Annotated in this window: 54 protein-coding genes (2 of these 54 cut by a window edge); 17 read left to right on the top strand and 37 right to left on the bottom strand. The window is 57.1% G+C overall.

The genetic code is table 11. The annotated features are described in order from the left end of the window. Positions 1-897 carry the 5' portion of a M48 family metalloprotease gene (locus ACVBEJ_RS07410; protein ID WP_447128977.1) on the bottom strand. It extends 393 nt beyond the left edge of the window, so 897 of the gene's 1,290 nt are visible here — the first part of the coding sequence; its start codon is at positions 895-897; its stop codon lies beyond the left edge, outside the window. A gap of 78 nt (positions 898-975) precedes the next feature. Here ACVBEJ_RS07410 and yaaA point away from each other — a divergent pair, with 78 nt between their 5' ends. Genes yaaA through ACVBEJ_RS07425 form a run of 3 tightly spaced genes read left to right on the top strand, consistent with a single transcriptional unit; the run spans position 976 to position 3,302 of the window. Beyond that, positions 976-1,749 carry a peroxide stress protein YaaA gene (gene yaaA / locus ACVBEJ_RS07415; protein WP_447128978.1) on the top strand — a complete coding sequence of 258 codons (774 nt, stop codon included), beginning with the start codon at positions 976-978 and terminating at the stop codon, positions 1,747-1,749. Between the two features lie 39 nt (positions 1,750-1,788). Next, a complete protein-coding gene (locus ACVBEJ_RS07420; RefSeq protein ID WP_447128979.1) occupies positions 1,789-2,385 on the top strand; it encodes a DUF938 domain-containing protein in 597 nt (198 codons plus the stop codon). Positions 2,386-2,387: 2 nt separating this feature from the next. After that, entirely contained in the window at positions 2,388-3,302 is a 915-nt protein-coding gene (locus ACVBEJ_RS07425; protein ID WP_447128980.1) for a 1-aminocyclopropane-1-carboxylate deaminase/D-cysteine desulfhydrase, read from the top strand. Positions 3,303-3,506: 204 nt separating this feature from the next. On the opposite strand, the gene ACVBEJ_RS07430 is transcribed toward ACVBEJ_RS07425, so the two are convergent. Next, positions 3,507-4,643, bottom strand: a complete 1,137-nt coding sequence (locus ACVBEJ_RS07430) for a GNAT family N-acetyltransferase (RefSeq protein WP_447128981.1) — start codon at positions 4,641-4,643, stop codon at positions 3,507-3,509. 89 nt (positions 4,644-4,732) lie between these two features. On the opposite strand from ACVBEJ_RS07430, the gene ACVBEJ_RS07435 reads away from it, so the two are divergent. Next, the gene (locus tag ACVBEJ_RS07435) at positions 4,733-6,019 is read left to right on the top strand and encodes a Glu/Leu/Phe/Val family dehydrogenase (protein ID WP_447128982.1); all 1,287 of its coding nucleotides are present in this window, start codon (positions 4,733-4,735) and stop codon (positions 6,017-6,019) included. A 66-nt stretch (positions 6,020-6,085) separates the two neighbouring features. On the opposite strand, the gene phoR is transcribed toward ACVBEJ_RS07435, so the two are convergent. The 5 genes from phoR to ACVBEJ_RS07460 form a co-directional block, all read right to left on the bottom strand. Continuing rightward, complete coding sequence (phoR, locus tag ACVBEJ_RS07440; protein WP_447128983.1) at positions 6,086-7,372, bottom strand: phosphate regulon sensor histidine kinase PhoR; 1,287 nt, start codon at positions 7,370-7,372, stop codon at positions 6,086-6,088. A gap of 43 nt (positions 7,373-7,415) precedes the next feature. Next, complete coding sequence (gene phoB / locus ACVBEJ_RS07445) at positions 7,416-8,120, bottom strand: phosphate regulon transcriptional regulator PhoB (protein ID WP_447128984.1); 705 nt, start codon at positions 8,118-8,120, stop codon at positions 7,416-7,418. A 177-nt stretch (positions 8,121-8,297) separates the two neighbouring features. Beyond that, a complete protein-coding gene (locus tag ACVBEJ_RS07450; protein ID WP_447128985.1) occupies positions 8,298-8,780 on the bottom strand; it encodes an FKBP-type peptidyl-prolyl cis-trans isomerase in 483 nt (160 codons plus the stop codon). Between the two features lie 159 nt (positions 8,781-8,939). Beyond that, the gene (gene ubiA, locus ACVBEJ_RS07455; protein WP_447128986.1) at positions 8,940-9,806 is read right to left on the bottom strand and encodes a 4-hydroxybenzoate octaprenyltransferase; all 867 of its coding nucleotides are present in this window, start codon (positions 9,804-9,806) and stop codon (positions 8,940-8,942) included. A gap of 93 nt (positions 9,807-9,899) precedes the next feature. Beyond that, a complete protein-coding gene (locus tag ACVBEJ_RS07460) occupies positions 9,900-10,481 on the bottom strand; it encodes a chorismate--pyruvate lyase family protein (protein WP_447128987.1) in 582 nt (193 codons plus the stop codon). Between the two features lie 115 nt (positions 10,482-10,596). Here ACVBEJ_RS07460 and ACVBEJ_RS07465 point away from each other — a divergent pair, with 115 nt between their 5' ends. The 5 genes from ACVBEJ_RS07465 to ACVBEJ_RS07485 all read left to right on the top strand — a co-directional run bounded on the left by ACVBEJ_RS07465 (position 10,597) and on the right by ACVBEJ_RS07485 (position 14,367). Further along, the gene (locus ACVBEJ_RS07465) at positions 10,597-10,917 is read left to right on the top strand and encodes a YbjQ family protein (RefSeq protein ID WP_447128988.1); all 321 of its coding nucleotides are present in this window, start codon (positions 10,597-10,599) and stop codon (positions 10,915-10,917) included. Positions 10,918-10,919: 2 nt separating this feature from the next. Further along, positions 10,920-11,402, top strand: coding sequence for a YbjQ family protein (locus tag ACVBEJ_RS07470; RefSeq protein WP_447128989.1), 483 nt, complete (start codon positions 10,920-10,922; stop codon positions 11,400-11,402). Positions 11,403-11,444: 42 nt separating this feature from the next. Next, a complete protein-coding gene (locus tag ACVBEJ_RS07475; protein WP_447128990.1) occupies positions 11,445-12,332 on the top strand; it encodes a M48 family metallopeptidase in 888 nt (295 codons plus the stop codon). Positions 12,333-12,466: 134 nt separating this feature from the next. Then, positions 12,467-13,765, top strand: a complete 1,299-nt coding sequence (locus tag ACVBEJ_RS07480) for a dicarboxylate/amino acid:cation symporter (RefSeq protein ID WP_447128991.1) — start codon at positions 12,467-12,469, stop codon at positions 13,763-13,765. After that, positions 13,762-14,367 (top strand): peptidylprolyl isomerase, encoded by a 606-nt coding sequence (locus tag ACVBEJ_RS07485; protein WP_447128992.1) that lies wholly within the window; start codon positions 13,762-13,764, stop codon positions 14,365-14,367. Before ACVBEJ_RS07480 ends, ACVBEJ_RS07485 begins: the two co-directional genes overlap by 4 nt. A gap of 4 nt (positions 14,368-14,371) precedes the next feature. On the opposite strand, the gene ACVBEJ_RS07490 is transcribed toward ACVBEJ_RS07485, so the two are convergent. From ACVBEJ_RS07490 to ACVBEJ_RS07505, 4 genes are all read right to left on the bottom strand, one after another. After that, a complete protein-coding gene (locus ACVBEJ_RS07490) occupies positions 14,372-14,620 on the bottom strand; it encodes a Rho-binding antiterminator (protein ID WP_447128993.1) in 249 nt (82 codons plus the stop codon). 43 nt (positions 14,621-14,663) lie between these two features. After that, positions 14,664-15,938 (bottom strand): inorganic phosphate transporter, encoded by a 1,275-nt coding sequence (locus ACVBEJ_RS07495; protein ID WP_447128994.1) that lies wholly within the window; start codon positions 15,936-15,938, stop codon positions 14,664-14,666. A 38-nt stretch (positions 15,939-15,976) separates the two neighbouring features. Beyond that, a complete protein-coding gene (locus ACVBEJ_RS07500) occupies positions 15,977-16,651 on the bottom strand; it encodes a TIGR00153 family protein (protein ID WP_447128995.1) in 675 nt (224 codons plus the stop codon). 200 nt (positions 16,652-16,851) lie between these two features. Beyond that, a complete protein-coding gene (locus tag ACVBEJ_RS07505; protein ID WP_447128996.1) occupies positions 16,852-17,865 on the bottom strand; it encodes a GlxA family transcriptional regulator in 1,014 nt (337 codons plus the stop codon). A 204-nt stretch (positions 17,866-18,069) separates the two neighbouring features. Between ACVBEJ_RS07505 and ACVBEJ_RS07510 the strand changes: the two genes are divergently transcribed. Further along, positions 18,070-19,968 (top strand): beta-ketoacyl synthase, encoded by a 1,899-nt coding sequence (locus tag ACVBEJ_RS07510; protein ID WP_447128997.1) that lies wholly within the window; start codon positions 18,070-18,072, stop codon positions 19,966-19,968. Positions 19,969-20,034: 66 nt separating this feature from the next. Here the strand turns inward: ACVBEJ_RS07510 and ACVBEJ_RS07515 are convergent, their stop codons facing one another. From ACVBEJ_RS07515 to ACVBEJ_RS07590, 16 genes are all read right to left on the bottom strand, one after another. Then, positions 20,035-21,180: an ATP-binding protein gene (locus ACVBEJ_RS07515; RefSeq protein ID WP_447128998.1), complete on the bottom strand. Its 1,146-nt coding sequence runs from the start codon at positions 21,178-21,180 to the stop codon at positions 20,035-20,037. Positions 21,181-21,258: 78 nt separating this feature from the next. Then, positions 21,259-24,783, bottom strand: a complete 3,525-nt coding sequence (locus ACVBEJ_RS07520; RefSeq protein ID WP_447128999.1) for a DUF6701 domain-containing protein — start codon at positions 24,781-24,783, stop codon at positions 21,259-21,261. A gap of 6 nt (positions 24,784-24,789) precedes the next feature. Then, on the bottom strand, positions 24,790-25,257 hold the full coding sequence (locus ACVBEJ_RS07525; protein ID WP_447129000.1) for a hypothetical protein: 468 nt from the start codon (positions 25,255-25,257) through the stop codon (positions 24,790-24,792). Further along, complete coding sequence (locus ACVBEJ_RS07530; protein ID WP_447129001.1) at positions 25,247-26,092, bottom strand: PulJ/GspJ family protein; 846 nt, start codon at positions 26,090-26,092, stop codon at positions 25,247-25,249. The genes ACVBEJ_RS07525 and ACVBEJ_RS07530 overlap by 11 nt, the downstream gene beginning before the upstream one ends. Next, positions 26,092-26,667 carry a type IV pilus modification PilV family protein gene (locus tag ACVBEJ_RS07535; protein ID WP_447129002.1) on the bottom strand — a complete coding sequence of 192 codons (576 nt, stop codon included), beginning with the start codon at positions 26,665-26,667 and terminating at the stop codon, positions 26,092-26,094. Before ACVBEJ_RS07535 ends, ACVBEJ_RS07530 begins: the two co-directional genes overlap by 1 nt. Continuing rightward, positions 26,657-27,097: a prepilin-type N-terminal cleavage/methylation domain-containing protein gene (locus tag ACVBEJ_RS07540; RefSeq protein WP_447129003.1), complete on the bottom strand. Its 441-nt coding sequence runs from the start codon at positions 27,095-27,097 to the stop codon at positions 26,657-26,659. Before ACVBEJ_RS07540 ends, ACVBEJ_RS07535 begins: the two co-directional genes overlap by 11 nt. 95 nt (positions 27,098-27,192) lie before the next feature. Then, entirely contained in the window at positions 27,193-27,606 is a 414-nt protein-coding gene (locus ACVBEJ_RS07545) for a type II secretion system protein (RefSeq protein ID WP_447129004.1), read from the bottom strand. A 143-nt stretch (positions 27,607-27,749) separates the two neighbouring features. After that, positions 27,750-28,973 carry a type II secretion system F family protein gene (locus ACVBEJ_RS07550; protein WP_447129005.1) on the bottom strand — a complete coding sequence of 408 codons (1,224 nt, stop codon included), beginning with the start codon at positions 28,971-28,973 and terminating at the stop codon, positions 27,750-27,752. 85 nt (positions 28,974-29,058) lie between these two features. Next, positions 29,059-30,795: a GspE/PulE family protein gene (locus ACVBEJ_RS07555; protein ID WP_447129006.1), complete on the bottom strand. Its 1,737-nt coding sequence runs from the start codon at positions 30,793-30,795 to the stop codon at positions 29,059-29,061. Between the two features lie 79 nt (positions 30,796-30,874). After that, a complete protein-coding gene (locus ACVBEJ_RS07560; RefSeq protein WP_447129007.1) occupies positions 30,875-31,705 on the bottom strand; it encodes a hypothetical protein in 831 nt (276 codons plus the stop codon). A 193-nt stretch (positions 31,706-31,898) separates the two neighbouring features. Further along, the gene (locus tag ACVBEJ_RS07565) at positions 31,899-32,816 is read right to left on the bottom strand and encodes an ExeA family protein (RefSeq protein WP_447129008.1); all 918 of its coding nucleotides are present in this window, start codon (positions 32,814-32,816) and stop codon (positions 31,899-31,901) included. Positions 32,817-32,944: 128 nt separating this feature from the next. Beyond that, on the bottom strand, positions 32,945-34,612 hold the full coding sequence (locus ACVBEJ_RS07570; RefSeq protein WP_447129009.1) for a secretin N-terminal domain-containing protein: 1,668 nt from the start codon (positions 34,610-34,612) through the stop codon (positions 32,945-32,947). Positions 34,613-34,620: 8 nt separating this feature from the next. Then, a complete protein-coding gene (locus ACVBEJ_RS07575) occupies positions 34,621-34,965 on the bottom strand; it encodes a hypothetical protein (RefSeq protein WP_447129010.1) in 345 nt (114 codons plus the stop codon). Further along, a complete protein-coding gene (gene gspM, locus ACVBEJ_RS07580) occupies positions 34,955-35,605 on the bottom strand; it encodes a type II secretion system protein GspM (RefSeq protein ID WP_447129011.1) in 651 nt (216 codons plus the stop codon). Before gspM ends, ACVBEJ_RS07575 begins: the two co-directional genes overlap by 11 nt. Next, a complete protein-coding gene (locus tag ACVBEJ_RS07585) occupies positions 35,598-36,224 on the bottom strand; it encodes a hypothetical protein (protein ID WP_447129012.1) in 627 nt (208 codons plus the stop codon). Before ACVBEJ_RS07585 ends, gspM begins: the two co-directional genes overlap by 8 nt. Further along, positions 36,221-37,147 carry an MSHA biogenesis protein MshI gene (locus ACVBEJ_RS07590; protein WP_447129013.1) on the bottom strand — a complete coding sequence of 309 codons (927 nt, stop codon included), beginning with the start codon at positions 37,145-37,147 and terminating at the stop codon, positions 36,221-36,223. Before ACVBEJ_RS07590 ends, ACVBEJ_RS07585 begins: the two co-directional genes overlap by 4 nt. A 413-nt stretch (positions 37,148-37,560) precedes the next feature. Here ACVBEJ_RS07590 and ACVBEJ_RS07595 point away from each other — a divergent pair, with 413 nt between their 5' ends. After that, positions 37,561-38,949, top strand: a complete 1,389-nt coding sequence (locus ACVBEJ_RS07595) for an AlkA N-terminal domain-containing protein (RefSeq protein ID WP_447129014.1) — start codon at positions 37,561-37,563, stop codon at positions 38,947-38,949. Between the two features lie 370 nt (positions 38,950-39,319). Further along, positions 39,320-39,796 carry a methylated-DNA--[protein]-cysteine S-methyltransferase gene (locus ACVBEJ_RS07600; RefSeq protein WP_447129015.1) on the top strand — a complete coding sequence of 159 codons (477 nt, stop codon included), beginning with the start codon at positions 39,320-39,322 and terminating at the stop codon, positions 39,794-39,796. Positions 39,797-39,818: 22 nt separating this feature from the next. On the opposite strand, the gene ubiD is transcribed toward ACVBEJ_RS07600, so the two are convergent. After that, a complete protein-coding gene (gene ubiD / locus ACVBEJ_RS07605) occupies positions 39,819-41,285 on the bottom strand; it encodes a 4-hydroxy-3-polyprenylbenzoate decarboxylase (protein WP_447129016.1) in 1,467 nt (488 codons plus the stop codon). A 122-nt stretch (positions 41,286-41,407) separates the two neighbouring features. Between ubiD and ACVBEJ_RS07610 the strand changes: the two genes are divergently transcribed. Continuing rightward, positions 41,408-41,623 (top strand): cold shock domain-containing protein, encoded by a 216-nt coding sequence (locus ACVBEJ_RS07610; RefSeq protein ID WP_447129017.1) that lies wholly within the window; start codon positions 41,408-41,410, stop codon positions 41,621-41,623. Positions 41,624-41,769: 146 nt separating this feature from the next. On the opposite strand, the gene rho is transcribed toward ACVBEJ_RS07610, so the two are convergent. Continuing rightward, positions 41,770-43,029 carry a transcription termination factor Rho gene (gene rho / locus ACVBEJ_RS07615; protein ID WP_447129018.1) on the bottom strand — a complete coding sequence of 420 codons (1,260 nt, stop codon included), beginning with the start codon at positions 43,027-43,029 and terminating at the stop codon, positions 41,770-41,772. 310 nt (positions 43,030-43,339) lie between these two features. Continuing rightward, the gene (gene trxA / locus ACVBEJ_RS07620) at positions 43,340-43,660 is read right to left on the bottom strand and encodes a thioredoxin TrxA (RefSeq protein ID WP_447129019.1); all 321 of its coding nucleotides are present in this window, start codon (positions 43,658-43,660) and stop codon (positions 43,340-43,342) included. Between the two features lie 139 nt (positions 43,661-43,799). Here trxA and ppx point away from each other — a divergent pair, with 139 nt between their 5' ends. Then, positions 43,800-45,305, top strand: coding sequence for an exopolyphosphatase (gene ppx / locus ACVBEJ_RS07625; RefSeq protein WP_447129020.1), 1,506 nt, complete (start codon positions 43,800-43,802; stop codon positions 45,303-45,305). Between the two features lie 152 nt (positions 45,306-45,457). Here ppx and ptsP read toward each other — a convergent pair whose 3' ends face one another. Together ptsP and rppH are read right to left on the bottom strand one after the other, a co-directional pair. Next, positions 45,458-47,737: a phosphoenolpyruvate--protein phosphotransferase gene (ptsP, locus tag ACVBEJ_RS07630; protein ID WP_447129021.1), complete on the bottom strand. Its 2,280-nt coding sequence runs from the start codon at positions 47,735-47,737 to the stop codon at positions 45,458-45,460. Then, positions 47,730-48,236 carry an RNA pyrophosphohydrolase gene (gene rppH, locus ACVBEJ_RS07635; RefSeq protein ID WP_447129022.1) on the bottom strand — a complete coding sequence of 169 codons (507 nt, stop codon included), beginning with the start codon at positions 48,234-48,236 and terminating at the stop codon, positions 47,730-47,732. Before rppH ends, ptsP begins: the two co-directional genes overlap by 8 nt. Positions 48,237-48,391: 155 nt before the next feature. Here rppH and ACVBEJ_RS07640 point away from each other — a divergent pair, with 155 nt between their 5' ends. Next, positions 48,392-48,796, top strand: coding sequence for a hypothetical protein (locus ACVBEJ_RS07640; RefSeq protein ID WP_447129023.1), 405 nt, complete (start codon positions 48,392-48,394; stop codon positions 48,794-48,796). Positions 48,797-49,249: 453 nt separating this feature from the next. Here the strand turns inward: ACVBEJ_RS07640 and ACVBEJ_RS07645 are convergent, their stop codons facing one another. From ACVBEJ_RS07645 to gcvT, 5 genes are all read right to left on the bottom strand, one after another. Further along, positions 49,250-50,677 (bottom strand): PhoH family protein, encoded by a 1,428-nt coding sequence (locus tag ACVBEJ_RS07645; RefSeq protein WP_447129024.1) that lies wholly within the window; start codon positions 50,675-50,677, stop codon positions 49,250-49,252. A gap of 374 nt (positions 50,678-51,051) precedes the next feature. After that, the gene (locus tag ACVBEJ_RS07650; RefSeq protein WP_447129025.1) at positions 51,052-51,279 is read right to left on the bottom strand and encodes a DUF1653 domain-containing protein; all 228 of its coding nucleotides are present in this window, start codon (positions 51,277-51,279) and stop codon (positions 51,052-51,054) included. After that, the gene (locus ACVBEJ_RS07655; protein WP_447129026.1) at positions 51,269-52,468 is read right to left on the bottom strand and encodes a class I SAM-dependent rRNA methyltransferase; all 1,200 of its coding nucleotides are present in this window, start codon (positions 52,466-52,468) and stop codon (positions 51,269-51,271) included. The genes ACVBEJ_RS07650 and ACVBEJ_RS07655 overlap by 11 nt, the downstream gene beginning before the upstream one ends. A gap of 112 nt (positions 52,469-52,580) precedes the next feature. Next, positions 52,581-52,970, bottom strand: a complete 390-nt coding sequence (gcvH, locus tag ACVBEJ_RS07660; protein WP_447129027.1) for a glycine cleavage system protein GcvH — start codon at positions 52,968-52,970, stop codon at positions 52,581-52,583. A gap of 18 nt (positions 52,971-52,988) precedes the next feature. Then, positions 52,989-54,083: a glycine cleavage system aminomethyltransferase GcvT gene (gene gcvT, locus ACVBEJ_RS07665; RefSeq protein ID WP_447129028.1), complete on the bottom strand. Its 1,095-nt coding sequence runs from the start codon at positions 54,081-54,083 to the stop codon at positions 52,989-52,991. A gap of 110 nt (positions 54,084-54,193) precedes the next feature. Between gcvT and ACVBEJ_RS07670 the strand changes: the two genes are divergently transcribed. Together ACVBEJ_RS07670 and ACVBEJ_RS07675 are read left to right on the top strand one after the other, a co-directional pair. Then, positions 54,194-55,198, top strand: a complete 1,005-nt coding sequence (locus ACVBEJ_RS07670; RefSeq protein WP_447129029.1) for a serine/threonine protein kinase — start codon at positions 54,194-54,196, stop codon at positions 55,196-55,198. 180 nt (positions 55,199-55,378) lie between these two features. Then, a protein-coding gene (locus ACVBEJ_RS07675) for a bifunctional diguanylate cyclase/phosphodiesterase (RefSeq protein ID WP_447129030.1) crosses the window boundary here: on the top strand, positions 55,379-57,017 show its 5' portion. The gene runs 1,181 nt beyond the window's last position; the window shows 1,639 of its 2,820 coding nt (coding positions 1-1,639); the start codon lies at positions 55,379-55,381; its stop codon lies beyond the right edge, outside the window.

The following is a 57,017-nucleotide window of genomic DNA, read 5'->3' on the forward strand; positions in this document are numbered from 1 at the left end:
GAGCTTTTGCAGTGCTTCCCTGGGTTTTTTTTGTTGTAACAGCGCCTGTGCTTCAGTGGCGGCCTGGTATGCCGGAGCGTCTTTCTTGATTTGGGCAATGGCACGTTGGTAGCGGCTGCGATTGCGGTTGCCGGCAGCGCCCAGACGGGCGGCGTGTTGTTTGTTGGCCTCCACCCGTTGCTGTGATGGCGGGTGGCTGGCAAACAGCGCGGATATGGGGTCGCTGCGGCGCCCTTGCGACAGGCGCACGAAAACCTGCTGTAATTCCACCGCCCCTTGCAGGTCATAGCCTGCGCGCTTCATGTACAGCATGCCGTATTCGTCCGATTCCAGTTCGTCATCGCGCCCGTAACGGGCCAGCAATGCGGAGGCGCCGAGGCCGCCCCACTGAGACAGGGCGCCCTGATATTGGGTGTCTTTGGCAAAACCACCGGCTACTGCCAATCCTGCCTGTAGCAGCTGCTGCTGGCTGAGGCGTGCGGCGGTATGGCGAGCCGCGGCGTGAACAATCTCATGGCTGAGCACCGCCGCCAGCTGGGATTCGTCTTCCAGGTAGCCAAGCAAGCCACGATTGATGGCGATTTTACCGCCGGGCAACGCCCAGGCATTGGGCACCGAGCTGTTGAGTACGGTAAATTCGTAGGGCAAATCAGGGCGGTCGCTGACTTTGGCGAGCCGCTGGCCGACCTCGTTGATATAAAACTGCAACTCGTTGTCCACATAGTAACGCCCGCCCTGAGACTGCAGCTGTGGGCGGTATTGTTGTTGGCCGATTTGCACCTCCTGTTGAGTGGAGAGCAGTGACAGCTCCTTTTTGCCGGTAACCGGATTGACGGCGCAACCGGTGGCAAACAGGGTTGTGAGCAGTAAGCTGAGAAGGCAGTGACGTGGCAGCATTTGGTAGTCCTTTTCGGTGAATTTGGACGTATAATCATTTTCAATTTTAGCGCCTATAAAGCCGCCAAAGGTAAAAATATGCACATAATTATCTCGCCCGCCAAAACCCTGGATTTTGAAACCCCCGCTGTGGCCAACAAACACAGCCAGGCGGAGTTTCTGGCCAGTTCTGCCAAACTTATCGGCGAACTGCGTCAGTTGGCCCCTCAGGACATCAGCGCGTTGATGAAGGTCAGTGACAAAATCGGCCAGCTGAATTACGACCGCTTTCAAAGCTGGAAACGCCCGTTTACCGAAAAAAACGCCAAGCAAGCACTGCTGGCGTTTAAAGGCGATGTGTACACCGGGCTGGATGCAGAGAGTTTTACCCAGCACGACTTTAACTGGGCGCAAAAACACCTGCGGATACTGTCGGGTTTGTACGGCCTGTTGAAGCCGCTGGATTTGATTCAGCCCTACCGCCTGGAAATGGGCACAAAGTTCGCCAACAAAGGCGGCAAGAATCTTTATGAATTTTGGGGCGATACGCTGACAGATGTTTTGAACAAAGAGCTGGCGACAGAAAAAAAGCCGGTGTTGATCAATCTGGCGTCCAATGAATATTTTAAAGCGGTAAATACAAAATCCTTAAACGCCGAAATCATTACCCCCGCGTTTAAGGATTATAAAAATGGCCAATACAAAATGATCAGCTTTTACGCCAAAAAAGCCCGTGGTCTGATGAGCGCTTACATTATTAAAAATCGGTTGAACAATCCGGATGATATTAAAAATTTTGATACCGCCGGTTATTACTTCAGCCCGGAACAGTCGAAGGGTAATAATTGGGTGTTCCTGCGAGACGAGGTTTAATCGTAGCTTGGCTACAAAAAATTACATCAGTTGGATTCAATGACAATCGAAAAACCATTCTCCCAAGCCTGCGAAAATAATAAAGCGCCGATTCTTGCGGTTTTAAAAAAGACCTTTGCCAACTCAACCCATGTTTTGGAAGTGGGCAGTGGCACCGGCCAGCACGCGGTATTTTTTGCCCCGCAGTTGTCACACTTGCACTGGCATACCAGCGATTTACCGGAAAACCACAGCGGCATCAATCAGTGGATTGATGAGTTCCCCAGTGCCAATTTGCAGCGGCCCCTGCTGTTGGATGCGGATATGCCCAAGTGGGCGCTGGAAAATATCGACGCTGTATTCACCGCCAATACCTGTCACATTATGTCCTGGGAAAGCGTGCAAAACCTGTTTGCTCATGTGGGGGGGCTTTTGCAATCCAGTGGCCGTTTTTGTATTTACGGCCCTTTCAATTACGATGCAAAATACACCAGCGAAAGCAATGCCCGGTTTGATGTCTGGCTAAAAGAGCAGGCACCCCACCGGGCAATTCGTGATTTTGAAGCGGTCGAAAAATTGGCTGCTGATCAGGGTATGTCCCTGGTGAAGGATTATGAAATGCCAGCCAACAACCGATTGCTGGTTTTTGAAAAATAAAAATGCGGGCAGTAACTCCCATTCAAACAGTAAAAAGTGATTTGCTACAGGAAAAGAAAATCACTCTGTTGGTCAAACGGGAAGACCTGCGCCACCCTCAAATCTCCGGCAATAAATACCACAAACTAAAACACAATCTGAGTGACGCAAAACGCCAGGGCTTTGCAACTATGGCCAGCTTTGGCGGTGTCTGGTCGAACCACCTTCATGCCCTGGCTTATGCCGGTCAACAAAGCGGTTTGAAAACGGTGGGTTTTGTTCGCGGCCCGTTGCCCGTGCCGTTAAATGCCATGCTGCAAGACGCCAGCGCTTGGGGTATGGAGTTGCGATCTTTAAGCTACAGCGATTATCGCCGCCGTCACGATAATCATTTTTGTCAGCAGTTAATGGCCACCATCGACAACGGCTTTTTAATTCCGGAAGGGGGTGCCAATTCACTGGCGATAAAAGGTTGCGCAGAATTGGGTGAGGAAATGACCAGGCAGATAACAGATATGGACTACCTGTGCACCGCCTGCGGCACCGGCGCAACCATGGCCGGGTTGATCGCCGGTGTCGGTGAGCGAACAACGGTATTGGGATTCTCTGTTGTGAAAAATAATCAGGTTTTGGACTCGGATATTCGCGATTGGCTGCCCGAAAATTGCAGCGAAAAAAATTGGCGCGTGCTACACGATTATCACTGCGGTGGTTTCGGCAGGCTCAACCGGGAGCTGGTGGCGTTTATGGATGACTGGAAGGCTCACAGCGACATTCCGCTGGAGCCGTTGTACACCGGCAAAATGCTTTACGGTTTGTTTGACATGATCGCTGCTGACTACTTTGCGGCGGGCTCAAAAATTGTGGCGTTGCACACGGGAGGTTTACAAGGGCTGCGGGGGATGGGACCACAACTGGCGCATTTTCAAGGCCAATAATACAGTTGGGTAATTTCAAGCAGAATGACAGTAATCCGATGGAGATTGCCGCGGTCGCTGCGCGCCCTCGCAATGACGGAGGGTGTAAACAGTTGTCATCGCGAGCGTAGCGCGGCGATCTCGACCAGACTGGCATATTGTTTCATTTGTCGCCATACGGAATGTAGAGGGACGTTCTTTATAAGGTATCTATTTGTAAGGTATCTATTTGTAAGGTAAGTACTGTTCCGCATCTGCCATATAGCGCCGGTTCATTTCTCCTTCCTGCTTTATAAACTCACCAACAGCGCCGTTAAACCGCTCATCCGCCAGCCAGTGATAGGAACAGGTTTCCACCGGCTCAAAACCTCTGCGGATTTTGTGCTCCCCTTGGGCGCCGGCATCAAAGCGTTGCAGCTTTTGTTCAATGGCGTACTCGATACCCTGGTAGTAACAGAGTTCAAAATGCAGCCCGTCTATTTCCCGGGCAGTGCCCCAATAGCGTCCGTACAGAGTTTCACTGTCGCGAAAAAACAGTGCTCCTGCGATCAGTTCGCCGCCGTCGTCGCGTGCGGTCGCCAGCATAATTTGCTCTGCCATGGCCTTGCCAATGCGCTGGAAAAACTCCCGGTTCAGGTAGCCGGTGCCGCCGCTGCGCTTCAGGTAAGTGCGGTGGTACAGGGGGTAAAATTGATCCCAGAGCTTATCGCTGATTTGCGGCCCTGCAAGCCGTTCGATATTCAGGCCGGGCTGCTGCACTTTGCGGCGTTCGCTGCGGAGGGTTTTGCGCTTGCGGGCGTTAAAGCGAGCCAGAAAATCCTCGAAGTTGTTGTAGTCGTTATTAAACCAGTGGAACTGGGTACCACTGCGGCGCTGTAAAAAATCAACGCTGCCTAACAATGCGTCCTGTTCGGCATTTGCAAACAGTAAATGAACGCCAGAGCAGCCCTGTACGCGAGTGTATTGGCGCAGGGCATCGGCGATGGCGGCAACCCGTGGAGCGGGGTCGCCGCCTGCGGCCAGCAACATTCTGGGGCCGGTGGCGGGGGTAAAGGGTACGGCGCTCAGCAGCTTGGGGTAGTACGGTAGCTCAAGGCGCTGGTAGGCATCGGCCCAGCTCCAATCGAACACATACTCCCCCCACGAATGGGATTTTTCGTACAGGGGCAGGGCGGCGACAAGCTGGCCATTTTCGTGCAGGCTCAGGTGCCGGGGTTGCCAGCCGGTGTCGGTGCACACGCTGCCACTGGCCTCCAGTGCCTGTAAAAAACCATGTTGCAAAAAGGGGTAATCGCTGCCCAGCAAGGTGTTCCAGTGGTCGGCCGGAAATTGGTCTATGCTGTTGTAAAAATTAATTCCCACAATAAATTTTTTTATCTGGCTCGGTAGATGGATCGTTGCATAAACTATACGGTCGTACCAATAACAAAAATCACTATGGAGAGATTTCAATGGATGTATTCAAAGACGCAGTATCCCGCCTCAATCGCCTGGGAATGGAAGCCGGTATTGACCTGGAAGTCTTGCAGGCCCTCAATTACCCGGAGCAAACGGTTACCGCTGCTCTGCCGGTGCGTATGGACAATGGCCGCACCGAAGTGTTTGTGGGCCACCGTTGCCGCTTTAACTCCGCATTGGGGCCCACCAAGGGGGGTATTCGCTACCACCCCGGCGTTACCCTGGAGGAAGTGCAGGCGCTGGCACTGTGGATGACCATCAAGTGCTCGCTGGCCAATATTCCCTACGGCGGCGGCAAGGGCGGGGTTACTGTGGATCCGAAATCCCTGTCGCCCATGGAGCTGGAGCGGCTGTCTCGCAGCTACATGCGCGCCATGGTGGATGTGGTGGGCCCGAGCCGGGATATTCCCGCCCCCGATGTGTACACCAACGCCCGCATTATGGGTTGGATGGCGGATGAGTACGAACGTATCCAGCGCCAGAAAGCCCCCGGTGTGATTACCGGCAAGCCCATTGAATTGGGGGGCAGCCTTGGGCGCGACGAAGCCACCGGCCGCGGTGCTTTTATTGTCACCAAACAACTGGCGGAAAAACTCAACTGGAAACCCGCAGACATCCGCGTTGCGGTGCAGGGTTTTGGCAATGCGGGTTATCACGTGGCGCGACTGTTGCACGCCGAAGGCTACCGGGTTGTCGCCATCAGCGATTCCAAAGGCGGTATTTATTCGCAGCAGGGCTTCGACATTGAAAGCCTGTACCAACACAAACAGCAACAGCGCAAGCTGGAGGCGGTGTATTGCGATGGCTCGGTCTGTACCCTGCAGGAGCATCAGCGTATCAGCAACGAAGAGCTGCTGGAGCTGGATGTGGATTTGCTGATTCCAGCGGCCCTGGAAGGGGTTATCAATGAAGGCAATGCCCAGCGAATCAAGGCTCCGGTGATTGTGGAAGTGGCCAATGGGCCCATCGAAAGCGCTGCCGACCAAGTGCTGGAACAGCAGGGAACCCGGGTCGTGCCGGATGTGTTGGCCAACGCCGGCGGTGTGATTGTCAGCTACTTTGAGTGGGTGCAAAACCGCCAGGGCTGGGCCTGGAGCCTGGAAGAAGTGCGCGAACGCCTGCTCGCAACTCTCACCGAGGCATTTGACAAGATGTGGGCGGTGCATCAGGCGGAGGGCGTAGCACTGCGCAACGCGGCCTACGCGGTGGCCTTGCGGCGCATCTCAAAAGCCATCAGCAGTCATGGTACCCAGGAGTACTTTCAGAATCGGGATAGTTAAGAAAATTCCCTGTAGCCCGGGTGGAGCGTAGCGAAACCCGGGGTATGTTAAATCGAGCGCAGTTTTTTATCCCACCACCCGGCTTTTCGGAAACCGGCAGCTGAATACCGAGCCCTTGCCCAGGGTGCTGTCGACCTCCAGCGACCCTTCGTGGCGCAGCATCACGTGTTTGACGATGGCCAGGCCCAGACCGGTGCCGCCGGAGCTGGAGGTGCGGCTGGCGTCCACGCGGTAAAAGCGCTCGGTCAGGCGCGGCAGGTGAGTCGGGTCGATGCCAATGCCGTTATCTTCGACATCAATGTGCAGTGTGGTGTCGTTGTTCTCCACACGAATAGCAATGTCACAGCCTTCCGGGTTGTGGCGCACGGCATTGAACACCAGGTTGGAAACGGCGCTGTGCAGTTGTGAGCGTTTGCCGCGCAGGGCCAGGCCTTTACCGCCGTGCAGGGTAATGCGGTGTTTGCCTTCGCTGAGCGCTTCGGCGTCGGTGACAATCTGTTCCAGCATGGGCTCCAGTGGGGCTACTTTTTTGCCCGCGTGCCGCTCCAGCGATTCCAGCTTCGACAGCATCACCAGGTCGTCAGCCAGGCTGCGCATGCGTTTGGTTTGCTGGCCCATTTGTTCCATGGCGCGGCTGACTGGCTTCGGCAGTGTGTCGTCCAGCTGGGTGAGGTTCTCCAGGTAGCCGCTGATCACCGTCAGCGGGGTGCGCAGTTCGTGGGAGATATTGCCGACAAATTCCTTGCGCATTTCTTCCAGATTGCGCAACCGGGTGATGTCGCGCACCACCAGCACCACTTCGTCGTTGCCAAAGGCTGCGGCGCTGCAAGCGAGAATGCGGGTAATACTGCCGGGGGCGCGTATTTCCACGGCCTCGCCAAATTCCTGTCGCTGGATAAACTCCACAAAATCGGGTTCGCGCACCAGATTGACAATGGGTTGATAGCGGTCGCCCGGTTGCAGTGACAGCAAGTGCTCGGCGCAGGGGTTCCACCATTCCAGGGCGCGGTTGCGGTCGAGAATCAAAATGCCGTCGCTGAGGGCGTCGGTTATTTTCTGAATGCGAATGGTGAGGGATCGAAGATTGTGCTGGCTGCGCAACACGCGTTTGTGAAGCCGGTAGAGGCTGTCGGACATATCCCCCCACACACCGGTGGCTTCTGGCGGCAGGCCGCGAGCGCCATTGTCGAGCCAGCGGTAAATCTGCTGAATCTTGATAAATCCCCAGGCGATGTATCCCAGGCAGCCCAGCAGCAGGGTAATCAGCAAGTGGCCGTTGAAATAACCGAATAGCAACAGGCCAATCAGCAATAACACAATACGCTGGATTTCGGTGTGCAGGCTTCGTTTCAAGCCGGGGACTCCCCAAGGTGCCGATAGGTAGTGGCGGTGGTTGTCAGCTCTGCTCGGCTACCTTGGTGGAAAAACGGTAGCCTGCGCCGCGCACAGTTTGAATGAAACGTTCGTGGCCATCAACACTCAGTGCTTTGCGCAGGCGGCGGATATGCACGTCGACGGTGCGCTCCTCCATATACACGTTGCCGCCCCACACGTGGTCGAGAATCTGGTCGCGGCTGTACACACGCTCCTGATGGGTGAGGAAGAACTCCAGCAGGCGGTATTCGGTGGGGCCCATGGAAATGGGCGCGTCATGGATGCTCACCCGGTGGCTGATGGGGTCGAACAACAGGCCGTCGATGGCAATGGGTTCTTCCGGCGCTTCCGGCCCACTGCGGCGCAGCAACGCCTTGATGCGGGCAATCAGCTCGCGGGGGGAGAAGGGCTTGGTGATGTAGTCGTCGGCGCCGGAGTCGAAGCCCTGGATCTTGTTGTCCTCGTCGGACTTGGCGGTGAGCATGATCACCGGCAGCCGGTTGGTCAGCTCCTGGCGCTTGAGGCGGCGTACCAGCTCAATACCACTGGTACCGGGCATCATCCAGTCCAGCAGCACCAGGTCGGGGCGCTCGTCGATAATCAGCCCGTGGGCATCCTGGGCATTGGCCGCCTGCAGGCATTTGTAACCCGCCACTTCCAGCGCCATCACAATCATGTCGCGAATGGGGGCTTCATCGTCCACCACGAGAATGGTCGCCTGTTGCATAACTCCACCTGTAAATAACAAACCAAGGCTATTAGATGACGGCAGTGTGACAGCAATATTACAGGGGTGGGGGTGTTGTGTCATGAGACCCTGTCATCCTGAGCGTAGGCCGGGTCAGCGTCGAGACCCTTCGCTGCGCTCAGGGTGACAGGTGACTGTTTGAGTCTGGGACAACGCTCAATGCCCGCAGTTGCCGCCCACATGGGGGTGGCCGTGAGCCAGCTCTTCCTCGGTGGCGTCGCGCAGTTCGGCAACGGCCACGTCAAAGTGCAGAGTTTTGCCCGCCAGCGGGTGATTGGCGTCTACGCTGACGGTGTCGTCACTGACATCGGTGATCACCACCGACATGGGGCCGTTGTCGGTCTGCGCCTGAAAGCGCATGCCCACCTGTACTTCCTGGTCTTCGCCAAACAGATTGCGCGGCACCGACTGCACCAACCCGTCCTGATATTCGCCGTAGGCTTCGGCGGGTGCCACTTCCACTTTCAGCTCATCGCCAGTGGCCTTGCCCAACAGAGCGCTTTCCAGACCGGGAATAATATTGCCGGCACCGTGCAGATACACCAGTGGCTCGCCGCCTGTGGAGGAGTCCAGCTCCACACCGTCGTCGTCGGTAAGGGTGTAGTGGATGGAAACTACGGAGTTCGTTTGAATTGACATAGGAATAGCCTTTGCTGGGGAGTCGCCGTGTGAAGTACGAATATGGGGATAAAAGCCAGATTTACAAGCCGCCTGCTCTCCTGTCACCCTGAGCGCAGCGAAGGGTCTCGGTAGTCGCAGCAGTAAAAGGTTTGTCGCGGCGCTCAGAACGACAGAGGTCTACAACTGATAGTCCAGCACCAAACCAACAAACACCGCAACACCCACCCAATTGTTGTTCAGAAATGCCTTGAAGCAGGCGTCCCGGTCACGGTTTCTGGTCAACTTCTGTTGATGCATAAACAGCAACGCGGCCACTGCCACGCCGCCGTAAAACCAGGCGCCCAGGTCGAAGTTTTTGCCAGTGAGCAACAGTGCCAACAGGCAGAGAATTTGCAGCGTTAAAATCATGGCGCGATCCTGGTCGCCGAACAGAATTGCCGTGGACTTTACTCCCAGCTTTACATCATCGTCCCGGTCCACCATGGCGTAAAAAGTATCGTAGGCCACCGTCCACAATACGACACCGGCGTACAGCGCCCACAGAGCCGGGTTCAATTCCCCGGTTTGTGCGGCAAAGCCCATGGGAATTGCCCAGGCAAAAGCCGCCCCCAGCACCACCTGGGGCAAATGGGTGTAACGCTTCATAAAGGGGTAACTGGCCGCCAGCAGAACAGCGCCCAGCGACAGCAGTACCGTCAAACCATTGGTAAACAGCACCAGTACAAATGCCACCAACAGCAACCCGGCAAACAGCAGCAGTGCTTCGCGAGGGGCGACAAGCCCGCTGGGAATGGGGCGCTGCCCGGTGCGCTGTACATGGCCGTCGATATGGCGGTCGGCGTAGTCGTTAATCACACAGCCCGCCGCCCGCATCAGCGTCACCCCCAGTACAAAAATCACCAGTACATCCCAGTCGGGAAAGCCCCCCGCCGCCAACCACAACGCCCACAACGTGGGCCACAGCAACAGCAAGGTGCCAATGGGTTTGTCAAAGCGCATCAGGCGCAGGAAGTGGGGCAGGCGGTGTTTTAGGGGTTGGTTCATGGCAGCGGGGAATGTTGAATTGGCCGCTATGATAAAAGCACGGGCATCAATTGGCCATTAACGGTGAGTTCAAGCGCGTAAAATTAGCGGGGGCTAGTCATACCCCGGCTTATATCCAGGGAAAGCCGGCAAAAATATCTCACTCACCATCAGCGGTTTGCTGTCCAGCCGAAATACCGAGCGCCGCCCCCATAGCGGATGTTGCAATTCCCCCAGTTGTGCCGGCACCACACTGTTGCCGGCGGTCAGGCAGGCAATTTCCATGGGGGTGCGTTTCATGGTTGGGTCGTTGAACAGCAGTGCCCCCAGTGGCCGGTTATCCAGTTGCCGCATGGCTCGCAAGCGGCCAGTGAGGGTGGTGATGGGCAGTACACTGCGGGCGTATACCCAGGGCTGGTCGCGGCCATACAGAATCACTTCGCGCACCAGGGCGTGGTGGCGGCCTGGCAGGTTTAACAGGCGGCACTCCGACAGCCGGGGCAGTTGCCAGCGTTGATTGAGCACTTGTACCCGAAAACAATTGTCGCTGGCGGCGATCAGGCGTTCGGTAAGCGACCCCTGGTCCAGCAACCAGGGTCGCAGGGACTGTGGAATGCTGTTGCGGGGTACGCGCCGGTAGCTGCGCCAGGCGGGTTCGCGGTGGAACAGTTTGTTGGAAAATCGGGATACAGGCACGGGGCAATCCACAGTGAAAGCGGCATTTTAACGACCTTGCCGCTGGCTGGATACAGTTGCGTGGGATTCAGTAAGGCTGCATCATCAGGGCATCGACAACACAGGAGAAGGAACCTTGATTATTACCAATATTGAAACCGTACCGGGCAAAACCATCGTCAAACATCTGGGTATGGTGCAGGGCAACACTGTGCGCGCCAAGCACGTGGGCAAGGATATTCTCGCCGGCTTCAAGAATGTGTTTGGTGGTGAGCTGAAAAGTTACACAGATTTGCTTACCGAATCCCGCGAAGAAGCCACTCAGCGCATGCAGGCCCAGGCGGAGGCCATTGGTGCCAACGCGGTGATCAATGTGCGCTACTCCACCTCGTCGGTGGCCGCCGGTGCTGCGGAGCTGTTTGTGTACGGCACGGCGGTGGTGGTTGAGGAGCAGTAGCCATGGAAAACCTTATAGGCTTTCTGGCGCTGCTGTTTTTGGGGTATTTCTTTGGCCGTATGGCCGAGCGGCGCCACTTCAAGTCCATTATCCAGCGAGAGCGCCAGTATGCAGATACCCTGACATTTAGCGCCAAGACGCCGCCAGCGGACATGGACGTTGCCAATGCTCAACTGGTGTCCGGCAATGTGGTGGTGTCGGTGGATTACTTCAAACAGGTGATGGCGGGTCTGCGGGCGTTGCTCGGGGGCCGGGTAAGTGCCTACGAAACCCTGGTGGAACGGGCCCGGCGCGAGGCGTTGCTGCGCATGAAAGAACAGGCCCGGCAGCTGGGGGCGGAGATGATTTTTAACGTCAGGCTGGAAACCGCTTCCATTTCCAAGGGCGAGCAACAGCAGGTGGGCAGTGTGGAAGTGTTTGCCTATGGCACTGCTCTGGTGGCGCCCAAACAGATCGATGCCCAACCTATGGCCGTCCGGGGTTAAGGTGCAGGGTGGGTTAGCGCAAGCGTAATCCACCAGGTACACATGCCCACAGGCAAAGCACAGGAAATTTGGCAAATATTGGAATACCAAAATCCCCAGGTGCCGGAAGGCATCAATGTGTCGAAACAGCATCCGCTGAAAGAATTTGCCTGGATGCTGGCTACGGTTGGGGCCATTACCCTGGCGGTGGTTTTGCTGTTGAGTTTGCTGGCCGGGTGGCTGGTCAAGTTTGTGCCGTTTTCGGTGGAGCGGCAATTGGCGCAGCAGGTAATCAGCCAGCTGCCTGTTTCCGAGCCGTCCCCGCGCCATCAGCAAATCCAACAATACCTGCAAGAATTGGCGGATAAACTGGTGGCTAACGCGCCTTTGCCAGAGGGCATGACGATCACTGTTCACTATGTGGACGATGATACCGTGAACGCCGCCGCTACTCTGGGTGGCCATGTGTTGATGCATCGCGGCTTGCTGGAAAAGCTCCCCAGCGAAAATGCCCTGGCCATGGTGATGGCCCACGAAATTGCCCATGTGCGCCATCGCGACCCGTTGATGTCGCTTGGCCGTGGTGTGGTGGTAACCACGGCCCTGGCCGCCATCAGTGGTTTTTCCGACAGTCAGTTGAGCAGTTGGGTAGTGGGGCTTGGCAGCAACCTGACACTGTTGAAATTCAGCCGCAACCAGGAGCACGCCGCCGATGAAAATGGCCTGTTGGCACTGAATAATACCTACGGTCACACCGGTGGCAGTACAGAGTTGTTTGAGGTATTGATACAGGCTCACGGCGACCCTGAGGCATGGGCCACCTTTCTGGCGACTCACCCTCTTGGTGACGAACGCATCGAGGCGTTGGCGCAGCAGGCTCGGCGCAATGGCTGGCAGCAGACAGGCGAACTGACGCCGCTGCCGGAGTTTGTGCCTCGGGTTGGTCTGTAGAGCACGTCATTGCGAGTCGCGTAGCGACGTGGCAATCTCCTGACTTTCGGAGTGCCAGGTTGGAGATCGCCGCAGTCGCTTCGCTCCTTCGCGATGACAGGTATGGTTTTAGCTCACTAACAGGGAACACTCCCATGACACTCACCACACGAATATTTATTGGCATGATCGCAGGCATGGCTGTTGGCGTGGCCATTAATGGTGCGGCCAGCGCCGGTTGGCTGGCCAGTGCCGGGGAATTCTGGCTGGTGGATGGAGTATTCGACCCGGCGGGCTCCATTTTTATCGCCTGCCTGAAAATGGCGGTGATTCCGGTGGTGTTTTTTTCCCTCACCTGCGGTGCGGCGGCAATGGGTGCCAGTGCCCGTATGGGGCGGTTGGCGGGGGGCACGCTGGGCCTGTATCTGATGACCACCGCCATTGCCGTCGCCATCGCTTTGCTGGTGGCCAATGTCATCAACCCCGGCGCCGGGGTTGATCGCGCTGCTTTTGAGGCCTGGGACACCAAAAACGCCCCCGGCCTGAAAGACGTCATCGTCGGCATGTTTCCCACCAATCCGGTGCAGGCCATGGCCGATGGCAAAATGCTGCAAGTGATTGTGTTCTGTATTTTGCTGGGGGTGGCACTGTCCATGGCCGGCGCTGCTGGTGGGCGGGTGCTGCGGGCATTCCAGGACATTAACGAGGTGGTATTGAAGATGATCACCCTCATTATCCACCTGGCGCCCTACGGCGTATTTGCCCTGTTAGCCAAACAGTTCAGTTTGTTTGGCTGGTCGGAGTTTGCCAAAGTGGGGCTGTATGTGGTCGCGGTGGTTGTGGCGTTGGTGCTGCATTTCTGTGTGGCCTATCCGGGCATTTTGAAACTGTTTACCGGCCTCAATGTGTTGAGGTTTGTGAAAAACGTGCGCCCGGCCATGATCACGGCGTTCAGCACCTCGTCCAGCGCCGCTACCATGCCGGTGACCATGAACGTGGTGAAGCGCCGCCTGGGGGTGGATAACCGGGTGGCATCGTTCACCATCCCCCTGGGGGCCACCATCAATATGGACGGCACCGCCATTATGCAGGGGGTGGCCACGGTATTTATCGCCCAGGTGTACGGTGTGGATTTGAGCTTCAGTGCCTACCTGACGGTGATTATTACCGCTACCCTGGCATCGGTGGGCACCGCTGCTGTGCCCTCAGCGGGGCTGATTATGCTGGCCATTGTGCTGCAACAATTGCAGCTCCCCGCCGAGGCCATCGGCATGATTCTGGGGGTAGACCGGCTGCTGGATATGCTGCGCACCAGCGTCAATATTGCCGGTGACTGTGCGGTGAGCACCATCGTTGCCAAGCGCAACGGCTTGCTGGATGAAGCGGTGTACAACGAAGTGTCGGACCAAAGCGAATTGCAAATTAACCAAACAGAACCAGAGGAAAACAGATGAAGCCATTGATGCCCGCAGCTGCGGCTCTGCTGTTGGCGGCCTGCTCCGCTGAATACAAGCCGTTAACAGAACACGGCGGCAAGAATTTTTGCCTGAATATGACCACCAGCAAGGGACCGGTGGGTTTGTTGATCAACGCCGAAAAAGCCCCCGTATCGGCGCAAAACATATTGGATTATGTGAATGCGGGGCACTATGACAACACGGTTTTTCACCGCGTGATCAAGGATTTTATGGTTCAGGGCGGCGGCCACGACCTGACCATGGCCCTGAAAGAAACCCGCCCCGAAATTACCAACGAGTCCGACAATGGCCTGGCCAACAAGCGCGGCACTCTGGCTCTGGCGCGGGGGGAGGATCCTCACTCCGCCAGCGCCCAGTTTTACATCAACCTGGTGGATAACAGCCACCTGGACCACAGGGGTGGCGAAGATGGCTGGGGCTACACGGTGTTTGGTGAAGTGGTATCCGGCATGGAGGTGATCGATGCCATTGGCATTGCCGAAACCGGTGCTCACCCCCTTGGCATGTCTGACGTGCCGGTGGAGCAAATTGCCATTGAGCGCATGGAACAAATGCCCTGCCCGCCGTTGGCTAAATAGCCCCCTAGGGGACCTCCACCCGTGCAAACAGGGCGTTCTGCACGGTGGGTTCAAAGGCTTTTAATTGGTTCAGGGGGATTTCTACCCCGCTTAGGCACAGCAACCATTCGGTTTTGTCGGGGCGGGTTTCAGTGGTGATGGGTGTGGCCACCACCGCTTCGCCGCTGCGCAGTTCCATGCGCAACTCTGCCCCGGCAATGCAGGCCAGTTCCAGGTGATCGTGGATAGCGCAGGGCAGAGGCGTGGAGGACATGTTGAAAACCCGGTTGTCATCCTGAACGCGGCGAAGGATGACGCTAGCTGAATATCCCTTTAAACAGGAAGAAGAACAGTATCGCCAGCCCTGCACCGGCGGGCAGGGTGACCACCCAGGACATAAAAATGGTGCCGATGGCGCGCAGGTTCAGTGCGCCGATGCCCCGCGCCAGGCCCACGCCCAGTACCGCCCCCACCAATACCTGAGTGGTGGATACCGGCAAGCCGGTGCCCGAGGCCACAACCACCGTGCCCGCAGCGCCCAGTTCGGCGGCGAAGCCCCGGCTGGGGGTGAGTTCGGTAATCTTTTTGCCGATGGTGGCCATTACCTTAAAGCCCAGAGTGGCCAGGCCCACCACAATGCCACTGGCACCCAGCAGCAGAATCCACGGCGGCATAACGGCTTTGGCTTCCACCACGCCGCTGTTCAATACAGACACCACCGCCGCCAGTGGCCCCACGGCGTTGGCGACATCGTTGGAACCGTGGGCGAAGGCCATGGCGCAGGCGGTAAATATCATCAGCACCGCGAATACTTTTTCCACACTGGCAAAGCGGTTTTCCTGCTCGGCGGGCTCGTCCCGGTGTACCCGGTTAAGCAGCAGCTTGCCAATAAAGGCCACAATAACTCCGATTACCACCGCCCACAGCGCCGCTTCGCCAAATGAAAAGCTGATGCCTTCACTCTTGAATACGTGTTTCAGGCCTTTGAGGATGGTCACCATGGCCATCAAAAAGCCGACGCCGAACATGTAAATGGGAATGTATTTTTTGGCGCGGGCGAAGGGGTCTTGCTGGGTAAGAATGAGTTTTTGCACACTGCGGAACAGAATAAACGAAATGGTGCCCGCCAGTACCGGGGCCACCACCCAGCTGGCCACTACGCTGCCCACCTTGCCCCATTTCACCGCATCCACCGAGATACCCACGGCGGCAAAACCGACAATGGCACCGATAATGGAGTGAGTGGTGGACACCGGCCAGCCGCGCATGGTGGCCACCAACAGCCAGGTGCCCGCCGCCAGCAACGCTGACATCATGCCGAACACCAACAGCTCCGGGCTGCCCGCCAGTACATCGGCGTCGATCAAGCCCTTGCGGATGGTTTTGGTAACTTCGCCGCCGGCCAGGTAAGCACCGGCAAACTCAAACACCATGGCGATAATAATCGCCTGCTTGATGGTCAGGGCTTTGGAACCCACCGAGGTGCCCATGGCGTTGGCCACATCGTTGGCACCTACGCCCCAGGCCATAAAGAAGCCAAAGGCACATACCAGAACCAGCAAAATAGTGTTGTATTCAGTAAGAATTTCCACAGCGAAACCCCTTGTTTATTCTGTTGATCAGGTAGGTGTTAGCGGGCAAGTAGCAACTGCAGACGGCCGCCAACGCGCTCGGCCTGGTCAGCCATGGCGCCGATACCGCCGATGGTTTGGTACAGAAACATCACCTCCACCGGGGGCAGCTCGCTCTCCAGGGCGAACAGTTTTTGGCGCAGCTCACGCTCCAGGCCGTCGGTGGTGTCTTCCAACTCATCCAGGCGTTCAATCAGCTGTTCGATCAAGTCGATCTCGCCGCCGCCAAAGCCGGTTTCCAGCAGCTCATCCAGTTCGTTAATGGCTTTCAGGGCTTGCTCGGCAACGGCGATGGCAGCGACCACAAACTCCTTCATTTTGGCTTGCAGTGGTTCGGGAATCACCATCTGACGCCCCAGCATCAGGCCGGAAATATCCTTGGCGGCATTGGCCACTCGGTCCTGTACCGACAACAACTCCAACAAGTCGGAGCGCGACATGGGCATAAACAGGCTTTTTGGCAAGTGCAGGCGCAGCTGCTTTTTCAGTTCGTCGGCGCGGTGTTCGGCATTGCCGATTTCCTCATGCAGGTTGGCCGCCGATTTCCAGTCGCTGGCAATGGTGGCGTCCAGAAAGGCACGCAAATACTGAGCGCAGTCCACCACCGCCGTCATATGTTCCTGCAAGGGCTTGATGGGTGACTTGCCGAATAAGTTGGCAAAAGGGTTGGACATGATGGCCTCCTTTGATTTGAGCGGCAGTATATGGGGGAGTTGTTGGGTTGTCACATTTTTGAAATAAAAATGTAACGGGTGACGAGCAGATCGAGCGAGTGTGTCATCCTGAGCGTAAGCGAAGGATCTCATTGCCCGCAGCACGCCAAGAGATCCTTCGCTGCGCTCAGGATGACAGGCCTGCCCGCAGCCCGCAGCTGTCAGTATTTAAGCGTTTTCTCCGGCTTGAACAGCTTCGCCCGCACCACTTCCCGATAGCGGGTGGGGGAGGTGTGGTAGTGGGCGGTGAACAGTTTGCTGAAGGCGCCGGTGTCCTGGTAGCCCACCCGGGCGGCCACTTCCGCCACCGACAGGTTGGCTTTTTGCAGCAGCTCGCGGGCGTTTTCCAGGCGGATTTCCTGCAAATAGGTGAGGGGTGTTTTGCCCAGTGCGGCTTTAAAGCGGCGATTAAAGGTGCGCACGCTCATACCCAGTTGCCCGGCCAGCTCCGCCATGCGCACACTGCGGCCAAAATTGTCCTGCAGCCAGATTTGCGCCTGCGCCACCTGCTCGTCCGGGTGGTATTGCACCTGGTCTGCCAGGTAACCCACCGGTTCGTTGAGGTTGCGAATTTCGTGAAAGAAATGGCGCGCCACATGGGTGGCCACCTGGCTGCCGTACAGACGGTGAATCATATGCACGGTCAGCTCACCCAGCGCATTGACGCTGGCGGCGCAGTACAGGTTGCCCGCCTGGGTAATAAAGTATTGGCGCTTTAGCTGTACCGCCGGGTAGTCCCGCTGAAAACGGTCAAAATAGTGCCAGTGGGTAGTGGCGGGCTTGTCGTCCAGCAGGCCCGCCTCTGCCAGAAAGCACACCCCGGTACCCACGGCAGAAATCAGCGCTCCCCGCTCTGCCTGTTTGCGCAGCCAGGGCAAGGCGGCGGCGTGCTTGCGCAACGCCGGACGCGGGTTGCGCCACAAACCGGGGATGTGCACCAGATTGTAGGGCTGTTCGTCCAGCGGGCCATCCGCCTGCAGGCTGAGCCCGGCGGCAGATCGCGTTGCCCGACCTTCCACACTGAGGCAGCGCAGTTCGATGGGGCGGGCGTTGCGGGCAGTCTGCCGGGCCGCTGCCTGGGCGGTGCGCAGCATCTCCATGGGCATGGTGGCGCTGGTGGCCAGGGAATTGTCGAACAGCAAAATAGCGACTTTAAATGGCTCTTTGATGGGCATGGTGATCCAGTGTGTCCAGATTCTCCCAATATATGTCCAGTTCGCCCTTTTATTCAAGGGTGTCTGGGGGCAAAATGACGCAATAGTTGAACGGCCTTTGCTGTCATTGGCAAAGAGATTCTTCGCTGCCCTCAGCATGACGAATGTCATGGACTGATTGTGGAGAAAGACCATTCGTGTAAACAGTATTTTTCGGGGTTTGTTATGACAGCACTACCGGTAATCGTGGCGTTTGGCGGCATCAATGCTGCGGGCCGCAGTTCATTTCACCAGGGCTATCGCCGCACGGTGCTGGACTCCTTGCCCGAGGCGGAACAGCAAAAAACCATCGCTGGCCTCGCCTGCCTGATGAATCTGGTGAGCTGGGAAAACGATCACTACGTGGACGCCGAGGGCGGCACCATGAGTGAGGCGGAAGTGGCCTGTGAATACCGTCAGGCGGTATTGGATGGCACTCTGATTCGCCGTATCGAAGACAATCACTTCGACCCGGACAACGTACCCTGCAACAACCTGTTGCGCCTGGAGGCCACTGGCGAAGCGCTCAAATTCATCACCAAACGTCGCAGCTTGCCACCGGTATTGCCCGCAGACTGGGCGGTTACCGACATTGACGATGGCAAAGTGCAGGTGGAAATTAACGGCACCGCCGAGGGCCTGGTACCCAACACCCGCAGCATTCCGGTGAAATCCGCCGGTATTTTGCCCACCGGCTTCGAGCCCGCCAAGCTGTACAACTCCCGCTACCAGCCTCGCGGTTTGCAACTGGCCATCTACGGTGCATCTGACACTGTGCGCTCCATGGGTATCGGCTGGGATACGGTATGCAACGCGGTACACCCGGACGAAATTGGCGTATACGCCAGCAGCGCCCTGGGGCAGTTGCAAGACGAAGGTTGGGGTGGGGTGATTTCCAACCGCTTTAAAGGCGGCCGCCCCAGCTCCAAGCAAATTCCCATGGCGCTGAACAGCATGCCGGCGGATTTCCTCAATGCTTATGTGTTGGGCAGTGTTGGCCACACCGAATCCGTGGCCGGAGCCTGTGCCAGCTTCCTCTATAACCTGCGCGCGGCGGTGGACGACATTCGCGCTGGCCGCCGCCGGGTGGCGGTGGTGGGTAACTCCGAATCCCCCATGAACCCGGAAGTGCTGGAAGGCTTTACCATGATGGGCGCCGTGGCCACTGAGGAAGGGCTGGCCAGAATCGACGGCGTAGACAAGCCCGACCCGCGCAAAACCAGCCGCCCGTTCGGAGAAAACTGCGGCTTTACCGCCGGTGAATCTGCTCAATACATTATTCTGATGGACGATGCCCTGGCGGTGGAATTGGGAGCTGATATTCACGGTGCGGTGCCGGATGTGTTCGTCAACGCCGACGGTGTCAAGAAATCCATTTCCAGCCCCGGTGCCGGTAACTACGTATCCGTAGCCAAGGCCGTGGCCGCCGCTAATGCCATTTTTGGTGAAGACGCCATTCGCGAGCGCAGCTTTATTCAGGCCCACGGCTCCAGCACTCCGCAAAACAGGGTGACCGAATCCCACATATTCCATGAAGTTGCAGAAGCCTTTGGCATCGAAAACTGGCCAGTGGCGGCAGTGAAATCCTACGTGGGGCACTCCATGGCCCCCGCCAGTGGCGACCAGATGATGAGCACCCTGGGGGTGTTTCGCTACGGTTTGATCCCCGGCGTAAAAACCACCGACAAAGTGGCGGACGATGTGTACGACGACCACCTCAATATCCCCCTGCAGGATCTGAACGTGGGCGTGGGCAATCTGGACGTAGCCTTTATCAACGCCAAGGGTTTTGGTGGCAACAACGCAACTGGAATCGTGATGTCACCGCAAGTGGCTGAACAAATGCTGCAAAAGCGCCACGCCGAACAGTGGGCAGAGTACGAAGCCCGCCGCCAGCAAACCCGCGCCGCCGCCGCCGAGTACGAACAGCAGGCGGACCGCTGTGAACTGGAGCCCATCTACCGCTTTGGCGAAGGCATTATCGACGAGCAGGCCATTGAGATCAGCGCAGAAAAAATACAAGTGCCGGGCTTTGCCCAGCCGGTGGTGTTTGATCGGGAAAATCCGTTTGGGGATATGGTGTAGTAGAGGCCAGAAGTTGGCAGTACTGTTTTTGAATACGTTATTGCAAGGTCGCGAAGCGGCTGTGGATTAAAATTCCGCCATCAAATAACTCCTGAGATTGTAATTGTCGGTGGTTCGCTTCTGTTCGCCGCCGTAAATTACGGAGCCTTTTTTGGCTCTTTCTCCAAACACTTTGTGAAAATTTTGAATACCTTTTAAAAATGAATTCTGCCAGGTTTGTGAAGACTTGATTTCTATGGGCTTTAGCCGGTTGCCATTGGGGATAACCAGGTCTACTTCGTTGCCGTGGCTGTCGCGATAGAAGAATAAACGGGGCTCCCGGCCTGCATTCAGCTGTGATTTGAGCGCCTCAATCACCACCAGGTTTTCAAACAGATTGCCTTTCAGCGGGTCTCGCTGCATCTGTGTTTCTGTTTCTATTCCCAACAGCCATGCAGCGAGCCCGGTGTCGATAAAATACAGTTTGGGTGATTTCACCAAGCGCTTGCCGATGTTCTCATAATAGGGGGGTAAGCGATAAACAATAAAAGAGGCTTCCAGCACCGAAATCCAATCGTTAATCGTATTGGCGGATACTCCCACTTCATTGGCCAGCGAAGCCTGGTTGAATAATTGTCCCACCCTGCCAGCACACAGGCGCACAAATTGCTCAAACTTGCTGGCGCTTTTCAGGTTTATCAACAAGCGCACATCGCGCTCAATATAAGTTTGGAAATAAGCACGGTAAAAGCGTGTGGTATTGATAGCGTCAGCATGTTTTCCCGGCATAAACCCATTGAGTAATACGGAGTTCAGCTTTCCAGGGGTTACTGCCATTTCCTGTAAAGACAAGGGCAGCAGGGTTAGATTTGCGGCTCTGCCCGCCAAAGACTGTGAGATGGCGGTTGTCAATTCCAGCTGGTGGCTGCCTGTGAGAATAAATTGCGCTTTTATGGCGTCTTCGTCGACGATGGTTTGGATATAGGACAGTAGGGTGGGTACGCGCTGCACTTCATCCAGGATGACCTTTTTGCGATATTCGCTTAAAAAGCCCCTTGGGTCTTCTGTGGCGTATTGGCGTGTATCCGGATCTTCGAGAGAGACATAGTGGTAATCTGGGAAGGCTGTTTGGCATAGGGTGGTTTTCCCCGCCTGCCTTGGCCCCAGCACGGTAATGATGCGGAACTCTTTGGCCAGGGCTTTGAGTTCATTAAGGATGTATCTTCGGTACATGGCGTCATTTTTGTGTAAATATTCAGTTCAACTTAATTATTGCACAAAAAGTAAGGTCTTGTCTTGCTGCCATCTGTGTTAATCAAACCGTTCCCGCCAATAAATCACTCGATCATGGCCCCGGTAAGAACCAAAGCTGACAGTGGCTTCCGGCAGGGTTGGGTCGTTGTGGTTGCCATCCTGATTCCAGTCGCTGCGCAGCCAGGGGTAATTGGTCAGGTTGATGTTTATGGGGAAGCTGCCGGTATTGCCCGCCCCTGGCGGTGAGAATACCAGGCCAAAGGTGCCACCGGTTGCCTGGGCATTGGGGGTGGTGAAAAAGAAGGTGCCGGTGCTGTCGGCTCCCGCGCCGCCGATAAAGTCCACCCCCTGGGGGCTGGCGCTAACGGTGGTGTTGTCAAACTGAATCTGGTCGGTGGCGATGACGCTGCAACTGTCGGTCAGGCTGGGGGCAAAGAGGCTGCCATCCCAGTATTCGGTGCCAAAGGGCACGTTTAATAATGTGCTTTCCGGGCCGTGGGCATCGCTGATAACGGCGCGGCCAAAGCGCAGGTTAAGCGGTGTGCCAATATCGCGGCTACCGGTGATATCTGTATCGACATCGTCTTCCGTCAGGCTGAGTTGCACACTGGCAAAGGGCCCATCGGGAATGGTGGAGGCCTGCCGGTTAACGGTGGCACTGGGGGTGTTCAAGGCGTACACACCGTTAACCCATTCGGCGTTATCAATCACTAGTCGAGCACTTAAATCGTTGGCCCCCTGTTGCGCATTGTGACTGATGGTGGCTACCGGGTAATTCAAGGTACCTGCAATGCCATCGCTGTCTGCTGCGTAATTGTTGGTGGTGGCACCGGCGCTGTTGCGGGCCGTCAGATTGTAGCTGACAGAGATATTGGGCTGGCCCAGATAGGTAAAATCGCCGCAGCCATTGCTGGTACTGGCGGAGGTAAGGGCAAAGTCTGCCGGGTAAAAGCGCCCCACGTTGCCAGAGGGTTGCGGATTGCTGGCCGGGCCCGCGCCCAAATAGTCGCCATCGGCCACATCAGCCACAAGGGTCACGGTACCCACTTCGCTCCAGCTCAGCCCGGATACGGTAAAGCTGCCACTGCCGCCGCTGGCGGTGCCGCCAGACAAGTTGCCGCTGTTGCCACCCACCGGCATGACCAGTGAATCAACGGCAAGGCTGACGGATTCCGGGCTGGTTTCGTTGCCGTAGTTGGGGGTGATGGCTCCGCCATTGGCGCGGGCGCTAACTGTGGCGCTAAAGGCCGCTCCTGCCGCTACAAATCCGCTGCCCGTTGTGGTGGTGCCGGGGTTGCCGGTAACGGTGGTATCAAAGTGGTGGGGCCGTATCACAAAGTCGTTGCTGGTTCCCTGGGCGGTGGTCAGACCGCCACTGCCATCCCGGGCGTGCAGCTGTAACTGGCCCACATCATTGTAAATAAAGTTCAGAACCGCAATGGAGTCGGCGTCAAAGGCCAGGTTTTGATTGCTGTAGCTGGTGATGGCAGCGCCACTGGCAAAGCTGTCGATGGTCTGGCCGTTAATGCTCGGTGAGATTCCCGCCCCGGCGGTGGGGTTGCGGTAGCTGGCGGCGAAGCCGATAGCCCGGGTTTGGTTGGGGTAAAGTGCGGTGCAGGCACCGCTGGCCAGGTCGGTTTGCACCGCCCGCAGGCGCAGGCTGTTGTCGCTGACGCCCGCTGCCTGGTTGGGGATGCCGGTGGTGAAGTTGCCGGTGCCAAACACAAATCCGGACAGGTTGACGGTGCTGGTGGGGCGGTCCGGTGCGTTGTCTATGGCGCCATCCGTTACGGTGACGGTAAAGGTGTCACTGGTGGGGGTGCCATCACCGGTGTCGATGTCGGTGTAGCTGAGGGTAATATCCGCAGAGCTGGCCGCCAGGGGAAAGCTGAGGCTGGCGATGCCATCGCCGGGTGTCGTATCCACAACGCCGCTGCCCGACCAGGTGCCGCGCCCGGTGCTGGTAGTCAGGGTGACGGTGGCTCCCTGGGCGTCTACCGGATTGTGGTTGTTGTCGTGGGCGGCAACGGTGACCGGTATGGGGTCGCAGGCCACGCCGTTGGCGGCGGTGATGCTGTAGTGGTCGGGGCCGTTCGCCGCGCAGGTGCGGGTTTCGTTCATCAGGGTTTGAATTTGATTGCTGGTGAGCACGCTGTCGTAAATGCGTACCTCATCAATTGCGCCATTGAAAAAAAAGTTATTGCCGTTCTGTCCGCCAGCGCCAATAGTCAGCAATGCTTGTAGCGCAAACCGCATGGGCCGGTAGATGCTGTTTGTTGCGCTGTTGACTTCAGCGCCGTTGATATAAAGCCTTTTTATGCCGGTCAGCGTTTGGCTGCCACTGGTTCCGGTGCGTTCGAACGAGGCGGCGATGTGTGTCCATACGCCGTTGTTGACGGTTGGCCCACCCAGCACGTCCCAGCCAAAGCCGGTTTGCCCCAGAGCTGTCCAGAATTGCCATGTGTTGTCACTGGCAGCGTACAGGTTAAAACCGAACGTATTAAAGCCGTTGGTCTCGCCTCGCGAAGTGAGTGGCGAGCGAAACGTACCATTGCCGCCGTCCACCCTGGCCCAGAGAGAAACCGTAAAATTGTCCGGGTTTAAATCAGCGTTGTAGGGAACCGACACAAAGCCGGTGGGTGTAAAGTCTCCATAGCGACAGGTGCCGGGGTCACCGGCAATGGCAGGGTCTGTGTCATTGCTGTCAGCAGTGCGAACGGCGGTGCCATTGTGACTGTTAACGCTGTCCAGTACCTCGCCGCTAGTGCCATTCCAGCTGAGTTCGTCCAGCCGCCATTCGGCAACGGGTGCCGGTGGTGGTGTGACTACACTGGCGGTACAAAAATCGCCAAAGTCTGTACCGCTGATGGCGTCGCTGTTGTAGGTAATGGTTGAGGCGCTGTTCAGGCGCACGTCCCGCTCGGAGGTAATTGCCCCGGTGACGGACGCGCCGCTGTTCAGGGTGACGTTGTCATCACCGTAAATAACGCCGTTAACACTGCTGCTGGAACCGATAACAATGTCGTCTCTGGCGTACAGGAACAAGCGCCGGTCGCCCCCGGCGGCGTTAATGGTTACCGATGAGCCGATATTGACTCTGTCCCGTACCAAAATGCGCACCGTTCCAGGCCCGGTAATATTAATGGTGGCGCCGAAGTCTATGTTTACGTCATCCCGAAACAGGTAGGTGCCCGGTTGCAGATTGAGTGTGGCCGATGAACTGACATTCATGTCGTCGTAATTGCCGGGGGATGCGGTAGCGGTAGCGCCAAAACCTACGTTTATGTCGTTGCTGACATTGGCAAAGCTGTTAAAACTGCCGGTAGCGGCATTGCTGCCAGAGGCGGTGCAGTTGGCGGTGCCACAGGTCAGGTTGCCACCGGTGACGTTGAGGTCGGTGGTGTCGAGAATATTGTCCGGGCTGCCGAGAATCTGTGAATTAAAGAAAATATCAATATCGCCAGAGCCGTTACTGTTGGATGCACCGTCTGGAAATACATCAATGCAATCCGCCGCCTGCACAGCGCCGCTTAATGCCAAGGCGGGTAATAAGACGAATGTTTTGCTCAATGCCTTTGTCATGGCGCGTCACTCAAAAAACGCCGAGACTTCCACCGTACGGGTAGAAGTCACCTCGCCACTGCCGCAATTGCCCACACTGGTGATGGTGTAAAAACTGGCATTGTCGCTCAGACTGCGAGCACAGCTAACGGTGGCGTTGCAGTTGGATAGCCCGGCGGTGTTGTATGCCGGGTTCAGGTTCATGCCATCGCAGCGGCCATCGATAGCAGCGCGGGTCAGTGCATTGGTGCTGTCGAAATACAGCGTACTCATCCCCAACTGAGCACCACTTTCCGCCGCATAAAATGCCTGCAAGGTAATCGCTTCCTGAGCCACGGAAATTCCCGTCTGCCCACTGGTGCGCATCAGCGCCGCCGCCATCACCGCCATGGCCACCAAAATAAACGCCGCTAACGGCATCAGATAGCCGGATTGGTTGTTGGCTTTTAGCGTCCGACGTCCGACGTCCGACGTCCGACGGTTTTTAAGGTACATTGCGAATGGTTACCTGTTGTTGAAGGTTGACGGTTTCGCCCCCCTCGGTGAAATTCAGGTCAATGTCCACAATGGTGCCCCGGGACTCGGTACCCGCCTGCAGGGTAAAGCTGCCCGCTACCTGTTGCGCCATCAAATCGCCGGTACCGGAGGGCACCCACCCCAATGTATTGCCCTGCAAAAAATGCAGCTCGTTGCCTACTACGCAAAACGCCTGGGGGTTGTCCGCCAGAAAAAAACGGCGGTTGATGGAATTGCGGGTCCAGCTTTGTGCCGAGGCCAAATTCAAACCGTTTTGACTGCCGCCCTGGGCAATGGGGCTGGCCAGGGTAGCGCTGGCCCCGCCGCTGTAGATGTCGTTGCTGTTCAGGGCGCCAATTATGGCAAAGCGGGCGCTGCCAAAATCCACCCGGTAGTCGGCGCTGGCAATGCTGGTACTGGCGGCGGCACTGTTGGCGCTGTCCGGCACCGGGTTGATGTAAAAACCGCCACTGGCCATGGGCAAAAACTTGATGCAGGTGTTGGCGGCAAACAGCTGAATGCTGTTGGGTACCGCGCCGCGCAGCTGGCGGGTCATGCGCTCCATGGCCTGACGGCTTTTGTTCACCAGTTTGGCGCGGCTTTGTACCTGTTGGTAGCTTTCGGTGCTGGATACCACAAAGCTGCTGCCAATGGTGGCGATAATGGCCAGCAGTACGATCACGGTGATCAGTTCGATGAGGGTGAAGCCGCTTTGCCGGTTGGAGGTCGGACGTTTGACGTTGGACGAAGCGCACTGCCCAACTATGGAGCCGCTCGTCCAACGTCGAACATCAAACGTCAAACTCCCCCGCATCAGAAATTCACCCGATAGCTGGACAGGGTAAGGGCATCGCCGGTGGGGGCGGTGACGGTAACGGTAATGCGTTTGGCGTTGCCGTTGGCAATGCCCAATTCGGAGCCCGCCAGCGCCACGGTGACGGCGCTGTTGTAGCCGGAGATGGTGGCGTTGTAGTTGTGGAAGTCGTCCACATCGTCCAGGCTGGCAGGGTTGCTGAGATTTTCTCCGCTGTCCAGGCCAAAGCTGCAAGTCTGAGCGCCAGTTTCCGCACTGCCACAGGCGGGCACGCCGCCGGTGGGGGTGTTTTCGTCGTATTTGCGCGCCGCCACCTCGTCCAGTTGCGATTGGGCGATTTCCAGCATTTTTACCCGCACGATGGGGTCAACACTGTTCACCAGGGATTGGTTGTACACGGCAATCAACGCGCCCAGGGCGATGGAAATGACCACCAGGAAGACCACCATTTCGATCAGGGTAAAGCCGGTTTGTCGGTTTGACGTTTGATGTTTGACGTTGGACGAGCGGCTCCGTAGTTGGGCAGTGCGCTTCGTCCAACGTCCAACGTCCAACGTCAAACTCTCAATACGCATAACCCGTTGCCTCCACGGTAATGGTGGCACCGCTGCCGGAACCATCGCTGAGGGTAAAAATGGTAGCGGTGGTGCGCCCCAGTTTGTCGAACACCAGGGTAGCGTTGGGAGCGAGGGTGATGCCGCTGGGCAGGGTGAGCGGGTAGTTGGCGGCGTCCAGAGTGGTGCCGTTTTCCTGCACGGTAACGTTGTTGCCAGTGGCGACAAAAGCAATGGTGGAGCTGTTGCCACGGGCAATGGCGACCTGTTGGGCATAAAACAAACCCGCGACGATATTGTCGCGGGTTGTGAGAACTTGCTGAGCGCCTACATTGCTGAATCGGCTGGAAGCAACCACTGCAACAATGCCGAGGATAATGATAATGACCACCAGTTCAGTCAGGGTAAATCCCTGGCTCTTTAAACAAATCGTGCGCTCGTGCTCAATCATTACTACTGGTGTTCCAGTAGGGTGGATTAGCGCAGCGTAATCCACCAAAGGCTGGCTTGGTGGTGGGTTACGCTGCGCTAACCCACCCTACAAACTTAAGGTACGTTGGCTGACAGTACGGTGTAGTCAACGCTGGAGCCGTTGGCAGACAGGGTGCAGTTTAACTGAACACCGTCGGCGGTTGCGGTAGTGGTACCGCTGCTCGCTGCCGCCGATGCATAGCCATCAGGAAGGCCACCTTGCAGCAGGGCTTCAACAGTAGCATCCAGGCAATTCAGCACATCTATGGGGGGCGTAGCCGTGGTGCTGAGCCCAGCTTCGCGGGCAATTTCGGCGGCGTAGTTGAGAGAAGCAGCAGAGCTGATAGAACCTGCCACATTCTCCAGGGCTGCTTGTTCAGCAGCAGCGGAGAGGTCGATAAACCTCGGCACCGCAACCGCTGCCAAAATCCCCAAAATAACAATTACTGCGATCAGTTCGATCAGTGTAAAACCCGCTTGACGGTTCATAGTGTTTCTCCGATTAGGACATGTGTTGTTTATAAATTATTGTGACAAGTCACTACGTATAGCGCAGTGTTTTATCGTTTTTTCCTTTAAATGGCAATCGTAACTTGTTGATTTGTGAAGTCGTCAGCTCTTTATATCGACCATTACTGCTGAATACTGAACATATCCCACATGGGTAAAAATATGCCCAGCGCCAAAACCAGTACAAACCCTGCCATAATCACCAGGATAATCGGCTCCAGCCGGTCGCTGAGATTTTTCAGGTCGTACTCCACTTCCCGCTCGTAGTATTCCGCCACTTCCGCCAACAGGGTATCCACCTGGCCGCTGGCTTCGCCCACGGAGATCATTTGCAGCACCAGAGGAGTAAACATTCCGCTGGCCATATGGGTGCGATAGAGGTTATCGCCGCGCTCGATACTACTGCGAATATCTCGCACCTTGGTCGCCAGATAGGGGTTTTCCAGTGCCCTTGCGGACAGCTCCAGGGATTTTGGCAGCGGCACGCCGGAGCGCAGCATCATGGCAAAGGTGCGGGCGTAGCGGGACAGGGTAGCGCGGTTGATAATGTCGCCAACAATGGGCAGTTTGAGTTTGCGCATGCCCCAGTCAAGCGCTCCCTGTTCACTGGCCAGATAGCGCCGCACCCACAAAAAGCCCCCCACCGCAGCCACCAGCAGGTAGGGCCAGAAGGCGACAAAAAAATCGGATATACCAATCAGTATGCGGGTGGGCAACGGCAGTTGGGCGCCAAATTTGTTGAACATATCGGCGAACTTGGGAATCACCATGGTGTTGACCACCGCCATGGCAATCACCAGCGCAATCAGCACAAACGACGGATAGCGCAGGGCGGTTTTAACGCCGCGGGCGGTTTCCTGATCGCGCTCCAGATACTCACTGAGTTGCAGAAACGCCTCGTCCACCCGGCCGGAATCCTCCCCCACTCTTACCAGGTTGATAACCAGGTCGTTGAATACCTTGGGGTGCTGGCTCATGGCCGCCGACAGCTCGGTGCCGGTTTCCAGGCGTTCGACAATATCGTGCAGGGCGTCTTTCAGCAGGCGATTGTGCACCGTGTCGGTAAGGCCGCGAATGCTGACGATCAGGGGAATGCCCGCTTTGGTGATGGTGTACATCTGGCGGGTGAACATGATCAGGTCTTCGCTGCTGACTTTTTCGTTGCGCAGCCAGGCGGGTAGCTGGATTTCCTTTTGCGCCAGACTGTCTGCTGCCATATCGATGGCGGTGGGGGTGATTCCCCGGCGGCTTAACTGGCTGGCGATGGCGTCGGCGTTGGCACCTTGCAGCTGGCCATTAACACTGGCGCCATTGCGGTCTCGGCCTTTGTATTTAAAGGTGTTCATTGTATCCACCGTACAAGGAGAGTAGCGGTGGTGACGCAGGGTGGATTAGCGCAGCGTAATCCACCGATGGGGCGTTCAGCGGTAATCATTCATCCCCCTCAGCGGTGTCGTCCACTTCCGCCGACACACGCATCACTTCACTGAGGGTGGTAATGCCTTCGGCAGCCAGCCCCAGGGCGCTGATATTCAGGGGGCGGAACGAGCGGTTGTCGAGCACTGCCTGGTTAAAGGCACGGATGTCGTTTTCACGCAGGGCATCGGCCATAAAACGGTCAATTTCAAGTAGCTCAAACACCCCGATACGACCCCGGTAGCCGGTGTTAAAACAGTGTACACAGCCACGCCCTTTACGCAGTTTGAGGTCGCCCAGTTCCCGCTGGCGGCTGAGGGTTTTGATCAGCTGCAATTCGTTGGCGTCCGGCTCGTGGGGTTCGGCGCAGCTTTCGCACACTTTGCGCACCAGCCGCTGCGCCAGTACGCCTTTCAGGGCGGCGGATACCAGATAGGGGTCGACACCCATGTCGGTGAGTCGCAAAGCGGAAGTAATGGCGTCGTTGGTGTGCAGCGTGGACAGCACCAGGTGGCCGGTCATGGCGGCGCGCAGGGCAATTTCGGCGGATTCCCGGTCGCGTATCTCCCCCACCAGCAGCACGTCCGGGTCTTGTCGCAATGTGGCTTTCAGTACCTTGGCAAAACTGAGGTCGATTTTGTGGTTGATCTGCACCTGGCTGATGCGCGGCAGGCGGTATTCCACCGGGTCTTCCACGGTGATGATTTTGCGATCCGGGGTATTCAACTCGGTGAGGCCGCCGTACAGGGTGGTGGTTTTGCCGCTACCGGTGGGGCCGGTGACCAGCACCAGACCGTTGGGGCGATGCAGCAGGTGGCGCACCCGGTCGATCATGCGCTGGGGCATACCGACTTTGTCCAGCCCGAGAATGCCCTGGCTGTGGTCCAGCAGCCGCATTACTACGGATTCACCCCATTGCACCGGCATGGTGGACAGGCGCACGTCGATGCTGCGGCCGCTGACTTTGAGGTTAAAGCGGCCATCCTGAGGCAGGCGCTTTTCGGAAATATCCAGCTCCGACATCAGCTTGAGGCGCACCACCAGCGCCCCGGCGATGCTCTTTTCGTTCATCACCTGTTCGCTGAGCACGCCGTCGATGCGCTGGCGAATGCGCAGCACGGTTTCGTCCGGTTCAATGTGAATGTCCGAGGCTTTGGTGCGCAGGGCGTCTTCGAAGATTTTTTGTAGCATCTTCACCACCGGTGCGTCACTGTCGGTGACATCGGTGGCGATTTCCGCCAGGTCGACGGCGGATTCTTCCAGTTCTTCGTGCAGCTGTTCCGCCAGGTTAGCGATTTCCGCCTGCTGGCAGTAGGCCACATCGACAATGTCCAGCAGTTGTGATTCCCGCACTACCGCCGGGTCAAGGGGCTTGTTGAGCACTTTGGCCAGGTCGTCCAGGCAAAAAATATCGGTGGGGTCGGCCATGCCCAGTAGCAGGCTGTCGCCCCGGTCTTCCAGCACCACTACCCGGTGGCGGCGGGCCTGGGCTTCTGGCAGCAGGTTGACCACGGCGGCGTCGAACTGATAATTCGCCAGGTCGATAAAGGGAATATTGAGTTGCTGGGAGAGAATCGTCAGCAGGTCATTTTCCTGCACCAACCCCAATTCAATCAGCTGCTTGCCCAGTTTCAGGCCACTGCTTTTTTGCGCTTGCAGGGCGTCCATCAGCTGCGGCTCGCTGATCAGCTGCTTTTCCACCAGCAGGTCGCCAAGGCGCAGGCGTTGTTGTTTAGTGGCGGGTTGGGTCATTGGTGTTCTCTCTTCGTCATTGCGAGATGTGGCAATCTCAATCAGGGTGGCAGTAACTTTCTGGAGACCGCCGCAGTCGCTACGCTCCCTTGCGATGACTCTTGTTTAATTGTTGGATACGCTGTTCCACATAAGCGGCCACATCCGGGTTGTTATTCAGTTGCCGGGTAGTTTGAAAGGCCCTCAGTGCGTTGCGGTCCTGCATGGCGTCCAGCGCCACCGCCAGACCGAGCCAGTAAATGGCGTTGTCGCGTTCAATTTGCACCAACTGGTTGTACAGTTCTGCCGCCTGCTGATGCTGCCCCTGCTTGTGATAAATGCCCGCCAGCAGAGCGTAGTGATCCGGGTGTTGACTGAGGCTTGGCTGGATGCTTTCCAGTTGTCCGGCGGCCCCGGCCAGATCGCCCTGGGCGAGCAAATTTCGTGCTTTGGTCTGAATGGCCTGGCGGTTTTCCGTGGCGCTGCTGGCAGCGATGGTGGTTTGTGGTTCGGGGGCCTGTTCAGCGGGCGGCAACACCGGTTTCGGGTTTCGGGTTACGGGTGTCGGTCTGTCTGCGGGTTGTGGTGGTACCTGGTGAGTTTCTACCGGTTGGCTGGATTGTTGGGCAATGGTCGCAGGCGCTGCCGGTTCTGGTTCTTTTGGCGCTTGTGCTTTTGGCTCTTTTGCCACCACTTGTTGTGTGACCGGAGCAGCCAGCTCAACGGTAGTCGCTTCTTGCCCCCCGTTGTTGTGCCAGGTTAAAAACCCGGCCGCTGATGCAAACAGACACAGGCCGATAGTGAGTGATAACTTGCTGCCACGGCTGGCGGGTTTTTTACGCTGGCTCAGCGCCGGGGAGACGCCGGCGGGCTGTTCGCGGGTGTCCTGGCGATCTTCCAGGTCGCGCAGCATATTGTTGACCAGGCTCATTTGGCCTCCTTGCGGAGATAAATACCGGTCATCGCGAGCGAAGCGCGGCGATCTCGTCCAGTGTGGCAGTGACCCGATGAAGATTGCCGCGTCGCCTGCGGCTCCTCGCAATGACGGGTTTTAGCGTGCGACGTCAGACGTGCGACGTGCGACCACATAATCAGCGCCGGGTGTGTTCTTTTGGCAGCCAGCATTAAATCCCACCCCCTTGCGCATACACCAACGTTCCCGCCAGCGACAACGCACCCACAACAGGCCACAGCAGGTGCCAGCGCAGGGCCAGCAGCTTGCCGATTGGCCGGCTTTCCGGGGTGTCTTGAATGGCGCGGGCGATGTGGTAGCTGGTGATACGGCGGTCGCCGCGGCCGTAGCAGGCAATCAAGGCTTTATGGGCCAGTATATTGATGGGGCGGGGTACGCCGCCGGAGGCCCGATACAGCAGTGCAATGGCAGAGCGGGTAAACAGTTTGGCCCCCGGGTGTCCGGCGGAGGACAGGCGGTGGCTGATGTAGTGGCCCACGCCTTTTTTGTCGAATGGCGTCAGGTATTCGGAAAAGATAATGCGCTGCTTCAGTTGGCGCAGGTCTTTGCGGTTGAGCAGGCTGTCCAGTTCCGGCTGGCCGAACAGCACCACTTGCAGCAGCTTGCGCTTTTCCGTTTCCAGATTGCTGAGCAGGCGCAGGGCTTCGATGGTGTCCCGGGGCATGGCCTGGGCTTCGTCAATTATCATCACCACTTGTTTGTCGTCGGCGGCCAGGTCGATCAGGCGGCGAGTAGTGCGGGAGAGTATCTGTGGCCCGGGCATGTCTAAGTTGACATCGGCACCGATTTCTTCCGCCAGCTGATAGCGCAGTTCTTCCGGCGACAGGTACGGGTTGGGCAGGTAGGCGGCCTTGTAGCGGTCGCTGTTCAGGCTGGACAGCAGCTTGCGGCACAGCAGGGTTTTGCCGGTGCCCACTTCGCCCACCACTTTGATAAACCCCTCGCGCTGTTGCAGGGCAACGGTGAGTGTGTTGAGCACACTGCGGTGACTCTGACGATTGAAAAAGAACTGGGTGTCCGGCGTCAGCGAGAAGGGTTTTTCATGCAGTTGGAAGTAGCGTTCATACATAATCGTTACTCCAATCAGGAGTGGCAAAATACCTGTAGCCCGGGTGGAGCACAGCGCAACCCGGGAGTTCTCCCTGGTGTCGACCCCGGGTTGCTCTGTGCTTCACCCGGGCTACGGTGCGGCGGTTGTCAATCAATTCTCAATAACCTGCGTTGCTCGTTACCCAGTTCGCGAATGCGGTCGCGGCTGCGCTGTACTTCGCGGCGGGTGGTGTCGCTGTCGATAATGGTGGGCTTGATCAGAATGACCAGCTCGGACTTGCGCACTTTCACGGTTTTGCCGCGGAACAGCCCGCCGAGAACGGGCACATCACCGGCCCCGGCGTAGCGGCGTTTTTCGTAGTCTTCCACTTCCTGCATCAAGCCGCCCAGCACCACCACCTCGCCATTTTTGGCGCGCACGATGGTGTCGGATTCGCGAATGTCCCGGAATGCGGTGGGGAAGCTGAATGTCTGGTCACCCAGCTGGATGGGTTTTACCAGATCGCGCACTTCGGTAATGACCGGGTGAACGTGCATGATAATGTCGCCATCGGCGGAGATTTGCGGGGTAACATCCAATGCTATGCCGCTGAAGAACGGAGTGATTTCAATGTCCGGCGTGTTCACAATCGCCGAGGCGCTGGAGGTGGTGTCGCTGGAAATGTCGGTCACAAAGTACTCATCGGAGCCCACCCGCAGTACCGCTTTCTGATTGTTGATGGTGGCTTGTTTGGGGCTGGACAGTACCTGCACCGAGCCCTGCTCCCCCAGCAGGTCGATAAAGCTGTTGATGTCGGTAATATTGAGTACCGAATTGAAGGCGCCGGTGGTGACACCGGTGCGGCTGTTGTTGTAGTCCCAGGACAGGCTGCCGCCAATCTGGTTCCAGTTGATGCCGGCGTTGTAGTCGTCGTTGAGGCGTACTTCGATAATTTTTGCTTCCAGCTGCACCTGGCGCTGTACACTGAGCTCGGAGCGCTCCAGAAAATCGCGTACATCGTGCAGCTCATTGGGCAGTGCTTTCACCACCACCATGCCCGCCTGGGGCGATACCATCACCTGACGGCCATCCACTTCGCCGCCCACCATGGAGGTGAGAAAGGCTTTTAATTCGCTCCAGAAGTCCGAGCGGGTCAGGGTCTGGATGCGGGCGCCCTGGCTGCTGCCACTGGCGCTGCCCTGGCTGTTGCCCTGTTGGTCTGCCAGCAGCAGACCGAGCAAGCTGCTGTCGCCCTGATTGCCGCCGCCAAAGTTGCGATTGTTGCGGTTGTTGCCGTTGCCTCCGCTGCTTTCCAGGCGGCCAACGCTGACGGTGGTGTCTGACAGGCCCACCCGTTTGATGTCCAGATAATTGATGTGAAATATCTGGGTACTCAGCTCTCGCGGCGAAATCAGGTAGGTGTTGCCGCTGATTTTGTAGTCGTAGCCGTACACTTCCCGGCATATTTCCAGCACGTCTTCGATGGTGACATCGTTGAGGTTAAGGCTGATATCGCCCTTGAGGTTGGCGTCGGTGACGATGTTGATGTCGGTGCCTTCCATCAGACTGAGGAAAAAGCGCCCGGCGGGAACGCCGCTGGCGGCAATGTCAAAACGCTCCAGTGAGGGGTTGGCTGTGGTGTTGTCGCCACCCAGCAGCAGGTCGCTGACCGCGCTGGGAACTTCTGCGGGAGCCTGCGGCGCCTGCAGCTCGGCGGCGATGCGCTCCAACTGGGTTTCCGCGGGCAAGGGTTTCTGCACGCCGGGTGCGCAGCCCGCCAACAGAACGGCCAGCAGGGTGAAGAATGGCAGATGGCAGCTACGGAAAGTTGGCATGTCGGGCCTCATTTGTCGCGCCCGTGGGCACGCTTGACGGTGGTTGTATGGAGTTTTAGCAGTTGCCGCTTTCCATGGCGCTCAACAGTGACTCCCCGGGCTTCGATGGCGATAACGGTGGAACCGCCAATGCGGTCTCCCTCGTTCACCTGAACGCCGTTGATGGTGGCGTGGCGGCGCTGTTTGCCAATCAGCAGAGCATCCAGCTTCAGGCCGCTGTGTGGCTGTTTGCTCACCGCAGGCGGCTTGTAGGCAATGGGGCGGGTGGGGTCGCGATCGGCGGCTTGTACGCCTGTACAGGCCAAAGCCAGGATGCATGCCTTGAATGGCGGCGCTATAAACTTATTCTTCACCAAACAATCCCTCCTCGGTGGTCAGGGTGTAGACCTGCAGGGTGACGTTGGCATTGGGGTAGCTGGCGGCGCGATAGTTGAGCTGCTGCCAGCGCAGCCCCCAGGGGAGTTCCTCCAGTGCCTGCAGGTAATCCACCACCTCGAAGTAGCGGCCCTGCAATTGCAGTGATACCGCGTGCTTGTATACCCCGGCGCTGATCAGTTCGCCGCTGCCGTCTGTGGCGGGCAGTTGCAGCTCCTCCACCGGCAATGCCTGCAGTTTCATCAGTGACAGTTTGCCGGTTTTTACCAGTACGTCTTCGAGTATTTTTGGCAGTTGTCGGGCGTCTGCCAGGCCACCGGCCAGGGTGGACAGTTCGGTTCGCAGTGCGGCAATTTGTTGCTGAACCGCCTGTAATTGTGGCCCCCGGTTGCCATTGCTGCCTGCAGCACTGGCTTGTAGTTGAGCCATTTGCTCCTGACTGTTGGTGAGGGACGTGCGGTTGGCCTGAAGTTGCCCGCTGAGCTTTTTGTACTCGTCGTCTGCGGGTTTGAGCAGGGTGAATTCACTCAGTGCGTACACCAGGGCGACAACGATGCCGGCGACAAGAATTTTTTCCCGCTGCTGCAGGGCGTCGAATCTGGCGGACAGGTTATTCACGGCTGCCCTCCTGCAATTCTGGCTCCGGCATGTCGCCCAGTTGGAATTTCACCAGGCCATTGCGCTGGCGGTCGTTCTCCAGTTGCAGGGCGCCAAAGCGGGCGCTTTCAAAACGTTCGTCCAGCTGCAACTGTTGCAGGTATTGCAGCACGGTTTCCGCCGGTTGGGTTTCGCCGCCCAGGGCCAGGTAGTGACCGCCGTTGAGCAGGTGAATCTGCTGCAGGGAGAGGCCGCTGAGATGATGTTGGGCGAGCCCGGACAGTTGCCCGGCAAAACTGTAGCGGCGGGATGACTGCTGTTGCTGCATCAGCCCGCGCACCTGTTGCAGCCGCGACAGTTCCCTCTGTGCCTGTTGCAGTTGTTGTTCCTGATCGACCCCCGCGGTGGCAACCAGTTGTTGTTGCAAATGGCTGTTTTGCTGCTGCACCTGTTGCAGTTGCTGCTGGCTGCTTTGCAGCTGTGCCGCTAGTTTGGCGTTGGTACTTTTTTGGCTGAGCCCCAGGGCAACCAGCAGCAGCGCCAGAAGGCCAGTGGCAAACGCCACAGTGGTGAGATTGAACCCCAGTCCGTTGCCGGAGCGCTGCTCGCCCCGATAGAGGTTGATCTGTTGATAGCTCATGGTGCCACCCGCTGATGATCCCGCAGGGACGCGCCGATGGCGGCAACGCACAGGGGCAGCTGGTCGTTGTCGGTGCCTGCGGGCAGGGGCAGGGTGTCTGCCAGGTCGAGCACCGCCAGCGGTGTGGACAGGCTGTTGTTGAGGTTGTCGTCGATCTTGTCGCTGCTGACGTGTTCGCCGCACAGGTATATTTGCTTCGGCGGCGGCTGGCGCATCTGGCGCTCGAAGTAGTCCAGAGAGCGTTGCAGCTCCAGGGCCAGCGAGTCGCTGGGCAGGTCGTCCATCAGGCCACCTTTCCAGGCGATGTCGAATTGTCGCGACAGGTACAGGGCATCGTTGCCATAGACGTTGACGCAGGCTTTGCCCGGTGACAGCAGGGCGATGGCAATACTGCGCACACCGGTGTTGATGGTGCTGGCCAGATTGCGCAGGGCCAGCTCGTTAATGTCGATGGAATCCAGTTTCAATCCCGCTTGGGTCACCAGTTGGGTGATCGCGTTCACCTGCTCGCGGGCGGCGGCCACGGCGTACACACTGTCGCTGCGGCCGGTGTTTTGCGGCAGTGGGAAGGCGTCGATAACCGCGTCTTCCACGGGCATGGGTATTTGATCCTGAATTTTCCAGCGCACCGCGTCGCGCAACTCCTCGGCGGGCACTTGCGGGGCTTCTGTCAGTTGCAATTGGTAGTTGTCTGACGGCAGTACGGCGTGGCAGCGGGCACCTTTCAAACCCAGAGAACAGATACTTTCACGCAACAGGGCGGCGCGATCGGCGCTGGGGTCGCAACGGAGAAATTCGCAGGCAAGCAGCTGTTTGTCCCCTTGGGGGGAGCGGGCAGTTTGAGCGACAGCGATGCCGTCGGGCCGGATTTCAACCCCCACAGTAGCCGCCGGGCGGCGGCTGTTTTTGATCCATTCGAGCAAAGTGTTCTACCGTTGTGTTTGTTATTCGTTTTGTGCCAAAACAAGGGTTATTTGTTTTAGACAATTACGCAGACAGTTTCGGGCTGTGCGCAAAAAACTTTAGCTCTGTATGGACGGACATTGTAGCGGCAGCCCGATGGAACTGCCACTGACAACATCACAAACAACTTTAGCCATGCAATTCGGTCACTATCGTCTCTATAAAGATTATTAACTGTATTAAAAGTGGCCGGATTGGGTACGTTGTATGCCAAAGTTTATGTTGGAGGCGATTATGAGAAATCTTGTTCTACTGGCATTGATTGCCGCTGTTGTTACTGTGCCTGCTATCGCGATGGAGTTTGCTAACCTGTAAAAGCATACACTGCCGAAAACGACCACTTTTGTGGTGGGCTTGGCGTACACTGCTTGCCATGAATAAACACAGCATTGATTTGCAGCCAGACGCCTGCCGCCGCGCGCGGTTATCCCGTGACGGCCGTTTTGATGGCCTGTTTTTCGTGGCCGTAAAAACCACCGGCATTTACTGCCGCCCGGTGTGCCCGGCCAACCCGCCCAAAGAATCCAATGTGCATTACTTTCCCTCGGCGCTGGCGGCCAGTCAGCAGGGGTATCGCCCCTGTCTGCGTTGCCGCCCGGAGTCCGCACCCGGTTCACCGGCGTGGCGGGGCACCCATACCACACTGGCGCGGGCGGTCAAACTGGTGGATGCCGGCTATTGGCAAGGGCAGTCACTGGCGCAGTTTTGCCAGCGTCTGGGAGTGGGTGAGCGCCATCTGCGGCAGTTGTTTCGCGACGAATTGGGTGTGTCGCCCCAGGGCTACCGCAATTTTCGTCGCCTGATGCTGGCCAAGCAGTTGTTGCACCAAACCCGCCTGCCCATCGCCACTATCGCTACCTGTGTTGGTTTTGGCAGCGTGCGGCGTTTTAATGCCGCCTTCAAAGCGCTGATCAATTTGCCCCCGGGCCAGGTGCGCCGCCTGGGAAAAACCGGAAGTGAAACCAGTGAGAAGATGCTGTTGTTTCTCAGTTATCGCCCGCCGTATAACTGGCCGTGGTTGCAACAGTTTTTAAACCACAGAGCCATTGAGGGGCTGGAAAAGGTAACGGTTAACAGTTATCAGCGCACACTTCATTTGCCCGCTGCCAGCGGTTTGTTTGTCGCCTGTCACAACGCCGACAAATGCGGTTTTGATGTCAGCCTGCGGCTACAGGACGAAACCGATTTGCCCGTGGCGGTGGCGCAGATACGTCGGTTGCTGGACCTGGACGCCGATCGTGCCGCTATCGACCGGCACCTGCGCCGCTGTGCGGCCATGTCCAAAGGTTATTTACCCGGCATTCCCCTGCCGGGAATGGCGACTGCTTTTGAGGCGGGAGTGCGGGCTATTCTGGGCCAGCAAGTGAGTGTGGCGGCAGCGAGAAAACTGGTAACGGCGGTTGTTAAAACCCTGGGTGGCACCCTGCCGGGGGGTGAGCGGCTGTTCCCGACACCTCGGGCTGTGGCGGATGCCCGGCTGGACTTTCTGGCCATGCCCGGCAGCCGCCGGGACACTCTGAAACGTTTTGCCCGGGAATTGACAAAGAGCCCGCAGATGCCGCTGCAGGAGTGGTTGCGCATAAAGGGTATTGGCCCCTGGACGGTGGATTACGCCACTTTGCGAATGGGTGACCCGGATGTCTGGCTGGGCTCGGATTTAGGCGTGCGCAAGGGGTTGGCAATGCTCGATGGAAGCCCCGATCCGGAAAGCTGGGCGCCCTGGCGCAGTTATGCCAGTTTGCAGATGTGGAATCGAATTTAGAGTTTGGGTAAAGGGCATTAACCTGTATCTGACACGCCGCCTTTCGTGATTTAAAGTAGGCGTCCATGTAGGCTTGTTGCCAGCATCCTTGCTGGCAGCGGTCAGATACGGCGCTATGGCCTTTATCCTTATGTAAGAGGTCACTGCTGTCCCATAAACTTTGAGCTTTTATCCCTGAATCACAGGGAAAATAAGGCCATCAAAGAGTTTAGGTCTGCAGCAGATATGAATTGAGTATTGCTTGCTGTGACGCGCCGTAAACCCATCCATGGGGGCTCGAGGTCAGCATCCTTGCTGACCACGGTCACATCAAGCAATACTCAATTCATGTTGTTCGAGTTCGTGGGACAGCAATGGTAAGAGGTAGGTAATGAATACAGCAATTATTAAATCCCCCATTGGCAATATTCGCATCAGCGCTGACGAAGTCGGTTTGACCGAGCTACGCTTTCGCGATCAGCCGCCAACGGAGGTTCCGGAAAAAGGTATTTTGGCGGCGGCGGAAAAACAGCTGCAGGAATACTTTGCCGGTAATCGGCAGGTATTTGATCTGCCTCTGAATGCCCGCGGCACGGAATTTCAAAAGCGGGTATGGCAGCAATTATTGGCAGTGGGTTTTGGCGATACCATCAGCTACGGAGCAATCGCCAAAGCCATTGGCAAACCCACCGCCAGCCGTGCAGTAGGTGCCGCCAACGGCCAAAACCCCATTTCCATTATTGTTCCCTGCCACCGGATTATTGGCAGCAGTGGCAAGTTGACCGGGTATGCGGGCGGGTTGGAGCGCAAGCAGTGGTTGTTGAACCTCGAAAATAAAGTGGCGGGTGGGGTTGAGGGCCTGTTTTGAGTTTGTCTGTCATTGCGAGGAATTAATCAATTCCCAAGCTCTCCCAAATCTCATCCACACGACCCTTGACCTCATTACTCATGGCAATCGGTTCGCCCCATTCCCGATCCGTTTCCCCCGGCCATTTATTGGTGGCGTCGAAGCCGATTTTTGATCCCAGACCGGAAACCGGTGAGGCGAAGTCCAGGTAGTCAATGGGGGTGTTGTCGATGATGACGGTATCCCGGCCCGGGTCCATGCGGGTGGTCATGGCCCAGATAACATCGTTCCAGTCCCGGGCATTGACATCGTCGTCGGTGACCACAACAAATTTTGTGTACATAAACTGGCGCAAAAATGACCACACGCCCATCATTACCCGTTTGGCGTGGCCGGCGTATTGTTTCTTGATGGTGACCACGGCGAAGCGGTAGGAGCAGCCTTCCGGTGGCAGATAAAAGTCTTTAATTTCCGGAAATTGCTTTTGCAGTATGGGCACAAACACTTCGTTCAGCGCCACCCCCAAAATGGCGGGTTCGTCCGGCGGCCGGCCGGTGTAGGTGCTGTGATAGATGGGGTTTTCCCGGTGAGTGATGCGCTCCACGGTAAATACCGGAAAGCGTTCCACCTCGTTGTAGTAGCCGGTGTGGTCGCCAAAGGGCCCTTCGTCCGCCATCTCGCCGGGGTGCAGGTGGCCTTCGAGAATAATTTCGGCGCTGGCGGGCACTTGCAAATCGTTGCCGATGCTTTGCACCACCTCCGTTTTTTCACCCCTTAAAAGTCCGGCGAAGGCGTATTCGGACAGGCTGTCGGGCACCGGGGTGACGGCACCTAAAATGGTCGCTGGGTCAGCACCCAGTGCGATGGATACGGGAAAGGGTTCGCCGGGATGTTTTTGCTGCCAGTCGCGAAAATCCAGCGCGCCGCCGCGATGGGCCAGCCAGCGCATAATCAGTTTGTTTTTGCCGATTTTTTGCATCCGGTAGATGCCCAGATTCTGCCGTTCTTTTTCTGGTCCGCGAGTAACCACCAATGGCCAGGTGACCAACGGCCCGGCATCACCCGGCCAACAGGTTTGGATGGGAATGTTGTCCAGGTTGACCTCGTCACCTTCCAGTACCACCTTTTGGCAGGGCGCTTTGTTGACCACTTTGGCGGGCATATTGAGTACCTGTTTAAAGGTGCCGCGCTTTTCCCACAGCTCTTTAAATCCCTTTGGTGGTTCCGGCTCTTTTAAAAACGCCAGCAATTTGCCCACATCCCGCAGGGCGGTAACGTTTTCCTGCCCCATGCCCATGGCCACCCGGCCCGGGGTGCCAAACAGATTGGCGAGCACCGGCATGTGGTAACCCAGCGGATTTTCAAACAGCAGCGCCGGGCCCCCTGCACGCAGGGTGCGGTCGGCGATTTCGGTCATTTCCAGGTTGGGGTCGACGGGGGTGGTGATGCGTTTGAGTTCACCGCGCTTTTCCAGAAAGTCGATAAAGTCGCGTAGATCTTTGTAGGACATAGGGGGCTCAGTGTATTTTCCAAGTCCAGACCCTAGACTTGAAAAACATTTTTATCAACTCTAAAGTAGCCCGCGCGCAGGTATTTAGCTGTTTGCGATAAAGATAATAAAGAGAGAGTGTTATGTCTGATTTGGTAACTGGGGTAGTAAAGTGGTTTAACGATGCCAAGGGGTATGGCTTTATTGAGAAAGAGGGCAGTGCGGATATTTTTGTGCACTTTCGGGAAATTAACGGTACCGGACGCCGGACTCTTTACGATGGTCAGGAAGTCAGCTTTGAGCTGGTTGAAGGGGAAAAAGGCTTGCAAGCGGCTAATGTCACGGTGGTTGGTGTTTGATTGGCAGGTTCTTGAAGGCATAAAAAAACCGGCTTTTTGAAGCCGGTTTTTTTATGCTTTTGTCATTCTGAGTGCAACGAAGAATCGCTTTGCTGCCAATAGCTCGAGATCCTTCGGCTTCGCTCAGGATGACCTGCATTCGCAGGTCATTTCTTCTTCATCGCCAAAAAGAATTCATCGTTGGTTTTAAACCCTTTCAAACGATCAATCAGGAATTCCGTACCGGCAATATCTTCCATATCGTGCAGCAGTTTGCGCAGTATCCATACCCGTTGCAGTTCGTCTTCCTTCATCAGCAGGTCTTCACGACGAGTGCCGGAACGACGCACATTAATCGCCGGGAATACGCGTTTTTCGGCGATTTTGCGGTCCAGGTGCAGTTCCTGGTTGCCGGTGCCTTTAAATTCTTCGTAGATCACTTCGTCCATTTTTGAACCGGTGTCTACCAGGGCGGTGGCGATAATGGTCAGTGAGCCGCCTTGCTCGATGTTGCGGGCGGCACCGAAAAAGCGCTTGGGTTTTTCCAGGGCGTGGGCATCCACACCACCGGTGAGCACTTTTCCGGAGGACGGCTGCACGGTGTTGTAGGCGCGGGCCAGGCGGGTGATGGAGTCCAGCAGAATTACCACGTCTTTTTTGTGTTCCACCAGGCGCTTGGCTTTTTCGATCACCATTTCAGCCACCTGTACGTGGCGGCTGGGGGGTTCGTCGAAGGTGGAGGCCACCACTTCGCCGCGCACCGTGCGCTCCATTTCTGTAACTTCTTCCGGGCGTTCGTCGATCAGCAGCACCATGATGTGTGCTTCCGGGTTGTTGCGGATAATCGACTGGGCGATGTTCTGCATCATAATGGTTTTACCGGCCTTGGGCGGTGCCACAATCAGCCCCCGCTGGCCTTTGCCGATAGGGGATACCAGGTCGATGATGCGGCCGGTCAAATCTTCGGTGCTGCCGTTGCCTGCCTCCAGCTTGAGACGCTCGTCCGGGAACAGCGGGGTGAGGTTCTCAAAGAGGATTTTGTTGCGGGCGTTTTCCGGTTTGTCGAAGTTGATGGTGTCCAGCTTGAGCATGGCGAAGTAGCGTTCGCCGTCTTTGGGTGGACGAATTTTGCCCGCCAGGGAATCGCCGGTGCGCAGATTAAAGCGGCGAATCTGGCTGGGGGAAACGTAGATGTCGTCCGGTCCAGCCAGGTAGGAACCATCCGCTGAGCGCAAAAAACCAAATCCGTCTGGCAGAATTTCCAGTACCCCTTCGCCGTAAATGTCTTCGCCGGATTTGGCGTGGCGCTTGAGGATGGTAAAAATGATGTCCTGCTTGCGGGAACGGGCCAGGTTGTCCAGGCCAATGCCTTCGGCAATTTTCAGCAGTTCACCAATGGGTTTGGTTTTCAGGTCGGTCAGATTCATACAGAGGTGCTTTGTTGGTTTTGAAAAGGTCAGGCAAATTCGGGCAGGAATGGTCGAGCTGGTGTTTTAGCGGCCAGAGGCTGCTGATATTTGCTGGAGGTTGATAGGGTTGTGGCTGATCTCAGGTATTTAAAAACAGATTGACCCGGCCGGGTTTATTAGTTGTTACAGGTTGGGTCGGGAAGCGTATCCGGGAACAGCGAATTGCAGTAGATGGGGGCAGTATAACGCCTAATCCCCGCGATGCAAGGGGTTGAGCCGGTGCCGCAGCGCTGGCTGCGGCACCGGTCACAGAATTGCTGACCGCAAATCAGGAATTTTCCTCAACAAACTGAGCCAGCTGGGGCTTGGACAGAGCGCCCACTTTGCTGGCTTCCAGGTTGCCGTTTTTGAACATCATCAGTGTGGGTACGCCGCGCACGTTGTACTTGGCGGCCATTTCTTTGTTGCCGTCGATGTCAATTTTGCAGATTTTCACCTTGCCGTCCATTTCCTCAGCCAACTGGTCGAGGATGGGTGCGATCATTTTGCAGGGGCCACACCAGGTTGCCCAGAAATCCACCAGAACGGGAGTATCTGAGTTCAGGACTTCCGCTTCAAAAGACGCATCGGTAATTTGTGAAATGCTCATAAAAAGTTCTCCAAAAACAGGATGTAGAGTGGCCGTAAATATCGTGCTTGATACAATTGCCGGCGATCATAGCATTCGCCGTCACAGGCAACAACGAACGATTAAGGCCTATTTGGGGGCCGATTGGGGGAAATCAAGTATGCCCGAAGACAGCGCGCCCGAGACGCCATCACTGCTCGCGGCAATCGACCTTGGCTCGAACAGCTTTCACATGATTGTCGCCCGTGTTGAGCATGGCGAAATTCGACCGGTAGAGTGCCTCGGTGAAAAAGTGCAGCTGGCGGCCGGTATTGATGCCCGCGGCCAGTTGAGCGAAGAAGCCATACTGCGCGGCCTGGACTGCCTGGCCCGTTTCAAGCAGGTGTTGGACAGCCTGGAACCGGAATTGGTTCGCCTGGTGGGTACCAACGCTCTGCGGGCGGCCAAAAACAGTCGGGAGTTTGTGGTGCGCGCTGAAGAACTGCTGGGCCATCCCCTGGAAGTGGTTGCGGGCAGGGAGGAAGCTCGCCTGATTTACCTGGGGGTTGCCCACACCCTGTCTGACGACGAGCAGTCCCGCCTGGTGGTGGATATCGGTGGCGGCAGTACCGAATTTGCCATTGGCCAGCGCTTTGAGCCGCTGCATCTGGAAAGCCTGCACATGGGCTGCGTCAGCTACATGAAACGTTACTTCGCTGATGGCGACATCAGCAAGCGCGCTTTTGAGCGGGCCTATAAAGCCGCTACCCGCGAAGTGCTCAATATCCGTCACAGCTACCGTCAGGCCGGTTGGCACGAAGCGGTGGGGTCCTCCGGTACCCTCAAAGCCATTGCTCAGGTGTTGCAACTGCAGGGTTGGGGGGATGGCTCTATTACTGCCAAAGGTTTGCAGTCGTTGAGCTGTGAACTGCTTAAAGCCGGTCATGTGGACGAGCTGGATTTTGATGGCCTCAAAGACAACCGCCGCCGGGTATTCGCCCCTGGACTCGCCATTACCTGCGCGCTGGTGGATTGCCTGGGTATTGAACGCATGGCCATTTCCCTGGGCGCGCTGCGCGAAGGGGTGGTGTACGACATGATTGGCCGCCTCAGCCATGAAGACGTGCGCGAGCGTACGGTTAATGCCCTGGTGCAGCGCAGTGGCGTAGCCATGCAAAATGCCGAACAGGTAGAGGCCATGGCCGAACAGTTGTTTGCAGCGGTGAGCGACGACTGGAAGCTGGGGCGAGAACAGCGGCAATTGTTGATGTGGGCAGCGCGCCTGCACGAGGTGGGCCTTACCATTGCTCACAGCCAGTTCCACAAACACGGTGAATACCTGATTCACAACGCTGACCTGCCGGGCTTCTCCCGCCGCGATCAGCAATGGCTGGCGCTGCTGGTGCGCGGCCACCGCCGCAAATTTCCCGTTGAGCTGCTGGACGAATTGCCCAAGCGGAGCCGGGTGACGCTGGGCCGCTTGTGCGTGTTACTGCGCCTTGCGGCGCTGTTTAAGTACGTGGCGTTATTGGAAGGCGAGCCGGAGTTTGAAGCCAGCGCCAGCCATAACACCCTGACCCTGCGCACCACGGAAGACTGGCGCCAACGCCACCCACTGACCATGGTGGAGCTGGAGGTTGAGGCTGAGGCAGTGGCGGAGGGAGGCTATCGATTAGAGGTGGTGTAGCTGTCATTCTCAGCGCAACGAAGAATTTTGTACAAGAAATTTATGCGACAGATTATGGCCAAATACAGGCCCTTCGTTTCACTCAGGATGACAGTGCTGAGTGAAACCACAAGATTGCCACGGTTGCTCATTGACGGGAAGGGAAGTGGCTATCAAGCCCCCAATAACTCCTGAACCCCTGGCCTCGCCAGTTTGCTTTGCAGGTGTTCAACCACCGCAGAAGCATCGGGCATGGTCTGGGTTTTTTCTGCCAGTTTGCGGGCTTCCTTGATGCTTACCTGTCGCAATATGGCTTTTACCCGCAGCAGGTTGGCAGAGCTCATGGAGAGCACCTGATAGCCCATGCCCACCAGCAGTACGGCGCCCAGGGGGTCGCCGGCAAATTCGCCGCACACGCTTACCGGGCAGTTTTCCCGCTGGGCGCCATCGACAATAATTTGCAGGGCGTTGAGCAATGCCGGGTGAAAGGCGTGGTAGAGGTCGGCCACTCGGCTGTTGTTGCGGTCCACCGCCAGCAGGTATTGGGTGAGGTCGTTGGTACCCACCGATAAAAACTGCACCCGGCGGGCGATTTCGCGAATCTGGTACACCGCTGCCGGCACTTCCACCATGGCACCGATTTGCGGCATGACCAGGTCGAAGCCTTCTTCTTTGGTGAGTTCGTCGAAGGCCCGGTAAATCAGTTGCATGGCCGCTTCCAGTTCCGGAATGTTGGAGATCATGGGCAGCAGGATGCGCAGGTTGTCGAGCCCTTCCGAGGCCTTCATCATGGCGCGAATCTGGCTGAGAAAAATTTCCGGGTGGTCCAGGGTGACGCGGATACCGCGCCAGCCGAGAAACGGGTTGGCTTCTTCGATGGGGAAATACGGCAGCGCCTTGTCGCCGCCCACATCCAGGGTGCGCATGGTGACCGGGCGAGGCGCAAAAATTTCCAATTGTTCGCGATAAATTTTGCGTTGTTCTTCTTCTGACGGGAAGCGTTCGTGCATCAGGAAGGGCACTTCAGTGCGGTACAGGCCCACGCCTTCGGCGCCGCGATCCAGCGACAGCATGGTGTCGATACGCAAACCGGTATTTACCCACAGGCCCACCCGGTGGTCGTCGCAGGTGATGCAGGGCTGGTCGCGCAGCTGTTCCAGGTTGGCTGCCAGCAGTTCTTCTTCCCGGCGCTGTTTTTCGTAGCTGTTGCGAACCCGGCGGGAGAAGTGCGCGACGATGCGCCCCTGGTGGCCGTCGACAATCAGCTCGCTGCCATCGATTTCCGCCAGCGGCAAATCCACCGCTCCCATCACCGTGGGAATGCCCAGAGCGCGCCCCAAAATGGCCATGTGGGAGTTGCGCGAGCCGCGCACGGAAATCATGCCCACCAGCTTGTCGTGGGGCACGTCTGCCAGCATCGGCGCTGCCAGTTCCTCGCCGACCAGTATGCAATTTTCCGGGTACTCGATTTGTTTCGGTTGGCGCTGTTGCAGGTGCGCCAGCACCCGTCGTCCCAGGTCGCGCACATCGGAGGCGCGCTCCCGCAGGTAAGCATCTTCCATGCGTTCAAAGTTGCGCACGTGTTCGCGAATCACCGCTGCCCAGGCGCTTTGTGCCGCCAGTTTTTGATCGCGAATCAGGGCCACCACTTCATCGCTGAGGGTGTGGTCGTCCAGCATGCTGATATACACCCCAAACAGCGCTCGCTCGCTGGAGCTGAGTTTGCCCACCATATTGCTGTCGAGGGTGTGCAGGTCTTCTTTGGTGTGGCGGATGGCCTCCTTGAAATGCGCCAGCTCGTCACCCACGTTGTCGATGTAGCGCCGCGCCACCGCTCGCAAATCCGCCGGTGCCGCCATCAGGACTGCGGTGCCAATGGCGATGCCCGGTGCGCTGGGAATACCGTTAAGTACCACTTCGGTTTGCTTGCGGGATTTTTTGCTGTGCGGCTTGTTGAGCTGGTCTTTCAATTCGCCGGTGGCTTCGGCGTGGGCAATGGTGGCCGCCAGTTGCGCACAGACGGTGACCAGAAAGGCTTCTTCGCCCTCGTCAAAACGGCGCTGCTGCTCCTGCTGAACAAATACCACCCCCAGCAGTTTGCGGTGGTGGATAATGGGTGCCCCTAGGAAAGAGGTAAATCGCTCTTCGCCGGTTTCCGGGAAGTAGGCATAGCTGGGGTGCTGACTGGCGTTTTCCAGGTTAATGGGTTCTTCTTTGGTGGCCACCAGGCCCACCAGACCCTCGCCTTCGGCAATGTGCACTTTGCCGATGGACTGCTGGTGAAAGCCGTCCGATGCCCGCAATACGTAGCTGCCATCCGGCTCGCACAAAAAGATGGAGCAACTGCCCACCTGCATGGCCTCTTTGACCCGGCGGGCGGCAATGGTCAGCACCTCCGCCATGTGGGTGGCGGAGTTTACTTCCTGAACAATACTGCGCAGGGAGTCAAGCACGCCGGCCTCCGTTGCGGCCACGTTCCAGTTCAAGCTGGGCCGGAGCCAATTCCCGCAAGGCGCGGCGGTAAACATCTCTTTTAAAGTCCACCACTTTGTCCACCGGGTACCAGTAGTTCACCCACTGCCAGCCGTCAAATTCCGCCTTGTCGCCGCATTCAAAACAGATATTGCTTTCGTCGCCCACCAGTTTGAGCAGAAACCATTTTTGTTTCTGGCCAATGCACAGGGGTTTGGCGTTTTGCCGCACGTACCTTTTCGGCAGGCGATAGCGCAACCAGTGGCGGGTGGAGGCGAGCAGTTTGACGTCTTGCTTGCGCAGGCCCACTTCTTCGTACAGCTCCCGGTAGAGCGCCTGTTCTGGTGATTCGCCCTTGTCAACGCCGCCCTGGGGAAATTGCCAGGCATTCTGGCCAATGCGCTTGGCCCACAGCAGCTGGCCGTGATCATTGGCGATTACAATACCTACGTTTGGGCGAAAGCCCTCTTTATCAATCACTTACAGCCTCCCAAGTCTGGAAGCTATTGTTCCATAACTGACATGCCTGCGCTAATATTTAGAGGGTGTTTACCATCAGTTAGCCGCTACTGCTGGTTAACACCCCCTAAGCTCGTCGCCTGGCCACTGCACAGGGCTACCAGCAGTTTGCCCTGGTGGACAAACAAACCCTGTATCGCCTGGAGGGTGTTCGCCAGCAACGGCCTTACACCCAGCGCGGGCAGTTTGAGGCCCGAGGTGGGCGCATTAATAGTGGGTCTACCGAAATCAATTCCGGCGATATTGATATCAATTACCAGGATGGCAGCCAAGTCAGACAGGACCGCACCCGTTACGGTGGTGGCTTAACGGTTCAGACCAACAGCGACCCCAGGCTGAATGCTTACTCCAATCTGTCGCGCCCTTCCGAGCGGGCCTGGGCAGGCATCACCATTGAACTTTTGAAGGAGCCCCGCTCTCTGTTGCTGATTCAGCTCGTCAAAGGGCCGGTCAGCGAAGACGGCAAAATGGTGTATGACGCCCGTTTTGTGAAAGACAGTATTGGGGGCGTTCTCAATTAGTGAGTTATTGCTGTTGTGCCTGAAATGGCGCCAGACAAGGCATGAGGAGAGTGGTTTGGTTGCTCCAAATAAACGACGAATAACACAGTATGGCGCCATTTCAGGCGCAACCCGAAGGGCTGGGCCCATTTTGACTCTCAGCGGTGTTGCCGTTCGCTCATGTAGAGCGACTACACAGCACTCACGGCGCCTAGCTGAGAGCCAAAATGGGCTCCAGCAGCAACAGCTCACTAATTGAGAACGCCCCCTAACGCCAAGTACGACAAGAAAAAAACCTGATAGCGGCAGGGGTGGCACCGAACCTGAATCCGGTATTGCCTGCTATGAAACGCCGTAAATACATCCCTGTGCCGCTGGGTGGATTAGCCGCGAAGCGGCGTAATCCACCAGTCAGGGGTCAAAATTGGCAGCTAATTCACCTTGCGCTTTTGCCAAGAGCGGTGATATCCACAGCTATAAATTCGCCTCCGCGTACTCCGCCAGCAGCGACCTGGGCACACCTTGCAGTTGGATGTTGCCGCCGTATTCAAAGCCTTTAAAGCGTTCCGTCAAATAGGTTAAGCCGGAGCTGGTGGCGCTCAGGTAGGGGGTGTCGATCTGCGCCAGGTTGCCCAGGCACACCACCTTGGAGCCTTTGCCGGCACGGGTGACGATGGTTTTGATCTGGTGGGGGGTGAGGTTTTGCGACTCGTCGATCAATATCAGGCTATGCTGGAAGCTGCGGCCGCGAATGTAGTTGAGGGACTTGAACATCAGCGGCACTTTGTTGAGCACGTAATCGACACTGCCGGAGCAGTCTTCGTCGTCGTAGTGCAGGGCTTCCAGGTTGTCGGTAATGGCCCCCAGCCAGGGTTCCATTTTTTCTTCCTCGGTGCCGGGCAAAAAACCGATGTCTTCGTCCAGACCCTGAGTGCTGCGGGTGGCGATAATGCGGCGGTAGGTTTTGGTGGTCACCGTCTGTTCGATGGCCGCTGCCAGGGCGAGGATGGTTTTGCCGGAACCGGCGGAGCCCACCAGGTTCACCAGGTGGATGTCCGGGTCCATCAGCAGGTGTAGCGCCATGGCCTGGTAGATGTCGCGGGGTTTCAGGCCCCAGGCTTCCTGTTCCAGCAGCGATTGTTGATCCAGTTGTTTGAGGGTGATGCTGGTGTCGGTAATTTCCACTACCTGACCCACAAAGCCCTGCTCATCGAGTACAAACTGGTTGGGGTAGACCTCTTGCAAATGGTCGCTGCGGGGCACTTTGTGGTAGGCGTAGCCCGCGTCCGCTTCGGTTTCTACCGATTCGATAGAATCCCAAAAGCTGCCGCTGAATTCCACAAAACCTTTGTTGATCAGTTCAATGTCACTGACTAGCTGGTCGTTGTGGTAATCCTCGGAGTCGATGCCACAGCCCCGCGCCTTCAGGCGCATATTGATGTCTTTGGTGACCAGTACAACGCGCTTGTCCGGGTACTGTTTTTTCAGCAGGCAGATGTCGTTGATGATTTTGTTGTCGTTGAGGTGGGTGGGCAGTACGGCGACATTGTCCGGTGCCTGGCTCATCAAAATGGAGAGGGTGCCCAGGGGTTTGCTTTTCTCCCCCCGGCGGATGGCGACGCCGCTTTCCACTTCTTCCGAGCTGGCGCCTCCCAGTATCTGGTCGATGCCGCGAATGGCCTGGCGGCAGTCCGCTGCCAGGGTGTTGCGGCCACTTTTCAGTTTGTCGAGTTCTTCCAATACGGTCATTGGAATGGCGACATGGTGTTCTTCAAAATTGAGCAGGGCGGTGGGGTCGTGAATCAGGACGTTGGTGTCCAGAATGTAGATGGTGGGTTGTTCGCAGTTTTTGGTGTGAGCAGGGTTGTCAGTGTGGTGGGCCACTGATACAGCGTCTCCCATAAGTACTTCTCCCGGTACGTGTGTGGAAAGACGGCAGGCTTGTAGGTCGCCGAGGGGCATGATGCGGCAGAAATCCAACGCGCCTGCCAACAAAACGTGCGCTTTTACTATGCCTATATCGGCAGCATTCTGTAAATCTTTTTTTTAATTTGGGATGAATTTTTTTCGACTTTGCGGGAGCGGGTTGGGGGGGTTGAGTCACTAATTATTTTGGGGGTGTTATGAAGGGGCAAAGTTGGAGCAGGACATGAATCGGACGTTACCTCCTGTGACACGCAGCGAGTACGTCCCTGTATGCTCGGATGCGGCATCCATGCCGCATACGGTCACAGGAAGTAACGTCCGATTCATGTCTTCAAGTGTGGAGGTATCATTTATTTGTCAGATGTTACGAAGGTGAAGCGGGGGATAGTTTCTCCATCTCGCTCGATGATTTCGGTGAACATCGCCAGCGGCCGCACCCACAAATCGCGGTCGCCATAACAGGGGCGATAAACGACCAGGGGCTCTTCCGTTTCCGAGTGGCGCGCCACGCCGATCACTTGGTAGTCATTGCCTTTGTAGTGGCGGTAGAGTCCTGGCTTTAGCTGATCACCGGCCATGAGCAATATCTCTGGCAAAAATGGCTTTCAGGTAGCGGGTTTCGGGGATGGCCGGGTGCACCGGATGATCCAGACCGGCACCGCCGCTGGCTATAATCTGCAAGTGGCGGCCACTGCGTGATCCCGCCTGGCGCACTACGTCCATCAGCATGGGCTCTGTCAGATGCATGGAGCAGGAGGCCGATACCAGCAGGCCGCCGGGGGCCAATACTTTCATGGCCAGTTGGTTTATCTGGTGGTAGGCCTTCTCTCCCTGGCGAATGTCTTTGCGACGTTTGATAAAAGCCGGAGGGTCCAACACTACAATATCGAATTGCTGCTTTTCTGCTGCCAGTGTTTTCAGCACTTCTGCGGCCTTGCCCTGATGGGTGCTGAAGTTGCCCGCTACTCCGTTGAGTTCGGCGCTGGCTGTTGCGGCCTTAAGTGCTTCACCAGAGGCGTCCACACAGCAGGCAGATTGGGCGCCGGCCACCAGTGCTGCCACACCCCAGCCACCGGCGTAGCTGAATACATCGAGCACACTTTTGCCGGGGCACAGGCGTTGTAACAGGGCACGATTTTCCCGGTGGTCGTAAAACCAGCCGGTTTTTTGCCCTTGCATTAATGGCACCACAAAGCGGGTGCGGTTTTCGGTGATTTCCACCGTTTCCGGGACTTCACCCCATACTACGTCCACGGATTCCGGCAGACCTTCCTGTTGGCGGAACGGGCCCAGGTTGCGCAGCACAATACCGCTGGGGGCGGTCACGTCTACCAGTGCCTGCACAATCTCCTGCTGATGGACATCCATGGTGGCGGTGGCCAGTTGCAGGCTGAGGTTGTTGCCAAAGCGGTCTACGACAATACCCGGCAGGCCGTCTGCATCGCCATAGCAGAGTCGATAGTAGCCACCGGGGTAGGTGGCTTCCCGGTGTGCCAGTGCGGTGCGAAAGCGGTTGCGGAAAAAGTCGGTGTCCAGCGATTGCTGCGGGTCGCGGCTGTACAGGCGCGCGCAAATCAGACTGTTGGGGCTGACCGTGGCAATTCCCAGACTGTTGCCGCGGCTGTCTTCAACAACCGCTGTAGCGCCTGCGGCCATGCCTTTCAACGGTGTTGCCGCCACATCCACTTCGTTGCTGTACACCCAGGGGTGACCGCCGCGAATACGGCGTTCCTTGCCGGGTTTAAGGCGCAGTTTCAGGTCAGTCATAAGTGCAGAAGGGGTACAGGTGACAGGGCGCGCTGCGCGCTAAGAGGTTACAGTAACGGGCTTTTTCTGTAGCGCGCAGCGCGTCCTGTAACCTGTGAACTGTTAACGTTGTTTATTCGTTATCGCACACTTCCTGGTAGGCATCTGCATCCAGCAGTGCATCCAGTTCAGAGGCGTCGCTCAGTTTGATGCGGAAAAACCAGCCATCGCCATAGGGGGAGCTGTTGGCGGTTTCCGGGGCGTCTTCCAGTTCGTCGTTAACGGCGACCACTTCGCCGGATACCGGGCTGTAAATGTCGGAGGCGGCTTTTACCGATTCCACCACGCCGGCGTCATCGCCAGTGGCCAGCTCTGCGCCGACATCGGGGAGTTCCACAAACACAATGTCGCCCAATGCTTCCTGAGCGTGGTCGGTGATACCTACGGTAACCGTGCCATCGCCTTCATCGCGAATCCACTCGTGGGAGGCTATGTACTTCAGGCCGCTGATTACTTCGCTCATTTTCTTGTCCTCAATCTCTTATTCAAAAGCCTTGGCGCCATTGCGCACAAAGCAGGGTTTGATTACTCGGGCGGGGGCCAGTTTGCCCCGCAGCTCAACCTGCACCTGGTCGCCCACGGTTTTCGGCACCCGGGCGAATGCGATGGCGGTGCCCAGGGTGGGCGAAAACGCGCCGCTGGTAATAATACCGTTGTTGTCGCTGTCTTCAACCACCACGGTCATGCCGGCGCGTAAAACGCCACGGCCTTCAAATACCAGTCCCACCAGTTTGTTTTTGACGCCATCGGCTTTTTGTTGAGTCAACGCGGCGCGGCCGATAAAGTCGCGATCCTGCGGTTCCCAGGTTACGGTCCAGGCCATATTCGCTTCCAGCGGCGATACCTCGTCGGTCATGTCGTTGCCGTACAGGTTCATGCCCGCTTCCAGCCGCAGGGTGTCGCGGGCCGCCAGGCCACAGGGCTCAACACCGGCCTTGTGCAGGCGCTGCCAGAAATCCGCGGCCTGGTCGCCGGGCAGCATGATTTCCAGGCCGTCTTCGCCGGAGTAACCGGTGCGTGCTATGTACCAACTGCCTACGGGGGCTGCCACAAAAGGCTTGAGTGCGTCGATGGCGGTAACCGCATCGGCGCAAACAACGGACTTTGTGAGCTCAATGGCCTGGGGGCCCTGAATGGCAATCATGGCGAATTCCGGGCGCTCGGCCAGGGTGACGTCAAAATCGCCGGCCTGTTGGTTCATCCAGGCCAGGTCTTTTTCGCGGGTGGCGCAGTTCACTACCACGCGGTAATCCGTGGCACTGTTGTGGTAGATAATCAGGTCGTCAATAACGCCGCCCTGTTCGTTGAGCATGCCGCTGTACAGTGCCTTGCCGGGGTTGCCGTCGAGCTTGGCGACATCGTGGCTCACCAGTTTGCGCAGATAGGCGCGGGCGTCTGCTCCGCTGACGTCAATCACGGTCATGTGGCTGACATCGAACATGCCCGCCTTTTGGCGCACGGTGTGGTGTTCTTCAATCTGTGAGCCGTAATTGAGTGGCATATCCCAGCCACCGAAATCGACAATTTTGCCTCCCAGGTCGCTGTGAACCTGAAACAGGGCAGTGCGGTTTCCCATAGCAAATTCTCATTGGTGTGAATTAGTCGTGAATTGGTTGAAGGCGGCATTTTATAGACAAATCAATACCAACCCCAGAATAATTTGGGAAGTGTCTGTATCATGCAGCCATGATTTTGCCAGACGCCGATAACCATACCCATCCATACGATGCCCTGACGCCGGATCGAGTGATTGACGCGGTGGAGCAGCAGGGCTATTTCAGCGATGCCCGCATCTTGCCTCTCAACAGCTATGAAAACCGCGTTTATCAGGTGGGCATTGAAGATGGCGAGCCGCTGATTGCCAAGTTTTACCGCCCCCGGCGCTGGACGCGAGAGCAGATTCTTGAGGAGCATCAATTCACTCAGGAGTTGGCACAATTGGACATTCCGGTGGTGCCACCTGTGGCCGACAGCGACGGCCAAACCCTGCACAGCGATGGCGATTTTGACTTTGCCCTATTCGAGCGGCGCGGCGGCCGGGCGCCGGAGCTGGATAACCTCGACAATCTGGAAATTCTTGGCCGCTACCTGGGGCGCATTCACGCAGCGGGCAAAGCCCGGCCCTTCCTGCATCGTCCCGGTGTTGATGTGCAGAGCTATGCCATCGACAGCTACCAGTTTTTAAGCCATCAACAAAGCCTGCCAATGGCGCTGGAAACCGCCTACTGCACTCTGGTGGAGGATTTGCTGCCACGTCTGCAAAAACTGTTCGACAATTGCCACTATCAAGTTATTCGCCTGCACGGAGATTGTCACCCGGGCAATATTCTGTGGCGCGACGATTTGCCCCACTTTGTGGATTTTGACGACTGTCGCAGCGGCCCGGCGATTCAGGATTTGTGGATGCTGCTGTCCGGCGACCGCCGCCAGCAGACCGAACAGCTGGATGCCATTGTCGAGGGCTATCAGCAGTTTTGTGATTTTGACCCGGCAGAGCTGGCGCTTGTTGAAGGCCTGCGCTCGTTGCGCCTGATGCACTACGCCGCTTGGCTGGCGCGCCGCTGGGACGACCCGGCGTTTCCCCGGGCATTCCCCTGGTTCAACAGCGAACGCTACTGGGGCGAACACATTCTGGAGCTGCGGGAGCAACTGGCGGCGCTGGATGAGCCGCCACTGAGTTTGCAGCCTTGACGCCATCGCCGGTGAGGTGAATACTCGTCGTCAATAACGATAAACCCATCACCGACTAGGGGGCGTTCTCAATTAGTGAGTTATTGCTGTTGTGCCTGAAATGGCGCCAGACAAGGCATGAGGAGAGTGGTTTGGTACTTTCTTTTAAACGAAAAGCAAATGAGCGACGAATAACACAGTATGGCGCCATTTCAGGCGCAACCCGAAGGGCTGGGCCCACTTACTTTAAAACAAAAGTGGCCCTCAGCGGTGTTGCCGTTCGCTCATGTAGAGCGACTACACAGCACTCACGGCGCCTTGCTGAGAGCCAAAATGGGCTCCAGCAGCAACAGCTCACTAATTGAGAACGCCCCCTGGCCGATGGATATTCTCTTTTTTGTTTGTGTTGCCATTATTGTGGCCGTTGCTGTTTACCTGTGTGTTCGACGGGCGATTCCCTGGCACCTGACACTGTTGAGTTTGACGGTCATTTTTTTGCTGGAGTTTGTCAGCGAATACCACCTGCAACAGCAGCACACTCGCAATCTGCGTGACCAAACCACCGCGCAGATCAATACCATCTCGACCAAACTCAGTGGCGAAATCAACCGGGTAACCTCGCTTATTCAGGGTCTGGTGGCGCACATCTCCATGGCCCCGGACATCAGCAAAGAAGACTTTGCCGAATTTGCCCATGAGCTGTTGCAGGATAACCAGCTGTTGGTAAATCTGGCCGCCGCGCCGGATTTGACCGTAACCATGGTGCACCCGCTGAAAGGCAATGAATCAGTGCTGGGGCTGAATTATCTGGATCACCCACAGCAGCGCGCCGACGTACTGTTAAGTCGCGACACCAAGTCATTGGTTCTTGCCGGGCCAGTGGATCTGGTACAGGGAGGCAGCGCCTTTATTGTGCGCGCGCCGGTGTTTATTCGTCGCGGCCCCGACAGCGGCAAATTCTGGGGGGTGGTTTCTGCGCCGCTGGACGCCAATGCCCTGTACCAGCGCATTGGCCTGTACAGCGACACCTTGACCACCGACCTGGCCATTCGCAATCGGCCCACTCTCAGTGCCAACAGTGCCTCATTTTTTGGTGACGACGGCCTGTTTTTGCAGCCGGACAATATTCAGACCACCGTTGCGGTGTGCTCCGGCTTTTGGCAGTTGAGTGCGCAGCCCAGTGGCGGTTGGCGCAGTACCTCCTTGCTGACCTGGGTTGTGAAACTGGTGTTTATCATCGCCGCTGTTGTGGCGCTGTTGATGTTGCGCAGTCGCCATCGGCAGGTTGTCAGCCACCACCGCTTTGAATCCAAACTGAAAGAGAGCGAACAATTGCTGCGAGACGCCGGCAAGCTGGCACTCATCGGCGGCTGGAAGTTGCACGCCGACGGCGAACTCTCACATCTCAGTGAACAGTCGGCACAAATTTTCGGCTTCCCGCAAGACACCGAACACAACATTGACGCCATTCTTGCGTTGTTCCCGGAATCCCAGGGCAAGCAGCTCAAATACCTGTTTCAGGAAGCCATTACCAGTGGCCGCAAATTCGACGTGGAATTGAGTATCGACCACAGCGGCGATACCCGCTGGGTACGGTTGATCGGCAACCCGGTACATCGCCGCGGCCATATTGCTGAAGTGGTGGGTGCGGTGCAGGACATCACCGAAAAGAAAAAATTTATCGAAATGATCCAGCGCCAGGCCACCTACGACACTGTCACCGGGCTGGCCAATCGCTTTCTGTTTGAGAACCGCCTGGCAAAATTGCTGCTGCAGGCAGAGCGAGAGCAAAAGAGCATCGCCATCTTGTTTATCGACCTGGACAACTTCAAGGCGGTCA

The sequence above is a fragment of the Porticoccus sp. GXU_MW_L64 genome, from assembly GCF_052983295.1.

Bases quoted from the DNA above. Each gene is read 5' to 3' on its own strand.
- yaaA (WP_447128978.1), top strand. From the start codon at position 976: ATGCACATAATTATCTCGCCCGCCAAAACCCTGGATTTTGAAACCCCC.
- ACVBEJ_RS07420 (WP_447128979.1), top strand. From the start codon at position 1,789: ATGACAATCGAAAAACCATTCTCCCAAGCCTGCGAAAATAATAAAGCG.
- ACVBEJ_RS07425 (WP_447128980.1), top strand. From the start codon at position 2,388: ATGCGGGCAGTAACTCCCATTCAAACAGTAAAAAGTGATTTGCTACAG.
- ACVBEJ_RS07435 (WP_447128982.1), top strand. From the start codon at position 4,733: ATGGATGTATTCAAAGACGCAGTATCCCGCCTCAATCGCCTGGGAATG.
- phoB (WP_447128984.1), bottom strand. From the start codon at position 8,120: ATGCAACAGGCGACCATTCTCGTGGTGGACGATGAAGCCCCCATTCGC.
- ACVBEJ_RS07450 (WP_447128985.1), bottom strand. From the start codon at position 8,780: ATGTCAATTCAAACGAACTCCGTAGTTTCCATCCACTACACCCTTACC.
- ubiA (WP_447128986.1), bottom strand. From the start codon at position 9,806: ATGAACCAACCCCTAAAACACCGCCTGCCCCACTTCCTGCGCCTGATG.
- ACVBEJ_RS07470 (WP_447128989.1), top strand. From the start codon at position 10,920: ATGGAAAACCTTATAGGCTTTCTGGCGCTGCTGTTTTTGGGGTATTTC.
- ACVBEJ_RS07475 (WP_447128990.1), top strand. From the start codon at position 11,445: ATGCCCACAGGCAAAGCACAGGAAATTTGGCAAATATTGGAATACCAA.
- ACVBEJ_RS07480 (WP_447128991.1), top strand. From the start codon at position 12,467: ATGACACTCACCACACGAATATTTATTGGCATGATCGCAGGCATGGCT.
- ACVBEJ_RS07485 (WP_447128992.1), top strand. From the start codon at position 13,762: ATGAAGCCATTGATGCCCGCAGCTGCGGCTCTGCTGTTGGCGGCCTGC.
- ACVBEJ_RS07490 (WP_447128993.1), bottom strand. From the start codon at position 14,620: ATGTCCTCCACGCCTCTGCCCTGCGCTATCCACGATCACCTGGAACTG.
- ACVBEJ_RS07500 (WP_447128995.1), bottom strand. From the start codon at position 16,651: ATGTCCAACCCTTTTGCCAACTTATTCGGCAAGTCACCCATCAAGCCC.
- ACVBEJ_RS07505 (WP_447128996.1), bottom strand. From the start codon at position 17,865: ATGCCCATCAAAGAGCCATTTAAAGTCGCTATTTTGCTGTTCGACAAT.
- ACVBEJ_RS07510 (WP_447128997.1), top strand. From the start codon at position 18,070: ATGACAGCACTACCGGTAATCGTGGCGTTTGGCGGCATCAATGCTGCG.
- ACVBEJ_RS07515 (WP_447128998.1), bottom strand. From the start codon at position 21,180: ATGTACCGAAGATACATCCTTAATGAACTCAAAGCCCTGGCCAAAGAG.
- ACVBEJ_RS07520 (WP_447128999.1), bottom strand. From the start codon at position 24,783: ATGACAAAGGCATTGAGCAAAACATTCGTCTTATTACCCGCCTTGGCA.
- ACVBEJ_RS07525 (WP_447129000.1), bottom strand. From the start codon at position 25,257: ATGTACCTTAAAAACCGTCGGACGTCGGACGTCGGACGTCGGACGCTA.
- ACVBEJ_RS07530 (WP_447129001.1), bottom strand. From the start codon at position 26,092: ATGCGGGGGAGTTTGACGTTTGATGTTCGACGTTGGACGAGCGGCTCC.
- ACVBEJ_RS07535 (WP_447129002.1), bottom strand. From the start codon at position 26,667: ATGCGTATTGAGAGTTTGACGTTGGACGTTGGACGTTGGACGAAGCGC.
- ACVBEJ_RS07540 (WP_447129003.1), bottom strand. From the start codon at position 27,097: ATGATTGAGCACGAGCGCACGATTTGTTTAAAGAGCCAGGGATTTACC.
- ACVBEJ_RS07545 (WP_447129004.1), bottom strand. From the start codon at position 27,606: ATGAACCGTCAAGCGGGTTTTACACTGATCGAACTGATCGCAGTAATT.
- ACVBEJ_RS07550 (WP_447129005.1), bottom strand. From the start codon at position 28,973: ATGAACACCTTTAAATACAAAGGCCGAGACCGCAATGGCGCCAGTGTT.
- ACVBEJ_RS07555 (WP_447129006.1), bottom strand. From the start codon at position 30,795: ATGACCCAACCCGCCACTAAACAACAACGCCTGCGCCTTGGCGACCTG.
- ACVBEJ_RS07560 (WP_447129007.1), bottom strand. From the start codon at position 31,705: ATGAGCCTGGTCAACAATATGCTGCGCGACCTGGAAGATCGCCAGGAC.
- ACVBEJ_RS07565 (WP_447129008.1), bottom strand. From the start codon at position 32,816: ATGTATGAACGCTACTTCCAACTGCATGAAAAACCCTTCTCGCTGACG.
- ACVBEJ_RS07570 (WP_447129009.1), bottom strand. From the start codon at position 34,612: ATGCCAACTTTCCGTAGCTGCCATCTGCCATTCTTCACCCTGCTGGCC.
- ACVBEJ_RS07585 (WP_447129012.1), bottom strand. From the start codon at position 36,224: ATGAGCTATCAACAGATCAACCTCTATCGGGGCGAGCAGCGCTCCGGC.
- ACVBEJ_RS07595 (WP_447129014.1), top strand. From the start codon at position 37,561: ATGAATAAACACAGCATTGATTTGCAGCCAGACGCCTGCCGCCGCGCG.
- ACVBEJ_RS07600 (WP_447129015.1), top strand. From the start codon at position 39,320: ATGAATACAGCAATTATTAAATCCCCCATTGGCAATATTCGCATCAGC.
- ubiD (WP_447129016.1), bottom strand. From the start codon at position 41,285: ATGTCCTACAAAGATCTACGCGACTTTATCGACTTTCTGGAAAAGCGC.
- ACVBEJ_RS07610 (WP_447129017.1), top strand. From the start codon at position 41,408: ATGTCTGATTTGGTAACTGGGGTAGTAAAGTGGTTTAACGATGCCAAG.
- rho (WP_447129018.1), bottom strand. From the start codon at position 43,029: ATGAATCTGACCGACCTGAAAACCAAACCCATTGGTGAACTGCTGAAA.
- trxA (WP_447129019.1), bottom strand. From the start codon at position 43,660: ATGAGCATTTCACAAATTACCGATGCGTCTTTTGAAGCGGAAGTCCTG.
- ppx (WP_447129020.1), top strand. From the start codon at position 43,800: ATGCCCGAAGACAGCGCGCCCGAGACGCCATCACTGCTCGCGGCAATC.
- ACVBEJ_RS07645 (WP_447129024.1), bottom strand. From the start codon at position 50,677: ATGGGAGACGCTGTATCAGTGGCCCACCACACTGACAACCCTGCTCAC.
- ACVBEJ_RS07650 (WP_447129025.1), bottom strand. From the start codon at position 51,279: ATGGCCGGTGATCAGCTAAAGCCAGGACTCTACCGCCACTACAAAGGC.
- ACVBEJ_RS07655 (WP_447129026.1), bottom strand. From the start codon at position 52,468: ATGACTGACCTGAAACTGCGCCTTAAACCCGGCAAGGAACGCCGTATT.
- gcvH (WP_447129027.1), bottom strand. From the start codon at position 52,970: ATGAGCGAAGTAATCAGCGGCCTGAAGTACATAGCCTCCCACGAGTGG.
- gcvT (WP_447129028.1), bottom strand. From the start codon at position 54,083: ATGGGAAACCGCACTGCCCTGTTTCAGGTTCACAGCGACCTGGGAGGC.
- ACVBEJ_RS07670 (WP_447129029.1), top strand. From the start codon at position 54,194: ATGATTTTGCCAGACGCCGATAACCATACCCATCCATACGATGCCCTG.